This window comes from Methylophilus sp. OH31 (assembly GCF_000576615.1).
Taxonomy (GTDB): domain Bacteria; phylum Pseudomonadota; class Gammaproteobacteria; order Burkholderiales; family Methylophilaceae; genus Methylophilus.
Map to the genome: position 1 here is coordinate 57,672 of NZ_BAUS01000001.1, position 57,671 is coordinate 115,342.

General features: G+C 50.7%; 54 protein-coding genes (2 of these 54 cut by a window edge). 20 read left to right on the plus strand and 34 right to left on the minus strand.

Annotated features, from left to right (window positions below; genetic code table 11):
- The 6 genes from OH31_RS00230 to bamE form a co-directional block, all read right to left on the minus strand.
- Positions 1 to 161: the 5' end (the start) of a DUF4149 domain-containing protein gene (locus tag OH31_RS00230; RefSeq protein ID WP_024929137.1), read on the minus strand. 295 nt of this gene lie to the left of the window's left edge; only the first 161 of its 456 coding nucleotides appear in the window; it begins with the start codon at positions 159 to 161; the stop codon falls past the left edge of the window.
- Between the two features lie 12 nt (positions 162 to 173).
- The gene (gene greA / locus OH31_RS00235) at positions 174 to 656 is read right to left on the minus strand and encodes a transcription elongation factor GreA (protein WP_019882774.1); all 483 of its coding nucleotides are present in this window, start codon (positions 654 to 656) and stop codon (positions 174 to 176) included.
- A 107-nt stretch (positions 657 to 763) separates the two neighbouring features.
- Positions 764 to 3,979 (minus strand): carbamoyl-phosphate synthase large subunit, encoded by a 3,216-nt coding sequence (gene carB, locus OH31_RS00240; RefSeq protein WP_024929138.1) that lies wholly within the window; start codon positions 3,977 to 3,979, stop codon positions 764 to 766.
- A complete protein-coding gene (gene carA / locus OH31_RS00245) occupies positions 3,979 to 5,118 on the minus strand; it encodes a glutamine-hydrolyzing carbamoyl-phosphate synthase small subunit (protein WP_024929139.1) in 1,140 nt (379 codons plus the stop codon). The genes carB and carA overlap by 1 nt, the downstream gene beginning before the upstream one ends.
- Positions 5,119 to 5,350: 232 nt before the next feature.
- Positions 5,351 to 6,157 carry a 4-hydroxy-tetrahydrodipicolinate reductase gene (gene dapB, locus OH31_RS00250; RefSeq protein ID WP_024929140.1) on the minus strand — a complete coding sequence of 269 codons (807 nt, stop codon included), beginning with the start codon at positions 6,155 to 6,157 and terminating at the stop codon, positions 5,351 to 5,353.
- Between the two features lie 32 nt (positions 6,158 to 6,189).
- A complete protein-coding gene (gene bamE, locus OH31_RS00255; protein WP_242402142.1) occupies positions 6,190 to 8,430 on the minus strand; it encodes an outer membrane protein assembly factor BamE in 2,241 nt (746 codons plus the stop codon).
- Between the two features lie 130 nt (positions 8,431 to 8,560).
- On the opposite strand from bamE, the gene fur reads away from it, so the two are divergent.
- A complete protein-coding gene (gene fur, locus OH31_RS00260; protein ID WP_019882779.1) occupies positions 8,561 to 8,980 on the plus strand; it encodes a ferric iron uptake transcriptional regulator in 420 nt (139 codons plus the stop codon).
- Between the two features lie 56 nt (positions 8,981 to 9,036).
- Positions 9,037 to 9,564, plus strand: coding sequence for a DNA-deoxyinosine glycosylase (locus OH31_RS00265; RefSeq protein WP_024929142.1), 528 nt, complete (start codon positions 9,037 to 9,039; stop codon positions 9,562 to 9,564).
- 50 nt (positions 9,565 to 9,614) lie between these two features.
- Here OH31_RS00265 and OH31_RS00270 read toward each other — a convergent pair whose 3' ends face one another.
- The 3 genes from OH31_RS00270 to OH31_RS00280 form a co-directional block, all read right to left on the minus strand.
- Complete coding sequence (locus OH31_RS00270; protein WP_019882781.1) at positions 9,615 to 9,794, minus strand: hypothetical protein; 180 nt, start codon at positions 9,792 to 9,794, stop codon at positions 9,615 to 9,617.
- 236 nt (positions 9,795 to 10,030) lie between these two features.
- Entirely contained in the window at positions 10,031 to 11,692 is a 1,662-nt protein-coding gene (gene recN, locus OH31_RS00275) for a DNA repair protein RecN (protein WP_024929143.1), read from the minus strand.
- A 21-nt stretch (positions 11,693 to 11,713) separates the two neighbouring features.
- Complete coding sequence (locus tag OH31_RS00280; protein ID WP_024929144.1) at positions 11,714 to 12,583, minus strand: NAD(+) kinase; 870 nt, start codon at positions 12,581 to 12,583, stop codon at positions 11,714 to 11,716.
- 103 nt (positions 12,584 to 12,686) lie between these two features.
- On the opposite strand from OH31_RS00280, the gene hrcA reads away from it, so the two are divergent.
- The 3 genes from hrcA to hemH all read left to right on the plus strand — a co-directional run bounded on the left by hrcA (position 12,687) and on the right by hemH (position 15,268).
- Positions 12,687 to 13,703: a heat-inducible transcriptional repressor HrcA gene (hrcA, locus tag OH31_RS00285; RefSeq protein WP_024929145.1), complete on the plus strand. Its 1,017-nt coding sequence runs from the start codon at positions 12,687 to 12,689 to the stop codon at positions 13,701 to 13,703.
- A 118-nt stretch (positions 13,704 to 13,821) separates the two neighbouring features.
- Positions 13,822 to 14,055: a glycine zipper 2TM domain-containing protein gene (locus OH31_RS00290; protein WP_019882785.1), complete on the plus strand. Its 234-nt coding sequence runs from the start codon at positions 13,822 to 13,824 to the stop codon at positions 14,053 to 14,055.
- Between the two features lie 106 nt (positions 14,056 to 14,161).
- On the plus strand, positions 14,162 to 15,268 hold the full coding sequence (hemH, locus tag OH31_RS00295) for a ferrochelatase (protein ID WP_024929147.1): 1,107 nt from the start codon (positions 14,162 to 14,164) through the stop codon (positions 15,266 to 15,268).
- 76 nt (positions 15,269 to 15,344) lie between these two features.
- Here hemH and OH31_RS00300 read toward each other — a convergent pair whose 3' ends face one another.
- Positions 15,345 to 15,902: a PEP-CTERM sorting domain-containing protein gene (locus tag OH31_RS00300; protein WP_024929148.1), complete on the minus strand. Its 558-nt coding sequence runs from the start codon at positions 15,900 to 15,902 to the stop codon at positions 15,345 to 15,347.
- Positions 15,903 to 16,186: 284 nt separating this feature from the next.
- Here OH31_RS00300 and rfaD point away from each other — a divergent pair, with 284 nt between their 5' ends.
- From rfaD to OH31_RS00325, 5 genes are read left to right on the plus strand one after another with little or no spacing between them, the layout of a single operon-like run.
- Positions 16,187 to 17,176 carry an ADP-glyceromanno-heptose 6-epimerase gene (gene rfaD, locus OH31_RS00305; RefSeq protein WP_024929149.1) on the plus strand — a complete coding sequence of 330 codons (990 nt, stop codon included), beginning with the start codon at positions 16,187 to 16,189 and terminating at the stop codon, positions 17,174 to 17,176.
- Positions 17,177 to 17,200: 24 nt separating this feature from the next.
- Positions 17,201 to 17,761, plus strand: coding sequence for an SIS domain-containing protein (locus OH31_RS00310; RefSeq protein WP_019882790.1), 561 nt, complete (start codon positions 17,201 to 17,203; stop codon positions 17,759 to 17,761).
- Complete coding sequence (gene rfaE1 / locus OH31_RS00315) at positions 17,761 to 19,233, plus strand: D-glycero-beta-D-manno-heptose-7-phosphate kinase (protein WP_024929150.1); 1,473 nt, start codon at positions 17,761 to 17,763, stop codon at positions 19,231 to 19,233. Before OH31_RS00310 ends, rfaE1 begins: the two co-directional genes overlap by 1 nt.
- On the plus strand, positions 19,230 to 20,240 hold the full coding sequence (gene waaF, locus OH31_RS00320; protein WP_024929151.1) for a lipopolysaccharide heptosyltransferase II: 1,011 nt from the start codon (positions 19,230 to 19,232) through the stop codon (positions 20,238 to 20,240). Before rfaE1 ends, waaF begins: the two co-directional genes overlap by 4 nt.
- Positions 20,227 to 21,777, plus strand: a complete 1,551-nt coding sequence (locus OH31_RS00325) for a hypothetical protein (protein WP_024929152.1) — start codon at positions 20,227 to 20,229, stop codon at positions 21,775 to 21,777. The genes waaF and OH31_RS00325 overlap by 14 nt, the downstream gene beginning before the upstream one ends.
- On the opposite strand, the gene OH31_RS00330 is transcribed toward OH31_RS00325, so the two are convergent.
- The 11 genes from OH31_RS00330 to OH31_RS00380 all read right to left on the minus strand — a co-directional run bounded on the left by OH31_RS00330 (position 21,774) and on the right by OH31_RS00380 (position 33,502).
- Positions 21,774 to 22,688 (minus strand): glycosyltransferase family 2 protein, encoded by a 915-nt coding sequence (locus tag OH31_RS00330; protein ID WP_024929153.1) that lies wholly within the window; start codon positions 22,686 to 22,688, stop codon positions 21,774 to 21,776. The two genes, OH31_RS00325 and OH31_RS00330, sit on opposite strands and share 4 nt — an antisense overlap.
- A complete protein-coding gene (rfaP, locus tag OH31_RS00335; RefSeq protein WP_242402143.1) occupies positions 22,688 to 23,515 on the minus strand; it encodes a lipopolysaccharide core heptose(I) kinase RfaP in 828 nt (275 codons plus the stop codon). The genes OH31_RS00330 and rfaP overlap by 1 nt, the downstream gene beginning before the upstream one ends.
- A 6-nt stretch (positions 23,516 to 23,521) precedes the next feature.
- Positions 23,522 to 24,208, minus strand: a complete 687-nt coding sequence (locus OH31_RS00340; RefSeq protein ID WP_024929155.1) for a hypothetical protein — start codon at positions 24,206 to 24,208, stop codon at positions 23,522 to 23,524.
- Positions 24,209 to 24,227: 19 nt separating this feature from the next.
- Positions 24,228 to 24,890 (minus strand): HAD family hydrolase, encoded by a 663-nt coding sequence (locus OH31_RS00345; RefSeq protein ID WP_024929156.1) that lies wholly within the window; start codon positions 24,888 to 24,890, stop codon positions 24,228 to 24,230.
- 70 nt (positions 24,891 to 24,960) lie between these two features.
- Complete coding sequence (gene eda / locus OH31_RS00350; protein WP_019882798.1) at positions 24,961 to 25,590, minus strand: bifunctional 4-hydroxy-2-oxoglutarate aldolase/2-dehydro-3-deoxy-phosphogluconate aldolase; 630 nt, start codon at positions 25,588 to 25,590, stop codon at positions 24,961 to 24,963.
- Between the two features lie 138 nt (positions 25,591 to 25,728).
- Complete coding sequence (edd, locus tag OH31_RS00355; RefSeq protein WP_019882800.1) at positions 25,729 to 27,543, minus strand: phosphogluconate dehydratase; 1,815 nt, start codon at positions 27,541 to 27,543, stop codon at positions 25,729 to 25,731.
- A gap of 258 nt (positions 27,544 to 27,801) precedes the next feature.
- Positions 27,802 to 29,523 carry a carbamoyltransferase gene (locus OH31_RS00360; protein ID WP_024929157.1) on the minus strand — a complete coding sequence of 574 codons (1,722 nt, stop codon included), beginning with the start codon at positions 29,521 to 29,523 and terminating at the stop codon, positions 27,802 to 27,804.
- Positions 29,524 to 29,556: 33 nt separating this feature from the next.
- Positions 29,557 to 31,041, minus strand: a complete 1,485-nt coding sequence (locus tag OH31_RS00365; RefSeq protein ID WP_242402144.1) for a lipopolysaccharide kinase InaA family protein — start codon at positions 31,039 to 31,041, stop codon at positions 29,557 to 29,559.
- Complete coding sequence (locus tag OH31_RS00370; protein WP_024929159.1) at positions 31,023 to 31,898, minus strand: 2OG-Fe(II) oxygenase; 876 nt, start codon at positions 31,896 to 31,898, stop codon at positions 31,023 to 31,025. Before OH31_RS00370 ends, OH31_RS00365 begins: the two co-directional genes overlap by 19 nt.
- Positions 31,895 to 32,704, minus strand: coding sequence for a glycosyltransferase (locus OH31_RS00375; RefSeq protein WP_242402145.1), 810 nt, complete (start codon positions 32,702 to 32,704; stop codon positions 31,895 to 31,897). Before OH31_RS00375 ends, OH31_RS00370 begins: the two co-directional genes overlap by 4 nt.
- 15 nt (positions 32,705 to 32,719) lie before the next feature.
- Entirely contained in the window at positions 32,720 to 33,502 is a 783-nt protein-coding gene (locus tag OH31_RS00380) for a lipopolysaccharide kinase InaA family protein (protein WP_024929161.1), read from the minus strand.
- Positions 33,503 to 33,610: 108 nt separating this feature from the next.
- Between OH31_RS00380 and OH31_RS00390 the strand changes: the two genes are divergently transcribed.
- The gene (locus tag OH31_RS00390) at positions 33,611 to 34,483 is read left to right on the plus strand and encodes a lysophospholipid acyltransferase family protein (protein ID WP_024929162.1); all 873 of its coding nucleotides are present in this window, start codon (positions 33,611 to 33,613) and stop codon (positions 34,481 to 34,483) included.
- Positions 34,484 to 34,524: 41 nt separating this feature from the next.
- Here OH31_RS00390 and OH31_RS00395 read toward each other — a convergent pair whose 3' ends face one another.
- Positions 34,525 to 35,229, minus strand: coding sequence for a type 1 glutamine amidotransferase (locus OH31_RS00395; RefSeq protein WP_024929163.1), 705 nt, complete (start codon positions 35,227 to 35,229; stop codon positions 34,525 to 34,527).
- 3 nt (positions 35,230 to 35,232) lie between these two features.
- Positions 35,233 to 35,775, minus strand: coding sequence for an rRNA large subunit pseudouridine synthase E (locus OH31_RS00400; RefSeq protein WP_024929164.1), 543 nt, complete (start codon positions 35,773 to 35,775; stop codon positions 35,233 to 35,235).
- 10 nt (positions 35,776 to 35,785) lie between these two features.
- Between OH31_RS00400 and icd the strand changes: the two genes are divergently transcribed.
- Entirely contained in the window at positions 35,786 to 37,024 is a 1,239-nt protein-coding gene (gene icd, locus OH31_RS00405) for an NADP-dependent isocitrate dehydrogenase (RefSeq protein ID WP_024929165.1), read from the plus strand.
- A gap of 85 nt (positions 37,025 to 37,109) precedes the next feature.
- Here icd and OH31_RS00410 read toward each other — a convergent pair whose 3' ends face one another.
- Positions 37,110 to 37,313, minus strand: a complete 204-nt coding sequence (locus OH31_RS00410; RefSeq protein WP_013441419.1) for a cold-shock protein — start codon at positions 37,311 to 37,313, stop codon at positions 37,110 to 37,112.
- Between the two features lie 348 nt (positions 37,314 to 37,661).
- Here OH31_RS00410 and pilB point away from each other — a divergent pair, with 348 nt between their 5' ends.
- Entirely contained in the window at positions 37,662 to 39,383 is a 1,722-nt protein-coding gene (gene pilB, locus OH31_RS00415; RefSeq protein ID WP_024929166.1) for a type IV-A pilus assembly ATPase PilB, read from the plus strand.
- Between the two features lie 37 nt (positions 39,384 to 39,420).
- Positions 39,421 to 40,644 (plus strand): type II secretion system F family protein, encoded by a 1,224-nt coding sequence (locus tag OH31_RS00420; RefSeq protein WP_024929167.1) that lies wholly within the window; start codon positions 39,421 to 39,423, stop codon positions 40,642 to 40,644.
- Between the two features lie 59 nt (positions 40,645 to 40,703).
- Here the strand turns inward: OH31_RS00420 and OH31_RS00425 are convergent, their stop codons facing one another.
- The 6 genes from OH31_RS00425 to OH31_RS00450 all read right to left on the minus strand — a co-directional run bounded on the left by OH31_RS00425 (position 40,704) and on the right by OH31_RS00450 (position 46,283).
- Positions 40,704 to 41,411, minus strand: a complete 708-nt coding sequence (locus tag OH31_RS00425) for a DsbC family protein (protein ID WP_370576182.1) — start codon at positions 41,409 to 41,411, stop codon at positions 40,704 to 40,706.
- 69 nt (positions 41,412 to 41,480) lie between these two features.
- A complete protein-coding gene (locus tag OH31_RS00430; RefSeq protein WP_024929169.1) occupies positions 41,481 to 42,689 on the minus strand; it encodes an FAD-dependent monooxygenase in 1,209 nt (402 codons plus the stop codon).
- The gene (locus OH31_RS00435) at positions 42,679 to 43,848 is read right to left on the minus strand and encodes an FAD-dependent monooxygenase (protein ID WP_024929170.1); all 1,170 of its coding nucleotides are present in this window, start codon (positions 43,846 to 43,848) and stop codon (positions 42,679 to 42,681) included. Before OH31_RS00435 ends, OH31_RS00430 begins: the two co-directional genes overlap by 11 nt.
- A 45-nt stretch (positions 43,849 to 43,893) precedes the next feature.
- Complete coding sequence (locus OH31_RS00440) at positions 43,894 to 45,195, minus strand: aminopeptidase P N-terminal domain-containing protein (protein WP_024929171.1); 1,302 nt, start codon at positions 45,193 to 45,195, stop codon at positions 43,894 to 43,896.
- Positions 45,196 to 45,280: 85 nt separating this feature from the next.
- The gene (locus tag OH31_RS00445; protein WP_242402146.1) at positions 45,281 to 46,042 is read right to left on the minus strand and encodes a DUF2927 domain-containing protein; all 762 of its coding nucleotides are present in this window, start codon (positions 46,040 to 46,042) and stop codon (positions 45,281 to 45,283) included.
- A gap of 10 nt (positions 46,043 to 46,052) precedes the next feature.
- Positions 46,053 to 46,283, minus strand: coding sequence for a DUF3820 family protein (locus tag OH31_RS00450; protein WP_024929173.1), 231 nt, complete (start codon positions 46,281 to 46,283; stop codon positions 46,053 to 46,055).
- 172 nt (positions 46,284 to 46,455) lie between these two features.
- Here OH31_RS00450 and OH31_RS00455 point away from each other — a divergent pair, with 172 nt between their 5' ends.
- Positions 46,456 to 47,487: a GGDEF domain-containing protein gene (locus tag OH31_RS00455; RefSeq protein WP_024929174.1), complete on the plus strand. Its 1,032-nt coding sequence runs from the start codon at positions 46,456 to 46,458 to the stop codon at positions 47,485 to 47,487.
- 5 nt (positions 47,488 to 47,492) lie between these two features.
- Here OH31_RS00455 and OH31_RS00460 read toward each other — a convergent pair whose 3' ends face one another.
- Genes OH31_RS00460 through OH31_RS00470 form a run of 3 tightly spaced genes read right to left on the minus strand, consistent with a single transcriptional unit; the run spans position 47,493 to position 49,576 of the window.
- Positions 47,493 to 47,921: a phosphate-starvation-inducible protein PsiE gene (locus OH31_RS00460; RefSeq protein WP_019882820.1), complete on the minus strand. Its 429-nt coding sequence runs from the start codon at positions 47,919 to 47,921 to the stop codon at positions 47,493 to 47,495.
- Entirely contained in the window at positions 47,921 to 48,601 is a 681-nt protein-coding gene (gene murU / locus OH31_RS00465) for an N-acetylmuramate alpha-1-phosphate uridylyltransferase MurU (RefSeq protein WP_024929175.1), read from the minus strand. Before murU ends, OH31_RS00460 begins: the two co-directional genes overlap by 1 nt.
- Before the next feature lie 3 nt (positions 48,602 to 48,604).
- Positions 48,605 to 49,576, minus strand: a complete 972-nt coding sequence (locus OH31_RS00470; protein ID WP_024929176.1) for an aminoglycoside phosphotransferase family protein — start codon at positions 49,574 to 49,576, stop codon at positions 48,605 to 48,607.
- A gap of 199 nt (positions 49,577 to 49,775) precedes the next feature.
- On the opposite strand from OH31_RS00470, the gene OH31_RS00475 reads away from it, so the two are divergent.
- The 5 genes from OH31_RS00475 to adk all read left to right on the plus strand — a co-directional run bounded on the left by OH31_RS00475 (position 49,776) and on the right by adk (position 56,014).
- Positions 49,776 to 52,160, plus strand: a complete 2,385-nt coding sequence (locus OH31_RS00475; RefSeq protein ID WP_024929177.1) for an LPS-assembly protein LptD — start codon at positions 49,776 to 49,778, stop codon at positions 52,158 to 52,160.
- Positions 52,157 to 53,476 carry a peptidylprolyl isomerase gene (locus tag OH31_RS00480; protein ID WP_369751507.1) on the plus strand — a complete coding sequence of 440 codons (1,320 nt, stop codon included), beginning with the start codon at positions 52,157 to 52,159 and terminating at the stop codon, positions 53,474 to 53,476. The genes OH31_RS00475 and OH31_RS00480 overlap by 4 nt, the downstream gene beginning before the upstream one ends.
- Before the next feature lie 4 nt (positions 53,477 to 53,480).
- Positions 53,481 to 54,479 carry a 4-hydroxythreonine-4-phosphate dehydrogenase PdxA gene (gene pdxA / locus OH31_RS00485; protein ID WP_024929179.1) on the plus strand — a complete coding sequence of 333 codons (999 nt, stop codon included), beginning with the start codon at positions 53,481 to 53,483 and terminating at the stop codon, positions 54,477 to 54,479.
- On the plus strand, positions 54,476 to 55,264 hold the full coding sequence (gene rsmA / locus OH31_RS00490; protein ID WP_024929180.1) for a 16S rRNA (adenine(1518)-N(6)/adenine(1519)-N(6))-dimethyltransferase RsmA: 789 nt from the start codon (positions 54,476 to 54,478) through the stop codon (positions 55,262 to 55,264). The genes pdxA and rsmA overlap by 4 nt, the downstream gene beginning before the upstream one ends.
- A gap of 96 nt (positions 55,265 to 55,360) precedes the next feature.
- A complete protein-coding gene (gene adk, locus OH31_RS00495; protein ID WP_024929181.1) occupies positions 55,361 to 56,014 on the plus strand; it encodes an adenylate kinase in 654 nt (217 codons plus the stop codon).
- 57 nt (positions 56,015 to 56,071) lie between these two features.
- Here adk and OH31_RS00500 read toward each other — a convergent pair whose 3' ends face one another.
- On the minus strand, positions 56,072 to 57,671 hold the 3' portion of the coding sequence (locus OH31_RS00500; protein WP_024929182.1) for a TonB-dependent receptor domain-containing protein. It continues 599 nt past the right edge of the window; 1,600 of the gene's 2,199 nt are visible here — the last part of the coding sequence; its start codon lies off the right edge, out of view; the stop codon is at positions 56,072 to 56,074.

A 57,671-nucleotide genomic window follows, 5' to 3' on the forward strand; every position in this document is an offset into this window, starting at 1 on the left:
ACAATGCTAAACAGTTTTCCAGCCACCAGACCTGCCAATTGGCGATCTGGAATGGTTTGGAACAAAACACTGGCGGTGATGGCCGTCATCCATAATGCGCCCACCCACGCTGTCAATAACAGCGGATTCATCCAACCTGTGAGTCCTGCTTGTTTGGCCATGGCCGTGCACTCCTAAATATAGAGCACTTCAATAATTTCGTACTCTTTGACGCCGCCTGGTGATTGTACTTCAACCACTTCGCCTTCAGACTTGCCAATCAGGCCACGCGCAATCGGTGAGCTGACAGAAATCTTGCCGTTTTTAATATCCGCTTCATCTTCACCAACGATCTGGTAGGTTTTGGCATCACCAGAATCCAGGTCTTCAAAACGCACAGTGGCACCAAACACTACGCGGCCTTCCGCGTTCAACATGGTTGGATCAATCACTTGCAAGTTAGATAACTTGGCTTCCAGTTCGGAGATACGGCCTTCGATAAAGCTTTGACGCTCTTTGGCAGATTCGTATTCAGCATTCTCAGACAAGTCACCCTGTGCACGCGCTTCAGCAATCGCCTGAATGATATTAGGGCGATCTACCGCACGCAAACGTTGTAATTCTTCTTTGAGCAATTCTGCACCAAGCACGGTCACAGGAATTTGATGTACTGCCATGTTGAAATACCTTCAAAAAATAAGTATAAAAAAAATAAACCACACCCGAAAGAGCGTGGCTTATTTCAAATATCAATTACGTCTATGCAATTGAACTTAAGTGTAAGTTAAGCCAGGCGTTTGTGCAAGTCCTGCACTGAGTAGACATTCATGTCCTTGCTTTGCGCCATGCCGATACAAGCGGCGCGTGCACCAGCCAGGGTCGTGTAATACGTGACCTTGTTTTGCAGCGCGCTGCGACGAATCTCGTAAGAATCCGTAATGGCTTTCTTGTCCTCAGTCACATTGACAATCAAACTGATCTCATCGTTCTTGATCATGTCGACAATATGCGGGCGACCTTCGGCCACTTTGTTCACAGGAGACACGTCCAGACCTTGCTGTGACAAGGCACGTGCGGTGCCTTTAGTCGCCACCAGGGTAAAGCCAAGTTTGACCAGATCTTTGGCAATGTCGATCACTTTTGCGTGGTCTTCGTTGCGCACACTGATAAACGCCTTGCCGCCAGTAGGCATTTTCACAGAAGCACCCAGTTGCGACTTCACAAATGCTTCAGCAAACGTCGTGCCTACGCCCATGACTTCGCCAGTCGACTTCATTTCCGGCCCCAGAATAGTATCTACACCCGGGAACTTGATGAAGGGGAACACGGCTTCTTTCACTGAGTAATAAGGTGGCACGACTTCTTTGGTGACACCTTGTGATTTCAGTGATTGACCCGCCATGCAACGCGCGGCAATTTTCGCCAGTTGCAAACCACAGGCTTTGGATACGAACGGCACTGTGCGCGATGCACGCGGGTTAACTTCCAGCACGTAGACCACTTCACCCTGTTCGGTATTTTGCACCGCAAACTGCACGTTCATCAGGCCTTTAACGCCCAAGGCTTTGGCCATTTGTACGGTTTGTTTGCGCAGCTCATCCTGCAGGCTGTCACTCAGGCTATAAGGGGGCAATGAACAGGCGGAGTCACCAGAGTGCACGCCGGCTTGTTCCACGTGCTGCATGATACCGCCGATGAGTACATCTTCACCGTCACTCAATGCATCAACGTCAACTTCAATCGCGTCATTGAGGAAACGATCCAGCAATACCGGAGATTCGTTAGAGACTTTTACCGCCTCACGCATATAGCGCTCAAGCTGGCTTTGCTCATGCACGATTTCCATGGCGCGACCACCCAATACGTAAGAAGGACGCACCACCAATGGGTAACCAATCTCCATCGCCAGGCGAATCGCCTCTTCTGGCGCACGCGCAGTACGGTTAGGTGGTTGCTTCAGATTGAGGGTATGCAACATTTGCTGGAAACGCTCACGGTCTTCCGCACGGTCAATCGCGTCTGGCGTGGTACCGATGATAGGCACACCAGCCTTTTCCAGGTCACGTGCCAATTTCAATGGCGTTTGGCCACCATATTGCACAATCACACCGACCGGTTTTTCGATATTAACGATTTCCAGTACGTCTTCCAGCGTCACTGGCTCGAAATACAAACGGTCAGACGTATCGTAATCGGTAGAAACTGTCTCCGGGTTGCAGTTCACCATAATGGTTTCATAACCATCTTCGCGCATGGCGAAGGCCGCATGTACGCAGCAATAGTCAAACTCAATACCCTGGCCAATACGGTTAGGACCACCGCCCAATACCATGATCTTTTTGTTATTGGTTGGCTGTGATTCGCACTCTTCTTCATAAGTGGAATACATATACGCTGTATTGGTCGCAAATTCAGCGGCACAGGTGTCCACGCGTTTGTAGACTGGGCGCACATTCAGTGCCTGACGGAACGCACGCACCGCGTGCTGATCCGTGTTCAGCAATTTAGCCAAGCGGCGGTCAGAGAAGCCTTTACGCTTCAGGCTGAACAGCGTTTCCTTGTTCAAATCTGCCAATGACTTCACCGACAGCGACAGTTCCAGCTTGATGATTTCTTCAATCTGTACCAGGAACCAGCGATCGATTTTTGTGATGTCGAAAATCTCGGCAACACTCATGCCCAGGCGGAAAGCATCCGCCACATACCAGATACGCTCAGGGCCAGGCTCACCCATTTCCTTGACAATGCGGTCTTTATCATCGGTCACAGAATCCAGGCCATCAACGCCCACTTCCAGGCCACGCAAGGCTTTCTGGAAAGATTCCTGGAAGCTACGTCCCATGGCCATCACTTCACCCACAGACTTCATCTGCGTAGTTAAACGGCTGTCAGCTTGCGGGAATTTCTCGAAAGCGAAACGCGGCACTTTGGTCACCACGTAGTCAATCGAAGGCTCAAACGAAGCTGGCGTCTGACCACCCGTAATTTCATTACGCAATTCATCCAGTGTAAAACCCACGGCCAATTTGGCGGCCACTTTGGCAATCGGGAAACCGGTGGCTTTGGAAGCTAGCGCAGATGAGCGCGACACACGCGGGTTCATCTCAATCACGATCATGCGGCCATCGTCCGGGTTGATGGCGAATTGCACGTTGGAACCGCCAGTATCGACACCGATTTCACGCAGCACTGCCAAAGAGGCATTACGCATGATCTGGTATTCTTTGTCGCTCAAGGTTTGCGCTGGCGCCACGGTGATACTGTCACCCGTGTGCACACCCATCGGGTCCAGGTTTTCAATCGAGCAGATGATGATACAGTTGTCCGCTTTGTCGCGAACCACTTCCATCTCATACTCTTTCCAACCCAACAGTGACTCTTCAATCAGCAATTCGTTGGTAGGTGAGGCATCCAGGCCACGCTCGCAAATGGCGATAAACTCTTCGCGGTTATAAGCAATCCCGCCGCCGCTGCCACCCATGGTGAATGAAGGGCGGATAATTGCCGGGTAACCAATCGTTGCCTGCACTTGCAAGGCTTCTTCCAGGCTATGCGCAATGGCAGAACGTGCAGAACCCAGACCGATTTTGGTCATGGCTTCTTTAAATTTCTGGCGGTCTTCCGCTTTATCAATGGCTTCTTTAGAAGCACCAATCAGCTCAACATTGAATTTTTGCAAGACGCCATGCTTGTCCAAGTCCAACGCACAGTTGAGTGCAGTTTGGCCGCCCATGGTTGGCAGCAAAGCATCAGGACGCTCTTTCTCGATGATCTTTTCCACCATCTGCCAGGTGATTGGCTCGATGTAAGTTGCGTCGGCCATTTCCGGGTCGGTCATGATGGTCGCCGGATTGGAGTTCACCAGAATGACGCGGTAACCTTCTTCACGCAAAGCCTTACAGGCTTGCGCACCTGAATAGTCGAACTCACAGGCCTGCCCAATGACAATGGGACCGGCACCGATAATCAGAATACTTTTAATGTCAGTTCTTTTTGCCATTAGATGGACTTTCTTTCTTGCATTAACTGGATAAAGCGGTCGAACAACACGCTCATTTCTTGCGGACCCGGGCTGGCTTCAGGGTGACCCTGGAAGCTGAATGCTGGTTTGTCCGTACGCGCAATGCCTTGCAGACTGCCATCAAACAAAGACACATGTGTCACTTTGACATTGGCTGGCAAGGTCGCAGGATCGGCGGCAAAACCATGGTTCTGGCTGGTGATATAGACACGCTTGCTGTCCACATCCTGCACTGGATGGTTAGCGCCGTGGTGACCAAATTTCATCTTCAATGTTTTGGCACCGCTGGCAAGGGCCAGCAATTGGTGGCCCAAGCAAATACCAAACGTTGGGATACCAGTATCAACCAGTGTTTTAATCGCGCTAATCGCGTAATCACATGGCTCTGGGTCGCCGGGGCCGTTAGACAGGAAAATACCATCAGGCTGATAAGCCAAGGCTTGCTCTGCTGTCGCCTGTGCTGGCAACACCGTGACCTTACAGCCTCGCGAGACCAGCATGCGCAGAATGTTGCGTTTCACACCGTAGTCAAACGCGACCACGTGGAACTGTGACTCAGCCTTTTTACTGAAGCCTGCGCCTAATTGCCACTCGGCCTCAGTAAACTCGTAAGGCTGGGTACAGCTCACCACTTTGGCCAGGTCCATGCCAGCCAGACCGGGGAAGCCATTCGCCAAGGCCAGTGCCTGCGCTTCATCGACAGACTCACCAGCCATAATACAGCCAGCCTGAGCGCCTTTTTCACGCAGAATACGGGTCAGTTTGCGGGTATCGATATCAGCAAGTGCCACCACATTGTTGGCCTTGAGATAATCAGAGAGATTTTGTTCACTGCGGAAATTGCTTTCCAATAAGGGCAAGTCACGAATAATCAGACCCGCAGCATAGACTTTGCCTGACTCGACATCTTCACTATTGGTACCGTAGTTACCAATGTGCGGATAAGTCAGTGTCACAATTTGTTCGGTATAGGAAGGATCGGTAAGAATTTCCTGATAACCGGTGATGGAAGTGTTAAACACCACCTCACCGACCGTATGACCGGAAGCGCCAATGCTAATGCCCTTAAAAACAGTTCCATCTGCTAACACTAAAATCGCTGGAATTGTTTTTGACACCTTTAGCTCCTTAAGTTTGATACGAAACACATCGTTTAGAGGGTTCATCGCATCGCCAGAAACCGGGTTCAAGCTGCGGTGAATAGATGTGCAAAACGGGAAAAGCTTGTTGGACTCTTCCCGTTCAGAATTAAAGCATTATAGCGCAAATCGACTGCCCACTCAAGGGCAACTCGCAGGCAATACTGCTTTGGTGACTCAAACCAGGCAGGCCTTAGGTGCCTGCTAAAAATCAGCTTTTATCAAACCCCAGCACATCGCGCATATCAAACAAACCCTGTGGTTTATCGGCCAGAAACTTGGCCGCACGTAATGCACCCTGGGCAAAGGTAGCACGGCTAGATGCTTTGTGTGTTAACTCGACACGCTCACCCACGCCTGCCAACACCACGGTGTGATCACCGACCACATCGCCACCGCGCAAGGTCGCAAAGCCAATCGTGCCTGCCTCGCGCTCACCCGTCACGCCTTCACGTGCATATACTGCGCAATCCTTTAAGGCTTTATCAATGCCTTTGGCTGCAGCTTCACCCAAACGCAGCGCAGTACCAGAAGGCGCATCCACCTTGTGGCGATGATGCATTTCCACCACTTCAATATCGTAGCCTTCATTGAGCACGCGTGCCGCTTGCTCAACCAGGTTAATCAACAAGGTCACACCGACGCTCATATTAGGCGCAAACACTACGCCAACGTTTTTGGCAGCTGCCTCAATACTGGCTTTTTCAGCTTCATTAAAGCCGGTGGTGCCAATGACTAATTTCACATTTGCCTGCTGGCAAGCTTGCAGGTACTGCATGCTGGCTTCCGGACGCGTGAAATCTACCAACACATCCGCACCCTGCAATGCAGCAGCGATATCAGCACTGATTTTGACGCCTGTTTGCTTACCAAACTGTTCACCGGCATCGCGCCCAATCATCGGGCTCTCGGCACGATCCAACGCAGCATGCAGCTGCAAACCACTATCCGAAAAAACACCTTCCAGTAAGGCATGCCCCATACGGCCGGACACACCAGCAATCACAACTTTCAACATCACTCGCTCAATCATTCTTTAATAATTTAGGATTAAAACCCGATTTGTTCCAGCACGCCATCCAAGTGCTCTGAACTACCTTCAGGCGCAGTTACCTGTTGTTTGGCGACAGGCACATCTGCACCGCTGGCAGCGCTTTCACGCACAATCAACCAGCGGTTGTTAGTGGCATCCAGCTTCAGCTCCAGACGCTTGACCATCTCGTCGCTAAACGACTTCGAAGCATATTTCTGCGTAAAGGTCGCAATAGCAGTATCCCCATCACGACTCACATTCACATCTGCGAGTTCCAGGCTGATTTTGCCTTGCTGTGGCGACAAGCGTTTTTTACGTTGCGCTTCCCAGGCAGCACGGCTAGGCAAACCCTCTGGCACAAAAGCCGGTGAATAGGCTGCAAAGTAGGCGCTGGCATTCTTGCTACGCCAAGCCTGCGCCCACGATTGAATAGCAGCATCCACACTGGTTTCAACCGTAGCCGCATCATTGGATACCGCACCCGCATCAGTAGCAACGGATGCACTGGTTTTTGCTGACTCCGTCGCCGCAATCACAGCACCGGCAGCCGCCTCTGTGCGCTCACGCGTAATTAACCAGCGCTTTTGTGCAGGCGCATAGCGCAACTCCAGCGTTTTGTTTAATTCATCCTTATAAGCTCTGGCAGCATATTTTTGCTCAAACTGTACGGTGGCTGTCGAACCATCACGCTGCACCTGCGTATTATTCAGCACCAGTGTAATGTTACCTGCCGCAGACAAACGCTGCTTGCGCTGTGCTTCCCAGGCCTTTTTGGATGGCAAACCTTCCGGGACGAAATCAGGCGCATAGGCGGCCAGATAGTTTTTAATATCCTTGGTCCGCCAGGCTTGCGCCCAAGCAGCCACGGCCTGATTAATATCAGCATCCCCTGCCGGTGCCTCTTGCGTTACGGCTGGCGCTGGTTCAACCACTTTAGCGGCGGCAGACTTAGCCTGCGCCGGTTTCTCTTCCGCAGCAGCCAATGTGGCCGCCGTGGCCGCAGCTTGCGCGACCGGTTTTACAATCGGCTTGCTCACAGGCGGCGGTGGCAATTCCGGCTCTGGTTCAGGCTCTGGCAACTGCTCAGCCACAAACGTGGGTGACGCCTCGGCAGCATGATCTGCTTTAGGTGCAACCCCTTTTTCGGTCACTTGATGCGCTTCAGCATCTGTTGTCGGCGCATTGGCTTCAGCCATATTGCCTTTAACCATTTCCTGCTCGGTCGGCACCACTGGCGCCACATACTCACCCTCAGGAATATAGGGAATCACTTCATCATCTTCAACTGCTGCCACGGCAGCAGTTTTGGCAGCTGGCACAGCCTGCTGCACTGGTTTGGCAGCCGTTGCGGCAGCTTTCTTAGTCTCCGCAGGCTTCACAGCCGCGGCAGCAACGGTCGCCGCAGCCACCACAGGCGCAGTAATACTCTTGCTGGCTACTGGCGCGGCTTTCACTGCTGGTGGCAAGACAGCCTCAGGCTCTGCGGCCACAGCTGGTGCAGCCACTGCTTCTTGCTTAAACACTGGCGGCGGCTCTACAGTATCTGCAATCTGCGCAGCCATTTCTTTTTCATTCACAGGATGCACCTTGGCCTCAGTCACTTGATTGGCTGCCGCATCCGTATTGCCCTTGGCCATGTCTTGCGGCGTTGGCGCAGCAGCATACTCACCTTCAGGGATATAGGGAACAACTTCCTCTTCGGCAGTAACTACTTTGCTGCTTGCCGTGTCAGCTTGCGCTTTGCTGGGCTTAGCCTCTGTCGCAGCAACTGCAACTGCAGCGGTAGCGGTAGCAGCTTCTGTGGTTTTATCAGCAGCGCCCTCTTCTGCTTTCCAGAATTTCAGCTTATCCGTCCAGGCCTGCTCTTTCTCGGCCTCGACTTTTTTCTGTGGTGCTTCTGCAATAGTTTTAATATCAGGATTTTCTGCAGAAGGAATCACGTCGCCACGCACAGAAACCAGGCTATCCTTGTCAAAGTCGAGAATCACTCTGCGTTTCTCAACGACGGCGCCCTGTTTACGCAGCTCATAAAAATAATCCCAGCGGTTATCACGGAAACTATCTACAATCAGCGGAGTCCCCATAATGTAGCGCACTTGCGAACGTGTCATGCCTGGACGCAGTTGCAATAGCATTTTGGAAGTGACAACATTACCTTGCTGCACTTCCATCTTGAATGGCTTGACTGAAGGAAGTTTGGCACCGCACCCACTCTCCAGAGATGCGACAGCCAACACAAATAAGATAGAATTACGCATTGGATTCACTTTATAATCGGTATTATTGAGAATAATCATTAATATACCACGTAGTTTCGCCAATCAAGTATGGCAGGCGACTTAAGGCGTGACAAAACTTAACGACAGACAACACCAATGGACAAAACCTATGCATGATCCCAAAGAACTTAAAAATGCAGGCCTCAAAGCGACGCTACCGCGTCTGAAAATTCTGGAGCTGTTTGAAAATAGCGAGCAGCGCCACCTGTCTGCCGAGGACATTTACAAAATCATGATTACCAATGGTGAAGACGTGGGCCTGGCAACGGTTTACCGTGTGTTGACCCAGTTTGAGCAAGCGGGGCTGCTGGTACGCCACCACTTTGAAAGTGGCAAAGCCGTGTTTGAAATGAATGAAGGCAGCCATCACGACCATATTGTTTGCGTGAAATGTGGCCGCGTTGAAGAGTTTTACGACGAAGAAATCGAAAAAAGACAAAAAGCAGCAGCAGAGCAGTATGGCTTCAGCATGCAAGACCACTCACTGACCATTTATGGCCTGTGCAAAAAACAACCTTGCACTGAATAATCACCACTATCATGGGTTGATGCTCCTCGGCGAGCATTGGCCCATCGCACCTCTGCTTGTCTGAACTCACCCCTACACCAGCACATTACGCTACCGGATTTGCGCCTGTCGCTAGCCCCGGTGCGCGTATTCTGATTCTGGGCACCCTGCCTGGCATCGCGTCACTCAAACAGCAACAATATTACGCACATCCACAGAATGTTTTCTGGCGCATATTGGAGCGACTATTCGATATCCCGGCAGATGCGCCTTACCACATGCGCTGCCAATCTGCACAAGATCATGGACTAGCGATTTGGGACGTTTGCCATGCAGCACAACGCACAGGCAGCCTGGACAGTAGCATTCAGGCGCACAGCATTATTGCCAACGACATCAACGGACTATTAAAGACCTGTCCACACATCGCGCTGATTGCCTGTAATGGCCAAGCTGCCGCACAGTTGTTCAAAAAACACATTCGTCTTGCACGCGCAATCAATACTGTACTGCTGCCCTCAACCAGCCCTGCCAATGCGAGATTACGGTTTGAGGAAAAACTGGCGCAATGGCAGGTGCTAAAACAACACCAAGAAGCGCAATAGATCAAAAAAAACGGCCTGACATGTCAGGCCGCGCTGTTAACAATCGCTATTTATCTGGCAAACACTTTATTGGTGACTATGGCGACTGCCCCAAGCACAATCGAAATCACGCCCATGAACAGATTGCCCTTGTCACCACAGACGATGCAGTGCACCCCGCCCGGTGTAATCATCAACCCACCAATAACAATCACCCAGGCCCAAGCTACTAATCCTACCCATCTATACATATGAATCTCCTCAGCATTTAATGTGAACAAAGCAGCGAATCGCAGTGACGCTATTGAAAACAATAATTAATATAATTTAACAATAGGTGAAGAGATTAAAGCACGATTCCAGACAGCAATCAACGCCAAGCCATAGGAGAGAGAGAAAATAAACATCAGGAGAAATAAACGGCGACTTGCAAATACATCTGCAAGCGCTATAGCCACACACCATGTGCGACCATGCATTGAAGCAATCAGGCCAGATTAGCCTGTAACATTTCCCGCGCATGATCGCGCGTGGTTTCGGTGATCTGCAAGCCGCCCAACATGCGGGCAACTTCTTCTACACGCTCATGTGCATCCAGCGTGCGAATCCTGCTCAAGGTCGTGCCCTGCTGTTCGGCCTTGCTGACTTGCCAATGTTGTTGCGCCTGCGCAGCCACTTGCGCTAAATGGGTAATCACCAGTACCTGCCTGTGCTGACCCAACTGACTTAGTAGTTTGCCAACCACCTCCGCCACGCCGCCGCCGATACCGACATCGACCTCATCAAAAATCATGCATGGCACAGTGCCTAATGAGGCCGTGGTCACCTGCAAGGCCAGGCTGATACGCGATAACTCACCACCGGAAGCGACTTTATTGAGTGGACGCGGCTCCACCCCGGCATGACCGGCGACCAGAAATTCAACCTGCTCCAGGCCATGTGCCGCAGGTTCTCCTGGGGTTAAAGCAACAGCAAACTGGCCACCTTTTAATGATAAAGCCTGCATTTGTTCGCTAATGGTTTTTGCCAGCTTGTTCGCCGCTTGCTGCCTGATAGATGACAGCTGCGCAGCCTGCGCTTGATAGCTTTGCCAGGCGGCTTGCACCTGCTTTGCCAAGGCACCATCATCCGCAAAGCTTTCCAGCTCAGCCATGCGGCCCAATTGCGCGGCCAATAAATCTGGCAACTCATCTGGTTTAACGCGGAATTTACGCGCAGCACCATGAATCGCCTGTATGCGCGACTCCACTTCGGCCAGGCGCGCCGGATCCAGTTCACTTTTCTGCAAGTAACGATTCAAGGCACGGCTGGCTTCTTCCAACTGCACCACGGCAGAATCGAGCGTTTCTAGCATAGGCTGCAAACCGATATCAATCGCCTGCAGCTCCGCCAGTCTGGCTTGCGCTTGCGACAGTAAATCCAGCGCATTCACTTCATCGCCTTCGCTCATCATCTGCAGACTGGCTTCCATGCCACTGAGCAGGCTGGCACCATTGCTCAGCCGGGCATGCTCTTGCTGCAACGTTGCCCATTCTTCAATGGCAAACCCCAATTGTTTGAGCTCACGCGTGCTATCGCGCAATACGGCCAACTCATCGGCAAACTGGCTGGCATTTTTTTCATACGCCAATTGTTGCTGATGCAGCTGCGACCACTCTTTATACAGTGCGCCAACTTGCTTGGCTAATGGCGTTGCTTGCGCATAAGCATCCAGAATCTCGCGCTGGGTAGCAACTTTCAGTAAGGAGTGGTGCGCATTCTGGCTATAGATATCAATCAGGTTTTCGCCAATGTCGCGCAATTGGCCAACGGTGGCCGACGCACCATTGATAAACGCACGGCTACGGCCATCGGCATAAATGACACGGCGTAAAATCAGGGCATCGTCGACATCGATTTCTTGCGCTTGCAGCCACTCGCGCGCTGGCAGATTATTGCGGATATCGAAGGTGGTGGAAATTTCGGCCTTTTCGCAGCCTTTGCGCGTCACATCGCCTTCATTACGTGCGCCCAAGCTCAAAGACAAAGCATCAATCAGAATTGACTTACCTGCCCCGGTCTCGCCGGTGAGCGCGGTATATCCCGCTGAGAACTCTAGTTCCAGCGTATCAACAATCACAAAATCTCGGATAGAAAGGGCTTGTAGCATGGGCTTTTTGTACGGGCCTGGTTAGCCCCAGTTTAATTTGTTACGCAACATATCAAAATAACAATAATCTTTGGGATGTACCAGTTGAATTTCTTGTGGCGCACGTTCAATGCGCACATGATCTCCCACCATCAGCGGATATTGTCCCTGTCCATCGTAACTGATTTGGGCATCGGCGGCATTCACCACTATCACCTCAATCACGCTACATGCTGGCACTGTAATCGGCCGGTAACTAAGCGTATGCGGGCTGATAGGCACAATCGAAATCGCTTCCAGATCCGGATGCATAATCGGGCCACCCGCAGACAAACCATATGCCGTGGTGCCCGTTGGGGTGGTGAGAATCAGGCCATCAGACCGCTGACGCGAGACAAATTGTCCATCCACATGTACTTCCAGCTCAATCAGACGGAAAGCGCTTTTAATCACCACATCATTCAAAGCAACGGTGTGTTCTATGGCCTGCCCGGCACGTGTCACCACTGATTGCAGCAACATGCGAGACTCCAGCTGACACTCTCCTTGCAGGATTTTATCAATTTCGACCAGCATGTGATCGGTTTGCAAGTCGGTCAAAAAACCGAGGCGGCCACGATTAATGCCGATGAGTGGCACGCCGGTATCGCGCAAGGCGCGGCCCACACTCAGCATGGTGCCATCGCCGCCCATCACGACCACCAGGTCAGCCTTGCTGCCTATATCATCCAGGCTAGCCAGTTCAAAACCTTCATCATCCACAAATTGTGCCGTGCGCTCTTCAATACAAACATGCAAGCCCTGAGACAGCAGGTGATGCGCCAAGCGGGTCAAATCACTTTGCATGTGCTGCAAGGCGATGGCATCCATGTATTTTCCAACAATGGCAACGGAACGGAATGTAGATTGCATGGCCGCATTAAAGCATAGAAGCCCACAACTGAAAAGCGCAAGGGGCTGTTATCCTGAGCGTAAATGGTGCAAAATTTGAAACACAGCAACAAGGTGGTTAAAAGTGGATAAACGCGCGCAAATTTTGCTAAAAACGCTGGTGGAACATTACATCAGTGAGGGGCAGCCTATCGGCTCCCGTACCCTGCTTCAACATTCAGGCCTCGACGTCAGTCCGGCGACCATCCGCAACGTGATGAGTGACCTCGAACAATTAGGGTTTATTACCAGTCCGCATACTTCGGCTGGCAGGGTGCCCACTAAAAAAGGCTACCGCCTGTTTGTCGATTCGCTGATGACGGTGCAACCACTGGACCAGCGCGCCATGACGCAACTGAAAAGCGGCTTATCCTCGCCTAACCAGCAAGCGCTGATCAACAGTGCCGCCGATATGCTGTCACAACTGACCCAGTTTGCCGGCTTGGTGATGATCCCGAAACGCACACGTAACGTGTTGAAGCACCTGGAATTTCTGCACTTAAACGACAAGAAAATCTTGGTGATTCTGGTGACTGAAGATGGCCAGGTACAAAACCGTATTTTGCTCACCGACAAAGCGTTTAGTGCCAGCGAGCTCACCGCCGCCAGCAATTACTTTAACAGCTATTGCCGCGGGCTTTCGCTCGAAGAAGTACAAACCAAGCTCAAACAAGAACTGCAGCAAATGCAGGTGGATATCAACCGCCTGATGTCCGCCGCACTCGAGGCCGCCAGCCAGCCTGAATCCTCAGAGCAAGAAACCGTGGTCATTGCCGGGGAACGCAATTTACTACAAGTGGATGAGTTATCCACCAACGTTGGCAGCCTGCGCAAACTATTTGAGATTTTTGAGCGCCGCACCGCACTCATGCAATTGCTCGATCATAGCCAGCGCGCAGATGGCGTGCAGATTTTTATTGGTGGTGAAAGTGGCTATCTGCCGCTGGATGAATGCAGTCTGGTGACCTCGCCGTATGAAGTAGATGGCCAAGTTGTGGGCACCTTGGGCGTCATTGGACCGACGCGCATGGCCTATGAGCGCATTATCCCGATTGTTGATGTGACCGCCAAATTGCTATCGAACGCATTATCAAACCAGTAGCCAGCTTCTTTACATTTGTCAGAAGACTCTGACATCACTATCAGCTTTAACCTGCTACAACCTAAACGGCCACTTTTATATACTGACCACACTATTTACTTATTGTGGAGAGATCAAAATGAACAGCGTAAATCAAAAATCTTTGCATAAATCACTTATCTGGTCTGTACTGTTAGCATTGTGCCTGAGCACTACGGCCTGTGGCTCCATGAGCACACGCGGTAAAAGTACAGCCTTAGGCGCAGGGATTGGTGCAGTCGGCGGTGCTGTGTTAACCGGTGGTAGCGCCATTGGTACGGTTGGCGGTGCCGCCATCGGTGGCGTGATCGGTAACCAGATCAACAAAAAATAATACGGCCTGAAAATTCTCCAAGCAACCGCTGACAGAGTATTAGCGGTTGCCGCACTTTTTTCACTGGCAAGCGTCATATAGGCTTTTATTCGCTTAAAATGCCCGTATGACCTATTACCAGCCAGAGCCTGCCTACACCCACGGCAGCCAACCAAAAGTGGGGATATTGTTAGCCAACCTCGGTACACCAGAAGCGCCGACAGCCAAGGCATTACGTCCCTACCTGCAACAGTTTCTGATGGACAGACGCGTGGTCGAAATCCCGCGCCTGATCTGGTGGTGCATCCTACACGGCATTATTTTAATCGTCAGGCCCAAAAAATCTGCCGAAAAATACGCCAGCATCTGGCGCAAAGACGGCTCACCATTGATGGTCTATGCCGTGCAACAAAAAAAACTGCTGCAAGGATACCTGTCACAAAAAATCAACTCGCCATTTGCCGTCGAATTAGGCATGACCTACGGCAATCCCAGCATGCAAAGCGCGATTGAGTCACTCAAAGCACAAGGTTGTGACCGCATCCTCGTATTCCCGCTCTACCCGCAATACGCCGCCAGCAGCACGGCGGCCGCGCTGGATGCGGTGTGGCGCGTGCTGCTTAAAATACGCAACGTGCCCGCCATTCGCACCATCAAACACTACCACGACCACCCGCGCTACATTCAAGCCCTGGCCAGCCATATCCAAACCTACTGGAAACAACACGGCAAACCCGAAAAACTGGTCATGAGCTTTCACGGCGTGCCTAAATTTCACCTGCTTAAAGGCGACCCCTACCACTGTGAATGCCATAAAACCGCTCGCTTGCTGGCCGAGGCTTTAGGCTTAAGCAAAGTACAATATGAAGTCGGCTTCCAATCCCGCTTTGGCCGCCAGGAATGGCTGCAACCCTACCTCGCCAACACACTGGACGCCTTAGGCAAACAGCAACTCAAACGCATAGACGTCGTCTGCCCCGGGTTTAGCAGTGACTGCCTGGAAACCCTGGAAGAAATTGCCATGGAAGGCAAACATTTATTTCAGTCTGTGGGCGGTGGTGATTATCACTATATCCCGGCGCTGAATAATGAACCTGTGTGGATTGAAGCCATGCGCGATATTGCACTGGAGCATTTGCAGGGTTGGGTGAGTGATGACTTCAATCAGGTGCAAGCAGAAGCTGAGGCGCAAGCAAGTAAGCAACGTGCTTTGGCGATGGGTGCTGAAAAATAGCTCTCGGACATAAAGTAGACATAAAAAAAGCGTAATTAAATTACGCTTTTTTTACTACTGACGGATAGTTTAATGATCAGGCTTGTTTGCGGCGAGTGGCAAAACCTAACAATCCCAGTCCGGCCAACAGCATGCCATAGGTTTCTGGCTCTGGCACGTTTGCAACCGTAAACTGAAATTTATCGTAGCTGAAGCCAGCACCTGTCGAGGAGTCATCAAAATACAGTTTTGTGATGTTTGAATAGGCGCTTAAATCAACCAAACCGTTTGACTCACGTGCAATGGTGCCGAGTAAAGAAGCGCCACTGAAAATGTTAATATCCAGATGGTCACCACTATCGTAACCGGCAAGCACAAACGAGAGATTATTCACTGCTGCTGTAAAGTCAACTTGCAAGTCTGCCTGGCAGTTAAAACCTGCCGTCAGAGCGCAGATTTCGCTGTCTATGCCTGACGCACCAACGTAAATATCTGACCCGAAAGATGTGATGGTAGCCTGCGGGAATACCAGAACAGTGGAGCCTTGAGCGCCGTGTACTAACGTTGTGAAGTCTAATGTATCAGCAAACGTATTGGTTGAAAATAAAGCAACAAAGATTGATAGAGCGATACTGCGTTGTTTCAAGAATTTCATAACACCCTCCCCATAAATTATATTTAATAATAAGAATTGCCCGGCGATTGTAAGCTTATGATAGGAACATGTCTATAGCCCCTTGGGGCAAGGCAATTAAGGCTGAATTGACCTGGGTTTATACAGTGTCATTGCCCGCGCAAAAGTCTCCAGCATAAGCTACATAGTGATAACGATTGATTGACATGCATGAAGTATTGATACATTCAAAGCCTACCGATTCCTATGCCAGCCCTCGCCGATTACGCGTTATAATCGCGTTTTAACGTTTTTATCGTTCCCCTATGATCATTATCACCGGTGGTGCAGGCATGATTGGCTCTATCATGGCCTGGCATTTGAACAACAAACTGGGCCGGCAAGATCTGGTAATTGTTGACCGCATCACACATGAAAACCAGTGGCAAAACCTGGTGCACAGGCACTATGCCGAATACCTGGACAAAGACCAGTTGTTCGACTTTCTGGAAGATAACGACGACATCACAGCCGTGATTCATATGGGTGCCATCAGCGCGACCACCGAGCGCGACTTTAACAAGCTGGTGGCGGATAATATGCATTATTCGCAGGACTTGTGGTCTTGGTGTGCGGAATATGAAGTCCCCTTCTTTTACGCCAGCTCTGCCGCGACCTATGGCGGCGGTGAGCAAGGCTACGATGATGCCAGCATTGAAAACCTGCGCCCCTTGAATGGCTATGGCTATTCGAAACACTTTTTTGACCAGTGGGTGTTGCAGCAAGTCGCGCAAAAACAGATCACACCTCCCGCATGGGCAGGATTCAAGTTTTTCAATGTCTATGGGCCAAACGAATACCATAAAGAACGCATGGCCAGCGTGGCTTACCACACCTTTAACCAGTTTAAAGAAACCGGCACCATGCGTTTGTTTAAAGGTACCAAGGCGGACGTGGAAGACGGCATGCAACTGCGTGACTTTGTCTATGTGAAAGACGTCGCAGATGTGATGGGATTTTTCCTTGAGGCTGCGTTGAAAAACAAACCAGCGGCGAATGCGATTTACAATATCGGCACCGGGCAAGCACGCAGCTTTAAAGACCTAGCGACCAATGTGATGACCAGCATGGATCGCGAACCCAATATTACTTATATTGATATGCCGCAAGATCTCCAGGGCAAATATCAGTACTTTACGCAGGCAGAGATGAAAAAGCTGCGCGATGCGGGTTATAAAAAGCCATTTACCACACTGGAAGAAGGCGTGAAGGACTACGTGCAGAATTATTTGCGGCAGGACGACCCTTACGCATAACCTCCTTCAGAAATTGTGAGCGATATGAATCATATTGAATATCTTAAAGGTGAGCACGCGGCACATGTAGCGATGTTTCAGGCATTGGAACCGCTATTCCCGCTGATTAGCGATGTTGGCAATTTGCTGCGCGACTGTATTCAGCGTGGCGGCAAGGTGTTGCTGTGCGGTAACGGCGGCAGCGCCGCAGATAGCCAGCATATTGCAGCCGAGATCGTTGGCCGCTTTAAAAAAGAGCGTAAAGGCCTGCCTTCTATCGCGCTGACGACAGATACTTCGATTCTCACCTCCGTTGGCAATGATTATGGTTATGACTACATTTTTGCTCGCCAGGTCGAAGCACTTTGCCGCCCCGAAGATATCCTGATTGGCCTGACCACCAGTGGTAACAGTGCCAATGTGGTACGTGCGATTGAAGCTGCTAATGACATTGGCGCAACAACCATAGGCTTGACTGGCGGTAGCGGCGGCAAATTGAATGTGCTTTGTACACACAATATCGTCGTTCCCTCCAGCGTCACCGCCCGCATTCAGGAAGCGCATATTTTCATTGGTCACTGCCTGTGTGAAATTCTGGAATCCTGATGACTGCAACGGCATTGAATAACAACACGGCAACGCTGGTTGCCCATTTTGGCGAACAAAAACAGCATGCGCTGGTCATTGGCGATGTGATGCTGGACCGTTACCTGATGGGTGAGGTCAACCGCATTTCACCTGAAGCACCGGTGCCGGTAGTCCTGATCAAATCAGAGCAACAACGCGCAGGCGGCGCGGCCAATGTCGCGGCCAACCTGGCGCTGCTGGGTATCAAAACCCGTATGGTAGGCCTGGTGGGAGCCGATAATGAAGGCCAGCTATTACTGGCAGCCATGCAAGGCTGTGGCATAGATACGTCGGCCATGATCAACACAGCCACGCGCCCCACTATTGCCAAAACACGTATTCTGGGCGGGCATCAGCAAATGATGCGTCTGGATCAGGAAATCACCACTGAACTCTCAGCGGCAGAAGCAAAAACCGCAACTGAAACTATTAACACAGCCCTGGCGCAACAACCGGCGCTGGTGATTCTGTCAGACTACGCCAAGGGCTTGCTGACCGAGCCACTATGCCAGCATGTGATTCATCATTGTCGCCAACATAACATCCCGGTATTGGTCGACCCTAAAGGGCGCAACTATGACAAATATCGTGGTGCGACGGCGCTCACGCCCAACAAAAAAGAAACGGCCGAGGCCTGCGATACGCAAGTCCATGACGCAGCACTCATAGATAAGGCCACTGCACTCAAGTCCCGTTTGGCGCTGGATTTCCTGGCCGTCACACGTGGTGAAGAAGGCATTACCCTGATTGCTGACCGCACCGATCATTTAAGCGCCACGGCCAAACAAGTGTTTGATGTATCTGGCGCGGGCGATACCGTGATTGCCACACTGGCAGCCGGGCTCATGCATGGCTTGAGTGCGCTAGATAGTTTGTCACTCGCCAATATTGCTGCCGGTGTCGTTGTCGGCAAAGTAGGCACCGTGCCGATTACCAAGGCTGACCTGGTAGACGCCATTGCCACCGCACAAGGCAGCGAACAAGCACATAAAGTATGCGAATTGCCAGGCCTGCTGCAAAAAGTCGCAGCATGGAAACAACAAGGACAAAAAATCGTCTTTACCAACGGCTGCTTTGACTTATTGCACGCCGGGCATGTCACCTACCTTGAAGGCGCTAAAAAACGCGGAGACAAACTGATCCTGGGCTTGAATACCGATCGCTCAGTCTCTGCGTTAAAAGGCCCGACGCGGCCAGTGGTTAATGAACAGGATCGCGCCCGTGTCCTGGCGGCACTAGAGTCTATTGATGCTGTCATCCTGTTTGACGAAGATACCCCGCTCGCGCTGATCAATGCCATCCAACCAGCCGTGATTGCCAAAGGCAGTGACTATACTGCTGAGCAAGTGGTAGGCGGCAAAGAGGTGCTGTCGTGGGGAGGTGAAATTGCCCTGATCGACCTCGTAGAAGGTCGCAGCACCACCAACCTGATTAAAAAACTGCACGCATGAATAAGATACTGGTGATGGGCCCGTCATGGGTAGGCGACATGGTGTTGGCGCAAAGCCTGTTCAAACAGCTCAAAATCGAGCAACCAAATTGCCAAATATCCGTTGCCGCACCAGCCTGGACCATGCCATTGCTGGACAGGATGCCGGAAGTGTCACAAGCCATTGCCCTACCGTTTAAACATGGCGACCTGGCGTTGCGTGAACGCTTCCAATTCGGCCGTTCATTGGCAGGACAAGGGTTTACGCAAGCGATCTTGCTCACTAACAGCCTTAAATCAGCGATTCTGCCGTGGGCGGCCAAGATTCCCGTCCGCACCGGCTTTAAAGGCGAAATGCGCTATGGCCTGGTGAATGATATGCGTCCACTGGATAAAACAGTGCTTAAAAAAACCGTGGAGCGCTTTGTCGCACTTAGCTTGCAAAAAAATGCTGCCCTGCCCGCACAATTACCGCAACCAGCATTACGATCTGACCCGGCACATGCCAGCACGTTATTAAAAACATTCAATATTGTAAACACTGGCAAACCCGTGTTTGGCTTATGCCCAGGGGCAGAATATGGCGAAGCCAAACGCTGGCCTGCGGAATACTACGCGCAAGTGGCAAACCATGCCCTGAACCAAGGCTGGCAAGTATGGCTGTTTGGCTCAGAAAAAGACAAACCGGTCACGGCCAACATCCAGCAACTCACCCAACAACGCTGCGTGGATCTGGCTGGCGGCACCAAACTGGGCGAAGCCATTGATTTAATGTCACTGTGCCATACCGTGATCAGTAATGATTCAGGCCTTATGCATGTCGCAGCAGCGCTAGATAAAAAACTGATTGCGATTTATGGCTCGTCTGACCCCAAGCATACGCCCCCCATGCACCCGGATGCAGTGGTGGAATACCTTGGGCTTTCATGCAGCCCATGTTTTGAACGCGTGTGCCCGCTGGGGCATTTAAACTGTTTAAAACAAATCTCTCCGTCTACGATTATTGCTGATATCCATGTCACTCATTAAATCACTAATCGTCCAAGCCAGCCGTTATGCTGCGGCGCTTCGTCCCAATCAATATATCGCGATTCTGATTGCGCTGTCTGCTCTGGTTGCTTTACGCATCACTTATGTACAGCACGGCTGGGTAAATGATGACTCACTGCTTTATTTTGAAGTCGCCCGCCTGCTTGCTGACGGGCAATGGCAAGCTGCATACGATTTATTCCCCTGGTTACTGTACCCTGCTTTGCTGACGCTTGGGCATATAGCCACCGGATTGGATATCCATACGACCGCGCAACTGATTAATATTGCGCTATTCACCTTGTTTAGCTGGGGATTTTCATTACTGATCCTGCAAGCTGGCGGTACCATCAAGACCATGTGCTGGGGCAGCCTACTACTGCTATCCACTCAATATATCGTTGGCGATATTCTAGGCATGTTGTTACGCGATGAAGGGTTCTGGGCAAGCCTGACCTGGGCATTATTATTCCTGCTGCGTTACATGCAACGCAGCAAAGTGGCAGATGCTTATTACTTTCAAGCTGCGATCATTGTGGCGATGCTGTTCCGCCTGGAGGCGATTGTTTACTTTGCCTTACCACTACTGACGCTATTGACATGCCATACACTGCCCTTGCGTAAGCGTTTGTACAAAATGGTACATAGCGTGAGCATTCCATTATGCTGCGGATTACTTCTCACGGCGGCAGTCATCATTGGCATCGTGGAAATTGCACACCTTGGGCGACTGCAGGAAATTATCTACCTGTTACAACAAGGCCTGATTGAGCGTCTGCAGTTTATTCAGGACAAAGGTGACCTGATGGGCAAACAGATTCTGGGGCATCATTTGGATAACTACAGTCAATTTGCCATATGGAGTGTTCTGATTCTGATTACAGTGAACAAGACACTCAAAGTTGCCGGTTGGCCAGTACTCTTGATCATGATTGCCGGGCGAAAAGCATGGAAAAATATCCACTATCACGCACGACATTTATTCAGCCTGCACCTGATGCTTGGGTTCATCACCAGCGTGTTGATTATTATGAATGCCTTTGTACTGTCGAGCCGTTATGTTATCGCCTCGGGCATTGTCATGTTGGTGATTGGTGCATTCTGTGTTGAATATCTATATGTCAAAGCCTCAGCATGGGGAAAGCGTGGCCTGCTGCTGTTATTCGCTGGCATGCTGGTGGTCAATCTGCATGACTCAGGCCGGGTAGACCTGGACAGAGCGGCTGTAGAGTACTTGCAATCTATCACTCCGCATCAACAATCTGTATTGTATGACACCGAAAATGCCCGTTTTTACGCGCAACAGCCGTTTATGGAGCGTATTCCATCGCATAAGCTTGTGGAGTCATTACTAGCTACCGGCAGCATCAAAAACTACAACTACCTGATGATCAGCATTGCCGATGATAAAGCTGACTATGAGCAATCTGTTCAACGCAGGCTAAACGCGGATTTTGAACATATTCATACGCTCTATGGCTGGAAGAAAAAGTCCAAAGTGCTGATTTACCGGAAACGCCAGACCACAGCTGACTAGCTTTTCACTATCGGAGCGAGCACCTCGGCAGTCACTGCCAGTGTTGCCGTTGCCCGCGCATCATCATCGAGACGCCGGGCAGATAGACCCAGACATAAATTCAATAATGCATTTCTGGCAAGTTTGAAGCTTGCTCGCGCACGCTGCTTCAACGCAATGCGTTGTACATCTACTGCATGATAGCGTTTTCTGAAAAACAAATATTGCCCCTTCCGCTTACGCATCCACTTGGCAAAACTAATGGCCTGCTTTTCACTGGCGCCGCCAATATGATGCACAGCCAAAGTCTCATCAAATCCAATCGGACCCAGCATCGCGCGGATACGCCAGCATATGTCAGTGTCTTCGCCATACATAAAATAATCACTGTCAAAACCATCAATACGCAGATAATCTTCACGCCGCATCATCATGCATGCCCCCAACACCCAGGCCACATCACCTGCCAGCGCTGAAAAATCCGTTTTCCGGCATAATTGCTGCGAAGGATAACGTGTGCGCGGATACACCAGCTTTTGCTTTTCTGACTCCACAATCAATGGCGCCAGCATTGCATCGTGGCCAGTTTTGAACCGGTCTATATAACGACGCAACAATGTCACGTCCTGCAAAGTAGTATCCGGATTGAGGATCAGCAGCAACGCAGCCGTGGCATGATTGGCGGCCAGGTTGTTGGCGCGGCCAAACCCCAGATTTTGTTCACTGAAAATACAGCGGACCTGGACATTACCGAGTGCCTCTAACTGTTGTTGCTCGTTTTGGTCACCCGAATTATCAACAATGATGACCTCATAAGTCACGCCCTGCTGCGCCGCCAATGATTGCAGGCAGCGTGTCAACTCACTCACCGTATGGTAGTTAACGATCAGTATGGAAATTTCTGGCTGCAAATTCACGCCCCCACTCTTCATTACATCGCCACGCCAGCTTGCCGCTTGCGTTGAAACTTTGCATCCAGTTGACTGGCACGATGTGCGACTGAGTGCAAAAATTGGTGTTGCATCAATACCTGGCGTAATGGTTGCTGATAATAGTGCTTGAGAAACCGCAGTACATCCCGTTGCGTCAGACCGATATGCATGGCGGAAAAATAAAGTCCGGCCAGGTCTTTGAGACGTTTATCCTCAGGCAGGTGCGCATGTATCTCTACGCGATGCAAATCCATTAAATGCAATTGCAGATCTTGTGTTTTCAGTGCGCTGCGCGGTAAAGCAAAATGGCATAGATAAAAATCACGATGCCACATGCCATTGGCATGAAAGCAGCGGGCCAGTTCTGCCACTTTTGCAATGAGTTGCCGCTTAAAATATGGCGACGGCGGCTGTTGCAGCCATGGTTCACACAAAGTTTCCAGGGTCACGATATCCCCCAGGTCACGGGTCACCACAAAAGACTGTTTATGTGCAGGATGCGTACCGCGCTCGCCATAGGCTAGCAAAGGGGTTGTGGCAATGCCAATCTCATCTAATTTGTGTATGGCTTGCCATTCATTACGAGCGCCCAATACCGGCCACTTCAGGCTCAACAGGTTCTTGAGAATCTCACCCCAGCCTACCCCGTAATGTTTTTTAATGAAGATAGACTCCCCATCCAGCATCACTTTGTGCGTCTGCCGATCTTTCACTGAACGGAATACTTCGCCCTGCAAAGCCATCCAGTCATCAAACCCGCTGATACTAGGGCTATATCCTGGCTCCAGGTGTACCTGTTGTGATGGTGAGGAGTTAGAATCAGTCATGTGTGCTTATCGACTTTGCAAATAATCAATACTGGCTAAAATGCTCGGTACACAACGGGCTGCCTTTGCCGAGGCCTGCTGATACCCCTGCATGGCAGCTTGCCAGAATGCTTTATCCAGCACGACCATCTCTTCATGATATTTACCTAAACGCACAAAACTGCGAATCCGCGTCGCACACATCAGCGACCAGGGATAAATCGTCATATCAGACACATCAATTAAACCAAATTCACTATTCGGCATCAATAACACGTTACCGCTATGCAAGGAGTGAAAATGCACACCTTTATCGTGCATGGTTGCCAGGAATGTTCCCAGCTTGGCTGCGAGTGGGTAAAGCCTGGCCAGGTCAGAAGCCATTAACTGACGCAAAGTCTGCCCTGCCAGCGGCTGGTAAACCACCGCCGTATGGCCGGAATGCGATAAATGGTAGAGTGATTTCACCGTCACCGTTGGGATATCTAATGCTTGCAAGCGCAATGCATTACGGTAAAAACGCCGGGCATGTGAATACAGGCGAGCACCACTGAATACCCTGCGTGCACGGAAAATCTTGAGAAAATCACCATCTGGCAATTGAATCACTTTCGGACCACGCGGATCCTGCTCGATGATGTTGCCCTCACGGCACATCTGCTGCAAGCGCTCATCGGTCAACAGTTGGCTCGGCGTGTGCAATAGATTCAGCATAAGTGATAATCGCCAATGATCACAGCGCATGCATATGCGGCACCACAGTCACCTGATGTGTGGTGCAATACGCCTGCCAGTCCGGCATATCAGTCCAGTCACTTAAAAACACAAAGTCCAGCCCTGCACCTGTAGATGCCTGGTGGTCAAAGCGACTATCGCCGATAAACAAAGCGGGGAATTGTATGGTGCCATCCGCAATCATGGTCGCCAGATGCTCGTTCTTTTTAGTTGGCCCACCATAAATACCCAGCTCGAATAAACCATCGAGGCCACGGCGCGGAAAAATCTGCCGCAGCTCTTGCTGGTCCCCGCCCGACATCAGCATCCACTTGGCCTGTGACGTCTTTTGCTTTAAATCCATTAACGCTGGCGCGACTTCGCACTGCATTAAGGTCTCATCAAGAATCTCGGTAAAGGTATCCATAAACGCCTGGAATAATTCAGGCGTTAGCGCTTGCTTAATGATCTCGGTAATGTAATAACGGATCTTGTCATTACGTGGAATGCTGCCCAGTTTGATATGGTAATCGACAAAGGCTTGCGCTTGCTCATCGCTACCGCCCATGCGTTTGGCCGTATTGTAATAAGCATCCACTTTGGTCTGGTTGCTATTGAGAACAACGCCATCGCAGTCAAGCACGATGGTTTTATAGATGGAGAGGTCTGGGCGTTGGGACATAGGCTGGATAATAAAAAAGGCTTGTATTGCTACAAGCCTTCATTATAGACGATTTGCGTCGGTGACTTGCTTATTTAGCCGCCACAATCGCTGAAGCTTCTTTCGCCAGTTTGGTGATGTGCGCCCAGTCTTTGTTCGCCACCGCATCAGCTGGTGTCAACCAGGTACCGCCACACACAACCACGTTAGGCAACGCCAGGAAGTTAGGTGCGCTTTCTACGCTCACGCCACCGGTTGGGCAGAATTTCACGTCAGCAAATGGGCCAGCAAACCCTTTGAGCAGGTTGATACCGCCCACAGCCACGGCTGGGAACAACTTCAGAAAGTAGTAATCATCGGCATTCGCCATCATGATTTCAGAGCCTGTAGACACGCCTGGCAGTAATGGCAAGCCAATTTTACGGGCAAACTGACCTAACTCAGTGGTATAGCCTGGGCTCACTGCAAATTGGCAACCTACATCTTTAGAAGCTTGTGCATCTTTCAGGTTACGCACGGTACCGGAACCCAAAATCGCGTCAGGTACGTGCTTGGCGATTTGTTCCATGGCTTGTAGGGCGACAGGTGAACGCAAAGTCACTTCCAGTACTTTAACGCCGCCCTCCAACAAGGCTTCTGCCATTGGTACGGCATCTTCCACTTTGTTGATGACAATGACCGGAATCACCGGGCCATGATTAGCTAACTCTAATGTGCTCATGTTCTCAATCTTTATCTAAATAAATAAACTTTTTTCAATTGCCTGCTTAACAGTGAATTAAAAGTGCTAAGTAAGACTAGGCGCAGAAGCGCAGACAGTACGAATAGTACGGCAAGCGAACTGCAACGCAATTTTAATTTACAACCAGGTGACCGCGCCCTCTTCGGCTGACAGCACATTTCTACGCATACCACCAAACAACTCACGACCCAAACCGTGCGCATTGTGATGACGCTTGGCATCGCTCAACTCTTCAGCTTCGCGCTCGGCCCAGGTGTCTTCATCCACCAGCACGTTCAACTGGCCAACCGTTCCGTTGAGGCGAATAATGTCGCCATTGCGAATTTTGGAAATCGCACCACCGGCACTCGCCTCTGGGCTCAGGTGAATCGCCGCTGGAATCTTGCCAGACGCGCCACTCATACGGCCGTCAGTCACAATCGCGACACGGAAGCCTTTGTTTTGCAGCACAGCCAGTGGCGGTGTCAGTTTATGCAGTTCTGGCATCCCATTCGCTTTAGGGCCCTGGAAGCGAACCACCGCAATAAAGTCTCTTTCCAGCTCACCACGGTCAAACGCTGACAGCAACTCTTCCTGTGCATCAAATACAATGGCTGGCGCTTCAATAATATGACGGTCTTCAGGCACTGCAGAAATTTTAATCACGCTGCGGCCCAGGTTACCCTTGAGCAAGCGCAAGCCGCCAGACTCATTAAATGGGTGTGCAGCGGTACGCACAATGGTTTCATCGCCGCTTTCAGCCGGGTAGTCGGTCCACACCAGTTTATCCGCTGTTTTCTCCGGTTTTTTACCGTAGTCACGCATGCCACCACCGCTGACGGTGTACACATCAGGATACATGTAACCACCTTCGATCAGCTCGCGAATCACGAAACCAGGGCCACCAGCGGTCTGGAATTCGTTGACATCGGCTTTGCCGTTCGGATAAACACTTGCCAGCAAAGGCGTGGCCTTGGCCAGATAGTGGAAGTCGGTCCAGTCAATGATAATACCTGCTGCACGTGCAACGGCTACCCAGTGGATCAAATGGTTAGTTGAACCACCAGTTGCCAGCAAGGCCACCATGGCATTCACAATCACATGTTCGTCAACCAGGCGACCAATCGGCACGAATTTTTCTTTTTTGGTATTTTGTATTACCAGGCGCACCGCTTCGCGCGTCAAATCTTCGCGCATACCATCGTGTGGATGGATAAAAGCTGCACCAGGCACATGCAAGCCCATCGCCTCCAGCAACATCTGGTTACTGTTGGCGGTGCCGTAGAACGTACAGGTACCTGCACCGTGATACGCCGCAGACTCACTCGCCAGCAACTCTTCACGGTCACACAAGCCTTGTGCGTATTTCTCGCGGACTTTGGATTTTGAGGTGTTATCGATACCGGTGCTCATCGGGCCAGCGGGCACGAACACACATGGCAAATGGCCAAAATGCAGCGCGCCGATCAACAGGCCAGGCACAATCTTGTCACAGACACCGAGCAACAAAGAAGCATCAAATACATCATGAGACAAAGCAACCGCAGTACTCATGGCAATAGTGTCGCGGCTGAACAGGCTCAGCTCCATGCCTGGTTCGCCCTGGGTAATGCCATCACACATGGCTGGCACACCACCTGCCACCTGCACGGTTGCACCCAATTTACGGGCTTCATCACGGATAATATCCGGATAGTCCACGTAAGGCTGATGCGCAGACAGCATTTCGTTGTAAGCCGTGACGATACCAATATGCGTTGGTTTCTCGGCATAAATCTTGAACTTGTCGTTTTGTGGCATCGCCGCAAACGCGTGCGCCACGTTGGCACAGCCCAGACGATCCGGGCCTTTTTCACGGTTCAGGTAATCATCAATACGCTGCAAATACGCCTTGCGGGTCGGACGGCTGCGCTCGATGATGCGTTCTGTTACTTCAATGTGAGATTGTTTCATTGACTATCGCTCAACTGTGTTTTAACTACCTGATGAACTATCCTGATGAACTGCTTTGAACTTGCTATTTAGTCACAGTTTAGGGTCGTAATATATATGAATCCAAACAGGTTCCCTACCTGCGATTATCGCCAAACTGGTGCAAGACGTCAAACTGAATTACCAAATTTGATTGTTTTTTTAGACGATTCAATGACTTAAAACAATATAAACCGTTTGAGGGAACCAGTTTGAAGCGCACGCGCTTCAAACCAGCCTTCAGATAGATTTGGTGACCAGAATATCTTCCAGCATCAAATACTCAAGATCGCAGCCATAGAACATATTCAAGGCATCGGTCGGACTGCAAATCATGGGTTCGCCACGGCGATTAAGCGAGGTATTAAGCACCACGCCATTCCCACGCAATTGCTCCAGGTGCTCAATCAACGCGTAATAGCGCGGGTTGGTTTCCTTGGTCACAATCTGCGCACGCGCCGTACCATCCTCATGCACCACTTCCGGAATGCGCGCTTTCCAGGCTGGATTCACATCAAAAGTGAACGTCATATATGGCGCCGGATGCTCTGTTTGCAGAATATCGACTGCAATACGGTCCAGCATACTGGGGCAGAATGGCCGCCAGCGCTCACGGTATTTAATTTGCGCATTGATACGGTCAGCTACGCCCGGAAAACTCGGGTCGCCCAGGATACTGCGACAGCCTAATGAGCGCGGGCCAAACTCCATACGGCCCTGGAACCACGCCAGTGGATTCCCTGCCGCCAGCAATTCAGCCGCCTTACGCGGACCATCTTCGACACGGGTAAAGATAGGCTTGGCTGGATGCGCCTCACAGGCGGCGATACACTCTTCGTTAGTGAACGCCGGGCCCAGATAGGCATGTTCCATTTTATGGATGGTTTCACCCGCCAAATGTGCAGCATAAGTTGCTGCACCGAGGCTAGTGCCATTATCGCCAGAAGCTGGTTGCACAAACAACTCTTTCACATGCGGCAAGGCAATAATACGTTGATTCAATTTTACGTTCAGCGCCACACCACCTGCCATCACAATCTTGCCGGTCTCACGGATGATATCGCCCAGATAATACTCAATCATCTGTAATGCCAGGTCTTCCAGCAGCTTCTGCACGCTGGCCGCGTAATGGATATAAGGATCATCAATCTCATCACCCTCACGCTTAGGTCCCAGCCATTCGATGAGTTTAGGCGTGAAGTAATAGCCCTTACCGTTTTCTTTATAGCGGCGTAAGCCAACCACGTTGACATATTCGGTATTGATGATGAGCTCACCGTTTTCAAACTTGGCCAGGCGGCTTAAATCGTATTTAATTGGGTCGCCATACGGCGCCATGCCCATAACTTTAAATTCGCCATCCAGCATTTCAAAGCCCAAAAATTCAGTGATGGCGCCATACAGGCCACCCAGCGAATCCGGGTCATAGAATTCTTTTATTTTATGAATCTTGCCGTTTTCGCCATAGCCGAAAAAGGTCGTGGCGTACTCGCCTTTGCCATCAATGCCGACAATCGCCGTTTTTTCTTTAAAACCACTCAGGTGATAAGCACTCGAAGCATGTGCCAGATGGTGTTCCACCGGCACATATTGGGCTTTAGTCAGGCCCAGTTCGGCCATCAGCTTAAGCGATTTGTCACGGTTGCGGCGGAAACGGCGGTTACCGTTAAAAATCGCATCCAGCGCACGATCAGGCGCATACCAGTAGCGCTTGGCATAATGCCAGCGCGCAGCCGAGGTCAATGGAATTTCACCGTAAGGAAAAGCAACAATATCCACCTGATCCGGCGTAATACCTGCCTGTTTCAGGCAAAATTGCGTCGCCTCGTAAGGCCAGTGATTTTTAGCGTGCTTGTCGCGGATAAAACGTTCTTCTTCCGCCGCAGCGACAATCTTGCCGTCCACCAGAATGGCAGCAGAAGCGTCATGCCCCAAGGCACCGGATAAACCTAAAACAATCATGCAGAAACTCGCGTAATGATTTAATGGAAATAACTAAAGGGAAATGCCCGCCAGCCTGAGTGGCGTATGGTCCTGATAAATCAGGCTAAACGACTTAAGCAGTGCATTATACAGGGAAGTATCCTGTTTCCAATTTTGCAGCAGGCGCCGGACATCTTTAGCATGTGCGCGCAAAGCCATTTGCGTACGGCGATGTTGCTGCATGCTATCAAGGTCAATGACCACAATCTCGCCCTGATCGGTGACTTGCAGGTTACTGGCTTTCAGATCGCCATGAGAGACTTTAAGCAAATACCACTGGTAGCACAACGTCACCAGCTGGTGAATAACCCGCTCACGCATATCGCTATCGGTACACTTTTGGAAAAAGGTCAGTGCATCCGGCCATGGGCTGTAAGCAGACACAAAGTAAGCGCGGCCACGCATGCCGCAGTAGCGCTGCTCATACATCAACAATGGCTGTGGCGTCAGCATGCCATAATATTGCAGACGATGCGCGTTACGCCACGACGCTGCCGCACGACTGGGTCGCCAGGCGCGGCTCAGGCCATGTAGCCAGTTCTTGATGTTATACCGTTTGATCACCACCGCCTCGTCTTGCAGATGCGTATGCACCACAGTGCAGGTGTTGCCCGGCTTCAGCACCTTGCCGACATGCATGGCCACCTCAAGTGCAGGCAAGTCTGTTGCATGCAAGCCGCCTGCCGCACTCACCGCCTGCGCACTCTGGCTGGTTTGCTGCCAGGCAACATCGCTGCAAGTACGGAAAATTTTACGCGTGACATAACGCTCAACCTCTTGCGCCTTCATTTTTTTGGCCAAGGTCAGCAATGTGGAAGCTAACAAAGTCGCTTGCCACCCACGCGCCTGATCATACGCTGCCAGTAAAGGCGCCACCCAGGCATGCTGATCCAGCACCTGCACTTTTGAGATCAACTCAGCCAACTGCCGATAAGCCTGACGCTGGTTCAAGGTATGTTTCTGAATACCATCACCGTCCAGCGACCATACTTTATTATCCGACAGTAGAAAATTTTTAAGATGCAAATCCGTCTGCACCAAGCCAGCCACATGCTGTGCAGCCAGGGTTTGCACCAATTGTTTGAGTAACAGCAAGCCTTGTTCAGGGGGCAACGTCTGGTATAACACATCGGCATTATCTGCGGGCGCGATAGCGGTGTAGATCAAGATGCTGGCACGCTGGTCTGCGGAATGTCCTTGCCACAACAAGGCAGGCGTTGCCAACCCTGCTTGCGTGAGCCAACGCACGCCTTGCGCATCGCGTGAGGCATATTTTTCTGCCTGCGCACCGAGAAATACTTTAGCGAACACCGCCTTGCCAGACCATTGCGCGCGAAATACCCAGCGCCGCTGCGGCAAAACACGCACAGCGACCAGCCCGGTCAATGCAGACTGGTCAGACAGCAGGATAGCGCCCGTGGCGCTATCAACAACATCACACATGGCAGGCGCGATGATCGCGTCATGCATTGCCACCATTAGCGGGATTTCCACCATTGCGCAATTTGCTGCAGCCAGCTAGCTTGCCCGGCGAATAACTTTTTCGCCCGTTTATCGCGTTTTTTCATCATTTTTTTCACTTGCGATTTTGTCTCTGCATCATCATGCGGCCTGGCCACATACAAGGTATGGCGAGAATCTCCCTGTTCATTCGGGATAGGCAAGGCCTGGTAGTAATACAGCGCGATCGACCGACGCGTAATACCTTCCGGTGTGGTCAATGGATCAGGATGCCCATGAAAGCTGTCAGCATCGGTATTAAAAATCACGCAACGGTTAAACAAAGGCGCCACCGTTTGCTGCCTAGCCTGCATTTGCCGGTCCCATAACTCCAGATTACCGCCATACTCCGGCAGCCAGTCCTGGTTTAAATACACCAGCATATTGACGCGGCGATACAGTTGCAGGCCTTCATTGACCTGAAAGTCAGCATGGATGCCGAGCAAGCCGCCAGCAGACGTTTCGTGCAAGCCACCGCCTGCGAAATAGGGGTCTGGCAACAGACCTTTAAAACCGGTCAGGGTTTCAATAAACTGCAACATGGCGGCAGAGTTAAATAAGGCAAACGCCGCGCGCAAGGTTTCATCGCAGTCATAGGGTGAAATTTGACGTTTATGTGTACCGCCATAGCCTTTTTCATACACCTTGTCATGCGCCTTGGGGTCTTGCGGAAAGTGATCCAGCAATAACTGTGTAAATGCGGCAGGAAAAATATTGTCGATCACCGCATGCGGAAACGGCTGCGCTTGCGCATACTCCTCAGCCAGCAAACTGCCGATATCTTTGGCCTGCTGCATATCCAGGGAAAATCCATTTCCCATTTCAATTGGTAATAGCCCATCAGTCATGGTCATTTTGTTGTTTCCTGCTGTGACTGTAATTGTTTAAGCATGGCTTGTTTACGCTGTAAACGGCGGTTTTGCGCAGTATACCCGCTCACAAGCCCAACCGTTCCCGCCTCGACATGGTCAAGGTAACGAAACAAACGCGCCGCTGACATGCGCTCAATGACATAGCCTTGCGCAACCAGCTTATCCTGCAATACATAGCCAGGAATCTGTTGCTGCATATAAAAACGGTATCCCAGCTTTTTCATCAAACCCACATTCCACAAGGCAAAAAAGCTCTTGATATACGGCTCGATGTAAGGCCGGGCCTGGCGCGCAGGCAGGCCTAGCTGCTGCTTGATACGACGGCTGTGGTACTTGAAAAAGCCAGTGAATGCGCGCCAGAACAAACGCACATGGCCACGGTTTAACTGATGCAAACAGCCAATCGCGGCAATATTAGGCTGGCGCTGCATACGCTGCAAACAATCAAGGAAAATTTGCGGCTCGTAAATAAAGGTATCGGTATGCATCAAAAACAGGTAATCCGTATTGATCGCAGCTAGAATCAAATCCAGGCCTTCACCGTGCGCAGCAAACCCTTGCTCTTTGCCTGGTGATGGGCGCTCAATTAAATGGATCCACTCCAGGCTGCGCAAGTATGCTGTACTTTCATCCGCAGAATCATTATCCACCACCCAGACGTCGACGGCATTAGCATCCAGCGCACCGCTATCGAAATGGCTTTTGATAAAATTCAAACAGGTACGGGTCAAATCCAGCGTTTTGTAATTCACCAGCCCGATGCTGAATCTTGGTAATGTGTGTGCCATAGACATACTTATCCGTTAACGCTTGCTACGCTTGGTTATCCATTTGAGTAACTGGCGATCACACCAGCCTAACGGCCGCGTATATGTCTCACCATACAAATAATGCTTTAAAAAATAGAGGCGATCGCGGTCACTCAGGTCTGCAGTATGCCGATGTAATGCCGCCAGGTCGAAACGCGCACGACGCCAGGCGCCTAGGCTTTGCCTGGCTTTTTCCAGGTCAATCAGTGCCACATCAGGCGCGACATCATCCTGCCGCACAAAAATATGCTTGGGATACAAAGCGCGATGCACCCAGCCCAGGTCGTGAAAGCGGCGAATCTGCCTGGCAACTGCGCGTAACAGCTGCCTACGCGCATGCTGGGGTTGATTCAGCATGCTTGGTAATAATTGCTCCAGATCGACAAAACCATGCAGGTTCTCTGTGACCAGAATGGCGCGCTGATTGCCAGCCTGCGGCGATTCGGCATACATCAGCACTTTGGGCGCAGGAATGCCCGCCTTTGCCAGCGACTGCAAGCGATGGTATTCACGGCGGAAAGTCGGCTCACCAGCAAACGGATGGCATAAGGTGCGGCGACCATGATTCTGCTGCTTTTTCACAAACAAGGTCAGTGCAGGCAGATTTTCCTGCGGCAATACCAGCTTGCCGACACCACTCCAGCCACCACGCCGCTGATTAGGCGCCTCAAACCAGGCGATATCACGTGTCCACCAGGCTTCAAACGTATCCAGCCCATGACGCTGCAGGGCCGCTTCGTAGACAGGATCTTGATAATGATTCAGGGAATGTTCCAAAATTAATTGTGCTGAAATAATTGACGCCAATGCGGGTTTTTAAACCACATTTTGTTAACATAAGAGCTAATCTCAAATTTTAACAGAATGCGTTTATAAATTAGCCTCATGTTGCTGTTTTTCTGCAAAACCATCGCCCGCCTGCCACTGTCCTGGGTACATAGACTGGGGGCATTCTTCGGCTGGATATCTTATCTTTCTGACCACAAAAGCAATCGTATTGCGCTGGAAAATATTAAACAAAGCGGTTTGGCTGCTAGCGAAGCGCATGCAAAACAATTAGTCAAAACCAGTCGCATCGAAGCAGGCAAGGCGATTCTGGAAACATTCTTTATCTGGGGCAACCCCACGGCAAAGCTGTTGCCATTGATACAGCAAGTGCATGGCTGGCAACATATCACTGAGGCGCAAGCACAAGGCAAAGGCCTGATTTTCCTCACCCCGCACCTGGGCTGTTTTGAAATCACGTCCATTTATTATGGCGAGCGAGCGCCCATCACCGTGCTTTACCGGCCACCAAAATTGCAATGGTTAAGTGAGTTGGTTGTAAAAGGCAGGCAAAAAGGCAAGGTGGATATGGCCCCGGCCAATGCCAGCGGCGTGAAAAAGCTGCTACAGGCATTGAAATCCGGCCAGGCCATCGGCATTTTGCCGGATCAGATCCCCAGGCAGGGCGAAGGCGAATGGGCGGACTTTTTTGGCAAACCGGCCTATACCATGGGACTAGCCAGCAAACTGGCCAGCAAGGCAGACGCTATCATTATCATGGCGTTTGGTGAGCGACTGCCCAACGGAAAAGGATTTAATATTCACCTGACACAGGTAGAGGATATTGGCACGCCTGCCCTGCTCAACCAGGCAATTGAGCGCCAGGTGGCACAATGCCCCGAACAGTACTTATGGCAATACAACCGCTTTAAGCAGCGGCGTTACGCTCTGCACAAGTTAGAAAAAGCCCAGCAGGAGCAGGCTGAGCGTTGATCGACCATCGACAAACACGCAGCGCTCACATAGCCAGTTTGCTAAGCCAGGCCTTGAATCCAGCGGCTGTACACTTTATCGGCCACACGGTGTAACACTTCGCAATCGGCTTCCACACCGGACAGCATGGTATCGGCAGACTGTACCGCGGGGCTAGCTGCTGAGCTGGCAATGTCACTTTTCCATTGCTCGGTCCATATTTTAACCATGCTCGGCGTCATTTCGATATGGCATTGCAAACCGATATGCTTACCCATCACATAAGCCTGGTTAGCGCAATAAGCGCTGGATAATACATGCGTAGCACCCTCAGGCACCGTAAAGGTTTCACCATGCCAGTGGAAGCTGTTAAAGGCTTGCAAGTCACCAAACCAATCGCGCGCCACAGCATGATCTGCCACTTGCACATCGCCCCAGCCGATCTCCTTGACCGGGTTTTTGCTGACCACACCACCCAGCGCCTTGCTGATGAGCTGGCCGCCCAGGCAATGGCCAAGCAAGGGCACATCGGCTTGCACGGCCTGTTGAATGAGTTGCAACAATGGTGGAATCCACGGCAAATCATCGTTCACGCTCATGGGGCCACCCATGAGTACAATGCCACTGTAATCATCGACAGAGGCAGGCACCGCCTCACCTTTATCAATCCGTACTTCGCACCACGGAATAGCATGTTGCGCCAAAAAAGTGCCCAAATAACCAGCACCCTCGCAGCAAGCGTGCCTGAATATCACCACCGGTTTCATGATTTACCTTACTAAACTAACTTCCTGATATTGCCCAAGCAAGATTCCGTCCAAGGTGTACGGTCCTATCGCATAACGAATCAAGCGCAAGGTCGGAAACCCTACGTGCGCGGTCATTCGTCGCACCTGGCGGTTCTTGCCTTCACTGATTTTAAGCTCCAGCCAGGTGGTGGGAATGTGTTTCCGCTCGCGAATCGGCGGCTCGCGCTGCCATAAATGGTCAGGTTCGGCGATGATTTTCACCTGCGCAGGCTGCGTGACAAAATCACCCAGATCAACACCCTGTTGCAATGGCATCAAATCTGCTTGTGTAGGAGCACCTTCTACTTGTGCCCAATAGGTTTTGATCTGTTTGTGTTTTGGATGACTTAAACGATGTTGCAATCCACCATCATCGGTTAAAATAAGCAATCCTTCGGAGTCAGTATCTAACCGCCCGGCTGCATATACGTTGGGAATCGGAATATAGTCTTTGAGCGTCGCGTGTTTTTCATGCGCAGTGAACTGACACACGACGTTAAAAGGTTTGTTAAACAGTAATAACATGGAAAGCGCTATGTCTAAATTCAAGGTGCCAGCCACTGGCAGCAAAATCATTGTCAATGCCGATAATACCCTAAATGTTCCCGACCAACCTATTATCCCGTTTATCGAAGGCGATGGCATTGGTATCGACATCACACCACCCATGATCAAAGTGGTAGATAGCGCGGTTGAAAAAGCCTACGGCGGTAAGCGCAAGATCTCCTGGATGGAAGTCTATGCCGGTGAAAAATCCACGACCATATACGACAAAGACACCTGGTTATCTGACGAAACCATGGCGGCATTAAAAGAGTATGTCATCTCGATCAAGGGCCCATTGACTACTCCAGTAGGCGGCGGCATTCGCTCATTGAACGTGACGCTGCGTCAGGAACTGGACTTATACGTCTGCTTGCGCCCTATCCAGTACTTCACAGGCGTACCTAGCCCGGTCAAACACCCGGAAAAAACCGATATGGTGATTTTCCGTGAAAACACCGAAGACATTTATGCCGGCATCGAGTGGGCCGCCGGCACTGAGGAAGTGAAAAAAGTCATTAACTTCTTGAGTGATATGGGTGTGCGCAAAAAGATCCGCTTCCCTGAGGCCTCTTCCATCGGCATCAAACCAGTGTCTATCGACGGCAGCAAACGCCTGATCCGCAAGGCGATTCAATACGCGATTGATAACAACCGTAAATCAGTCACGATTACCCACAAAGGCAACATCATGAAGTTCACCGAGGGTGGCTTCCGCGACTGGGGTTATCAACTGGCCAAAGAAGAGTTTGGTGCAGAACTGATTGACGGTGGTCCATGGTGCAAACTGCCGAATGGCATCATCATCAAAGACTGTATCGCCGATGCATTCCTGCAGGAAATCCTGTTGCATCCGGAAGATTACGATGTCGTGGCAGCCTTAAACCTCAATGGCGACTACATGAGTGATGCGCTGGCAGCACAAGTCGGCGGTATCGGCATCGCGCCTGGCGCCAACCTGAGCGACACCATCGCCATGTTTGAAGCCACGCATGGTACGGCGCCTAAAATCGCCGGTAAAAACCTGGCTAACCCAAGCTCACTGATTTTGTCAGCCGAAATGATGTTACGCCATATGGGCTGGGTAGAAGCGGCAGACCTGGTATTGAATGGCGTGGCCAAAGCGATTGCCAGCAAACGCGTCACTGGCGACTTCAGTAGCCAGATGGAAGGTGCAACCCAGGTCGGCACGGCTGAATTTGGTGACGAAATCATCAAGCAGATGGCATAAGTCCTGGCCACTGGCCTCGATTTGAATATAAAAAAAACGGCTCGCAATTGCGAGCCGTTTTGTATTTTTTACCCCTAAAACAAAATTATGCTTTTTGTATGTTTGAGGCCTGTTTCCCTTTGGGACCTTCAGTCACATCAAAGGATACACGTTGACCTTCTTTCAAGCTTTTATAACCAGATTCAACGATTGCGGAGAAGTGCGCGAACAAATCGTCACCGCCGTCATCGGGAGTAATGAATCCAAAGCCCTTAGAGTCGTTAAACCACTTTACGGTACCTGTTGCCATTTTACTTCCTTACTTTTTTACTTAACAGGGAGGCGCCCCAAAAGTTTGTCTCAAGTACTCCAGTCGCAATTAACAAGCTTTGCTTTACTTAAAGACGGCTACAAAAAACCTGAACCCAAACGCCTTAAGGATTTATAAGTTAGCATAATTTAAATGTCAAGACTAATTTTGTATCTTTTAACGAAAGCTAAAAAATACAATTAAAATTTGTATAAATGCTGCATGAGAGCCCGTCTTTTCTACGATTTGAATCTGTGATCCTCCACGTATACTAAAGTAAAAAGTATAGTGGTATCAGTACATTAACAGCCCTATTTCACTGTTTAGAAGACACGTTTAAAGACATCTATGGCAACACTGGAAAGTTCAAGAAAACTGGGAGGCATGGCGCGCATGCTGGTGCAATCTTCGCTGATGAACGAAGATGATGCCGCCGCATTGCAAGAAAAGTCCTCTGCACAAAAAGTCAGTTTTCTGGCGGCAACGTTGGCGCAAAAAAAGATTTCGGCTAAAGATATTGCGCAAACAGCCTCGAATGCTTTTGGCTTTCCCTTTCTAGACCTGGATGCACTGGATCAGGATTCACTGCCAGACAAAACCATAGACATCAAACTCATGCAGTCGCATCGGGTATTGCTGCTGCAACAAAAAAGCAATGTTGCCTATATTGCGATCTCCGACCCGACCAATCTGCACTCGCTGGATACTATCCAGTTTCAGATGGGCGCTACGCTATTCCCGATCGTGGTGGAAGATGACAAGCTGGGCAAATGGATCGATAAAATTGTCGACTCCAAAGATACCAGCATGTCTAACCTCAATGCCGGCAGTGACGATTTTGATCTGGGGATGGAGGACGCTGGCGAAGAACAGGAAGCAGAAGTCATACAAGAAGTCGACGATGCGCCTGTGGTCAAGTTCTTGCAAAAGATATTGCTGGATGCCATTAACATGGGGGCGTCCGACTTGCACTTTGAGCCTTATGAAAAGTTTTACCGTATCCGCTTCAGGGTGGACGGTGTGTTAAGGGATATGTCGCAGCCGCCATTGGCAATCAAGGAAAAACTGGCCTCGCGCATCAAGGTCATCTCCAATCTGGATATTTCCGAAAAGAGAATTCCGCAAGATGGGCGCATGAAGTTAATTATCACCAAAACCCGTGCCATTGATTTCCGCGTCAGCACCTTGCCATTGATTCACGGTGAAAAGATTGTGATGCGGATCCTGGACCCAACCAGTGCGACACTAGGCATTGAAGCCCTGGGCTATGAAGCAGAACAGCAAGCTTCGCTACTCAAGGCGATTCACCGCCCATATGGACTGGTATTGGTCACTGGGCCGACGGGCTCGGGTAAAACCGTCTCACTGTATACTTGCTTAAACCTGCTCAATGATCCTGGCGTCAACATTTCTACCGCTGAAGATCCGGCAGAAATTCCTTTAGCGGGCATTAACCAGGTCAACGTGAATGATAAACAAGGCCTGACCTTTGCTGCGGCACTGAAATCCTTTTTACGCCAGGACCCGGACATCATCATGATTGGTGAAATTCGTGACCTGGAAACTGCAGACATGGCAATCAAGGCAGCTTCTACCGGCCATATGGTATTGTCTACCCTGCATACCAATGATGCGCCAACTACTTTATCTCGATTATTGAATATGGGCGTCGCCCCCTTCAATATTGCTTCTGCCGTGACGTTAATTACAGCACAACGCCTGGCCAGGCGTTTATGCAAGCACTGCAAAGTGCCCTTAAACGTGCCACAAGAGGCACTGCTCAAAGTCGGCTTTACCGAAGCCATGCTGGAAGGTGACTGGCAATTATATGGCGCGAAAGAAGGCGGCTGTGAACACTGCAATAATGGCTACAAAGGCCGTGTCGGCATTTACCAGGTAATGCCTATCACTGAAGCCATGGCGCAGATCATTATGTCCAACGGCAATGCGCTGGATATTGCCGCGCAAGCGAAAAAGGACGGTGTGAAAGATTTACGCGAATCAGGCTTACTTAAAGTAAAACAGGGCTTAACCTCGATTGAAGAAGTGGAAGCGGTCACCAATGAATAACTCAGGTGAGTCAATCAACCAATTTTAAGAAAACACTATGGCGACTGGTAATATCAAACAATCCGTATACCAATGGGAAGGTAAAGACCGCAAAGGCAAGCTGGTCAAAGGCGAGATGCGCGCCAATGGCGAAGCCGTGGTCAATGCCACGTTGCGTCGCCAGGGCATTACAATCATCAAGGTCAAAAAGCAAAGCTCACTAGCCATCAAAGGCAAAGTCACCGAAAAAGACATTACTTTGTTTACACGCCAGCTTGCCACCATGATGAAAGCCGGCGTCCCCCTCTTGCAAGCCTTTGATATTGTTGGCAAAGGCCACCATAATCCGGCGGTATCCAAACTACTGTCTGATATTAAAGCTGACGTTGAAACTGGCAGCAGCCTGAGTGCGGCATTCCGCAAATTTCCGCTGTATTTTGATCAATTATTTTGCAACCTGGTCGGCGCGGGTGAGCAAGCCGGTATTCTGGATAGTCTGTTAGACCGATTGGCGACCTATAAAGAAAAAATTCTCGCCATTAAAAGCAAAATCAAATCCGCATTGGTGTATCCAGCGTCGATTATCGTCGTCGCGTTTGTGATCACCGCCGTGATTATGATTTTCGTAGTGCCTGCATTTAAAGACCTGTTCAGCAGTTTTGGGGCAGATTTACCGGGCCCAACGGTCGTAGTGATCAACTTATCCGACTTCTTTGTTAAATGGTGGTGGGCAATTTTTGGCTCGATTGGCGGCGGCTTATGGTTCTTTTTCTACACATGGAAACGCTCAGAGAAACTACAAGCCACCATGGACCGCTTAATGCTCAGGCTACCCATTTTTGGCGAGTTGATCCGTAAAGCCACCATTGCCCGCTTTGCCCGTACACTTTCGACCATGTTTGCGGCGGGTGTGCCATTGGTAGAAGCGCTGGACTCCGTTGCCGGGGCTTCTGGCAACAAAGTATATTTTGATGCCACAAAAAAAATCCAAAGCGAAGTCAGTACCGGCACCAGCCTCACGGTATCAATGCAGAACGCCAATGTATTCCCTAATATGGTGATACAGATGACAGCGATTGGTGAGGAGTCAGGCTCTTTAGACGGCATGCTGACCAAAGTCGCTGACTTTTACGAAGGTGAAGTGGATGACGCAGTGGCAGCCATTTCCAGCCTGATGGAGCCTGTGATCATGGTGGTATTGGGGGTATTGATCGGTGGCCTGGTCGTCGCCATGTATATGCCTATCTTTAAAATGGGCAAGGTGGTCAGTGGCGGCGGTTAAAACCGTCGCATACAAAAAAGGGGCTATGCAATAGCCCCTTTTTTATTCACGCATCCACACTACTTTTTTGCTGCCTGTAACGACTTCTCAATTTCATCAGCAGGCTGCGCACCTAACATGCGCTTGCCATTTTCAAAGAACAGGGTCGGCGTGCTGTTAACCCCCACTTTATGCGCCAATTCGCCGACTTTTTCCAGCGGCACGTCACATTTAGCTGTAGAAGCTGGCAATTTGTTATTGAAAATCCAGTCCTGCCAGGCTTTCACCCGATTGCTGGCACACCAGATACTGCGTGATTTATTGGCCGCATCCGGGTGCAATTGCTCAATCGGATACAAGAAAGTGTAAATGGTCACGTCGTTAATATTGCTAAGCTCTTTCTGCTCCAGACGTTTACAGAATGGGCAATCAACATCTGAAAACACCACCAGTTTGCGGCTACCATTGCCTTTAACCACTTTAATCGCCTGATCCAGCGGCAAGCTGTTGAAGTCGATTTTAGTCAATTCATCCATGCGTTCACCGGTAATGTCTTTTTTGGTTTTTGGATCAACCAGGCGGCCTTCGGCAATCAGGAAACTGAATTTGTCATCGGTATAAATAATTTGCCCACCCATAAATACTTCATACAGACCTGGGTATGGCGTTTTGGTCACACTGTCGACCTTGAATTTTGGATAAGCGCCTTCTACCAGTTTTTTCAGGCTGGCTTCGTCTGCAACGCCGTTAAAAGACCATAGCGTGGCCAAGGCAATCAAGCCGCCCATCACACACTGGCCGATAGATTTTTTCATGACATACTCTTTCTCAAACATGCGCAATGGCTCACTGCCATATCAGCCCTGAGTCGCTGCGCGAATTAAAAAACGTTTAAGCATAGCACTGTTTTCCACCCCACGTAAGCCTAGCAGGGCGGCGTGTGTCCACACGGCTTGCGGACGCGCAAACAAGCCATCCAGACCGCGTGTCAGTGCATGCATCTTCAAAATATCCGGCTGCCGTGTACGCATGACATGCCGTAAAAAACGCGCATCGCCTAATGGCCGGATCGCTGGCAATTGGGCAACCTGCGCACAAAGTGCTTGTACATCCTGAAAGCCCAGGTTGACGCCCTGCCCAGCCATAGGATGCACCTGATGCGCGGCATCCCCTAACAGCATGACTTGCGGCAACGCCATGGTATCAGCGGTGTTCTGCATCAGCGGGAAAGCGAGCACAGGGCCACTAGACGTTAACTGCCCAAGCACTTTGCCACTGCGCTCTGCCACTTCCACGGCTAATGCTTCTGCGGACAACACCTGTTTTTGCGTGGCAAGCGCAAGAGGCAAAGCCCACACCAGTGATACCTGTTGTTGCGGCATGGGCAACAAAGCCAAGGTCTCATGTTCGCCAAACCACTGTCTGGCAATATTGTCATGTGGCCGCTTGGCTTTAAAGTTGGTCACCAACGCCGTTTGTGCAAAATCCACTTGCTGCACACCCACGTCACATTGCGACCGCACCCATGAACGTGCACCATCAGCGCCTAATAACAATGACGCCTCAATCTCATGCTGCGGTAAGGATAAGCGCACGATATGACCGCAATGTTGCAATGACTGCGCCGGGGCGTCGGTGATCACAGTCACCTCAGACTCCGCTAATGCCTGCCAGCAAGCATGCATCAAGGCCTGGCTCTCAACGATGTACCCCATCTCAGACAAGTGCGCTTCGTCGGCATTCAGGCGCAAGCTAGGCGTCGCATGGCTATGGGTGGGCGACCATAAGTGCATGGCTGCAATCGGGTTAATTCGACTGGCTGGCAAACGCGACCACACGCCCAGCTCGCGCAACCAGTCTACGGTTTGATTGGTGAGTGCATAGATACGGGCATCCCAATGTACTACATCAGTGATCCAGTCTGCAGGCAGTAACTGTGCCGGCTTGGCATCAGTCAATACCACCTGTTTACCCAGACGCGACAGGGCAATCGCGGCGGTCAGGCCAACCAGGCCTGCACCCACAATCACAACATCGGTTTTAATCAAAGGATGTTCAGCTGCCATAACTCATCTTGTTGACCAGGAAACGCCGCGCCATCGGCAACAGGCTGAGTGCGCCCAGTCCAGCCCCCCTTAACAGGCCGACCCCGACCAGGTCATTGGAAAATACATTGACCAGAAAATCAGTGAACTGCAAGCCACGGCCGGTATCACGCTGCCGAGACTGGTGATATTCAGCCAGGCGGTGTGCGGCGCCCCATTCATTGGCTTGCGTCGCTGCCACATTTTTAGCCAGTGCCACGGCATCGCGGATGCCGACATTAAACCCCTGCCCCGCCACCGGGTGCATGGTTTGCGCCGCGTTACCGATGACCACGCAATGCGCGGCGAACGTCTGGCCCAGTTTACTCAATTTGAGTGGGAACCTGAATCGTTTACCCGCATGCAAAAACTTTCCAACGCGGTCACCAAATGCCTCATGCAAGGCTTGTAGAAAAGCAGCGTCATCCAGCGCGGCGACCTCATCCAGATAGGCCTGCTCGCCCGTCCACACCAGCGAAAATTGTTGCCCGTTCGGTAATAATGCCATTGGCCCGCGTGGCGTAAACCGCTCGTAGGCAATATTGTGGTGCGGCTGCTCGGTTTGCACCAGACCAACCAACGCATCATGTCCATAATGCTTGGTTTCGCGCACCAGGCCTGGAATCGCCTCCAGGCTGCGGCCACCATCGGCAATCACTGCCAAGGGCGTCGCTAATACCTGTATGCCACCATCAACAGGCTGATACTCAATTTCCGTCGCGTTGGCATGTACATTGAGGCCGATTACCGGCACCTGGTATTGCATGGTGATGCCCGCAGGTGATTGCTCAAGTCGCGCATCCAGCGCCTGCATCAAGGCCCCATAAGAAACCACATAACCCAAAGCAGGCAAATCATGCTCTTGCGCCTTAAGCACGGTGCGGCCAAAACCTTTCTGTTGCGAAACATGAATGGTTTCAATCGCGGTGACAGCGGTTTCCAGTAGAGACCACACGCCTAGTTGCGCCAATACCAGGCGCGTGCCGTAAGACAATGCCAACGCGCGGCCATCGCCATACATGGCACCTGGCGACTGCGCCTCCAGCACCGTCACCGGCACACCGGATTGTTGCAACGATAGCGCCAGCACCAGCCCGACCGGGCCGCCGCCTATCACTACCGGATGGTCTATAGTTTGCATCACGCTGACTGCCTTTGACTCAATCTCAATGTACTTTCTAATCGCTTATGCGCGCTGACGCATCAGCGCCTCAATATCAGCAACCGTCTTTACTGCTGCCGACGTCATCACTTCACGGCCATTGGCTGTCACCAGCACATCATCTTCAATGCGTATACCGATATTCCAGAAATGTTCAGGCACATTGTCTGCCGGACGCACATAGCAGCCAGGCTCTACCGTCAGCACATTGCCTGCTTGCAGCATGACCCAGTCACCATTGGCTGTTTTATATTCACCGGCATCATGTACATCCAGCCCCAGCCAGTGGCCAGTACGGTGCATGTAAAACTGGCGGTAACTGCCAGTTTCCAGCACGGCATCACGGCTGCCCTGGCACAAACCATAATGGATAAAGCCATCCACCAGCACATTCAGTGCCGCCTCATGCGGCGCATTCCAGTGATGCTGCGGGCTCACGCTGGCAATAGCCGCCGCTTGTGACGCCAGTACCAGTTCATACAAATCTTTTTGCGGACCACTGAAGCGACCACTCACAGGAAAAGTACGCGTAATGTCAGAAGCATAGCCATCCAGCTCACAACCGGCATCAATCAGCAGCAAATCGCCCACGTTTAGCTGGGCGTTATTAGCGTTGTAATGCAAGGTGCAGGCATTGGCCCCACCTGCCACAATGCTGGTATAGGCTGGCGCCTGTGCGCCCTGACTATAAAACGCATGTAAAAATTCCGCTTCAATTTCATACTCCCACTTACCTGGGATCACTGCCTGCATGGCGCGATTGTGTGCGCTGGCGGCAATATTAGCCGAGCGGCGCATCAGGTCGATTTCGTAAGGCGATTTAAGCAGACGCATGGCATCCAGCGTTTGACGCACGTCAACCAGCTTGGCTGGCGCTTGTACGCCCGTGCGGGCTTGCGCCTTGACGGCATTTAGCCAGCTACTGACTTTAGCATCCCAGCCCGCATCACTGCCCAGGCTAAAAAATAACTCTGGCTGATTTGCCATCAATTTAGGCAACTGTTCATCTAATTGCGTGATGGAATACGCCTCATCAAAACCAAACTCGGTTTTAGCTGCGTCTGGGCCATAACGAAAACCGTCCCAGATTTCGCGATCAATGTCTTTATCACGGCAAAACAGAATCGTTTTTGGCGATGGCCCGGCAATCAGCACCAATACGGCCTCAGGCTCTTTAAACCCTGTCAGGTAATAAAAATAACTGTCAAAACGGTAAGGGTAGTGACTGTCGCGATTGCGCGTCACTTCGGGTGCGGTTGGAATCACCGCGATACCCGCTTGCATGCTGGTGATCAGTTGCTGGCGACGACGGGAAAATTCTTGCATGGGAACACTCAAGGCACATTCTGAATAGTGAGGAATTGTAGCGTATTTGGGTGGCAATTGCTGGAATGGTTCCGGCCAAATACGGTCAGAAGCCCATCATTTCATATAACTCAGATTGCCTGACATTTTTTTCGGCATCTTGTATGGTGCCATCATCCTGCCATTGCTGCAGTTGGTGCGCCAGGATAGGCTGCACCTGCCCGGCACGCATGCCGGGTTTGATCGCAGGCAAATACAGCATCTTCAGCAATAAACCATCGAGGCCAGTGAGCAATGACTCAGGCGTTTTATCGTTAAATACCGAGGGATACACTTTGTCGGAATCATTCGGCAAGCCCATGGCCTGCGTGATCTCTTCCACAATACAAGATACCAGCGAACCACGCTCATTCGCATGGTCGACAGGAATCACCACCCAGGCGCGCTTGATGGCATTTTGTGCATCGAGGGTGAGGCCGAACATACATATGGCATCGGCGGGTGGTGGCCTGCTTTTATTGCCACTTACTTGTGCAACTTCTTGATGCCATAGGGCAGACTGGCTAAACACGACTGTCATATTAGCTTCTGCTGCGCTAGCTGCAAAACTGATCGGGTGACCGGTAATTTGCGATAAATGGCGTAAATGATAGCGCGTAAGTTTCGTATGTTTGTCAGCCTGGTCTGCATGATGCACCAACCATACCTTGACCGGCTGCTGCCATTTGCGCACGACTTGCTCGCCCGCAACATATTCACTATGCAGCGCCACCTCATTGAATGCCTGCTGCAAATACGCTGGGGATTGCCAGGCTTCTGCTGCGAATGCCGATGCTGCCAGCATGAGGCACGGCAACAGAAAAACCATCAGCCAATGCTTAATCATGAGGTTTCGTCGCCTCAGCGCGTAGCGGCGTTAACAGCGATGACAAGCCATTGTGGTCAATTTCACGCATCAATTGCAACAGGCGACCAAGCTCGCCTGGCGGAAAACCCTCACGTGCAAACCAGTGCAGATAATTGCCCGGCAAGTCGGCGATCAGCCTGCCCTGATATTTGCCATAAGGCATTTTGAGGGTAACCAACTGTATCAAATCTTCTTTTTTCATGGCAATCGTAGTGATGAGAGAGGCATTATTCTAAGCAAAATCAAGCCTGTTTCGGATTTATTTCGCGTTTACCCTTAAAGAAATCCGCACGCTGCCGTTATTCCCCTTGAGTATGCTTGAATACTTAACAATAAGAAGATTCTTTGCGTTGAATTTAACATCGCGAGAGGCCATGATGCAATACGAAATTACTAAAGAAAAAAGTGCAGAATATCTGCGACAAGCCATCCATCATATGTCGATGCAGGATGCGGCTTTTCATCCGGTCAGCTACGCGGTCTGGTATGAATATTCCTCGGGCGAACATGTGCGCCTGATTGAAGAAGTGAATGACTTGATTGAGAAAGAGAAAAGACTTAACGAAAAGAGCACTACCCACCTGTTTAACAAACATATTGCCGGTGCCGATGCCGATAGTGCCAAGGTACTGGTGGAGCGCTTCAACCAGGTGGTGACCAGTATCACCTCTTCCACAGAAAAAGCCGGGCAAGAGACCTCACAGTTTAGAAAATCACTCGACGCCTGGTCTGATGAGATTCAACAACTGGATCCGCAGCTAGGGGCGCAATTAGGCTCTTTGCTGTCTGACACCCAACACATGCAAACCTCCATGCATGGTTTACAGCATCAACTATCCTCTAGCCTGGAAGAAATCGCTGACCTGAAAAACGAGATTATGAAAGCCAAGCAAGAGGCGATCTCGGATGGTCTGACCGGACTGATGAACCGTAAAGGATTTGATAGCGCATTGCATCAATGCCTGGACACCGGGCCCGCTGAAGAAACATGCCTGATGATTGCCGATATTGATTTTTTTAAAAAAGTGAATGACAGCTACGGGCATTTATTCGGCGACAAAGTCATTCAAGCCGTGGCCAGGATATTAAAAACCGTGTCGGGCAATTTATATACCGCTGCCCGCTACGGTGGTGAAGAATTTGTGCTGTTGCTGCCGCACACCAGTATGGATATTGCACACGAAATTGCAGAGAATATTCGTCGCCAGGTCGCCGCCATCACCATTAAAAACAATGTCACCCAGCGGCTGATTTCCAACATTACCATTTCCATGGGTGTCACCGCTTACCATCCGGGGGAATCTGCTGACAGCTTTATTACACGGGCTGACCAGGCTTTATATACCTCAAAAGCACAAGGCCGTAACCAGGTCACCCTGTTAAACGGGGAACTTGCCGCCGCCTGATGGTTTTAAAGCAAATCGCGTTTCTGTTCAGGGATATCCTCATAGGGATAACGCGAATGCCCAAAGCGCATCACCAATACGGAAATCGCCAATATCAGAATGGCAGCAGACACTGCTAACATATGTGTCTCTGTCATTTCCTTCATATCCAGCAATAAATAGCGAGCCAAAGCCACCATGGCGATATAAATCGGATAACGCATGGGCAGTTTACCGGTGCCAAAATAGCTGTTAATCATGGAGAACACTTCCAGATATAAAAACAGCTGCAGCAAATCACCGAGACCGACCATACCTGCGTCCCACATGCGCGCCAATTCGTGCGCCAGCGAGAAAAAAGTAGCGATAGTCACTAATCCTAGTCCCAACCGCTCTATCCACATCAACGCCTGATGGGCGATTTTATCGGTACGATGTTCATAAGGTGGCTTCATTATTCCCCCTGATTTGTTTTTTTATATAGCCAATGATCGAGCTGCTCTAAACGCTCCGGTGTGCCGATATCATGCCACAAACCCAGGTGATGTTGTCCAGTCACGCGTTGCTGTTGCATCGCAGCTTTTAACAACGGGGCCAATTTGGCTGCCTGCCCAGGGGGCACACTCTCGAATAGCGCAGGATGATAGACACCTACGCCCGAAAAAGTGAGACGATGCCCGGCAGACTCAATCACCAGTCCGTTTTCCAGGCCAAAGTCACCACTCGCATGCTGCGGTGGATTATCCACCATGACCAGGTGCGCCAATTTACCGGCTGGCAAATGCAGGCTGGCATAATCAATATCGGTAAACACGTCTCCATTCACCACCAGGAACGGCTCGTCACCCAACAAAGGCAAGGCATTCGCAATGCCGCCTGCCGTCTCCAGAGCCTGCGGCTCAGCGCTATAACGGATATGTACCAGCCATTGCGCACCATCGCGCAATGCGGCTTCAATCTGCTGCCCCAAATGTGCATGATTAATCACCAGCTCGGTAAAACCGGCCCGCGCCAAGCGCTCGATATGCCACACAATCAGTGGTTTGCCACCGACCATCAGCAACGGTTTGGGCGTATGGTCGGTCAGTGGTCGCATCCGTTCGCCACGCCCTGCCGCCAGGATCATTGCCCGCATGATTTATGCTGCCTTTTCCAAGGCCAACAGCAACCTTAAAAATGGCCGCAGTTCGACATAACGTTCGCAGGCTGCCTGCAAATACTGCATCACTAGCGGCATATCCTTGAGATAGCCATCTTTACCATCACGATGATACAAACGGGCAAAAATACCCAGCACCTTGATATGGCGCTGTACGCCCATCCACTCAAAATCTTTATAAAACTCGCCAAAATCGGCAGTAACTGGTAAGCCAGCTTTTTTAGCAGACTGCCAGTAACGTACTACCCAGTCCATCAGATCTTCTTCGTCCCAGCGGATATAGGCATCTTTGAACAAAGACGCCAGGTCGTAGGTAATGGCCCCGATGACGGCATCCTGAAAGTCCAGCACTCCCGGGTTATTATCCGTGGTCACCATCAGGTTGCGCGAGTGATAATCCCTGTGCACCGTCACTTGCGGTTGCTGCAAAATATTGTCGATCAGCAAGCCAAACGTCTTATCCATCACGGCCTGCTGCTCTGCCGTCAGCGTTTTACCCAAATGCTTGCTCACATACCACTCCGGGAACAATTGCAATTCGCGCATCAGCAAGGCTGCATCATATGCTGGCAACGCTTCTGGCTGTGTTGCCAGTTGCATCTTGATCAGGGCCTGGCAAGCATCGCCATATAAATCCTTGGCGTTGTCACGATTCAGTTGCGACAGATAGGTATCGTTGCCTAAATCGCTTAACAACAAAAAACCTTGTGTAACGTCTTGCGCCACGATCTTGGGCACATTGAGCCCGGCTGCCAGCAATTGCTCAGCCACGCGCACAAACGGGCGACAGTCTTCCTGCGGCGATGGCGCATCCATGGCAATCAGGGTTTGCGTCGGCAAATGCACGCGGAAATAACGCCTGAAACTGGCGTCTGCCGAAGCGGTAGTGAGTGTAAAAGGCTGATCGAGCACCTGCTGTAGCCATTGTTGAAGTTGCTGTGTTCTATCCACAAATGTTCCCAAATAATGAATCGGCCCATACTACCGGGCATTACTGTTAAAATGCGGCTGTCATTTTAAGTGAAAAATGACTTTTTAAGCATTTTCATGAATAATATAGCCCAATTGAAACGGGACATCTGGCCGTATGGTCCGGGATGCGTGCATACAAACGTCGGCCATTAGCAGGCCTTACCGAAACGATCACTCTTTGAATAATTTGCAAGCTCACTCATCCACCTTTCAGGAACGCGGCATCCGTCTGATTTTGGCGCTCACTGCTATCGGCACGCTGGCGCCTGTGCATGCGTGCGCGGATGATCAGGCTGAAGCATCTACCATAATAGTGGCAGAAAACACCACCTTGCCCGGTGCGATTGAAATTGAAGGCGACACCTTGCAACTGCGCATGGACCGCCAAATGCGCGCCATAGGCAACGCAGTGATCCGCAAAGAAGGCCAGCAAGTCACCGGGGATGATATCCGTTACGACATCCAGAATGACGAACTGCAAGTGGATGGTAACGCGGTGATTACGGCCGGGCAAACAACCATCAAAGGCCCGATGCTGCGGATGCGCATGAGCGAGAACATTGGTGAAATGCGCGACGTCACCATTGAGTTCAAAAGTAGCCCGCCGCCACCCAGCAATCAGGACAGCAGCGCATTACTCAATGATGAAGCCATTTTGCTGAGTGACCCGAAAAGGTATCTCGAAGATAACGAGTCTTATAGCACGCAAAAAGACAATACCTCTTTTGAGAACATCCGCGCCTCGGCCAAACAGGTGTTATTTGAAGGCCAGAATATCAAGCGCCTGAAGAGTGCCAGCTATACCTCCTGTGCTGCCGATGTGGATGACTGGTATATCAAAACCAACAACCTGGAACTCAACGACTATACACGTACTGGCGAAGCCACTAACGCATTCGTTGAGTTTAAGGGCGTACCCATCCTCTACACGCCCTGGATGAGTTTTTCTTATAACAACCAGCGTAAAAGTGGCTTATTGGCCCCACTTTGGGGAACCACGTCCAGAAGCGGCTTTGAGTTACTCACGCCATACTATATTAATATCCGGCCGGACATGGACGCCACCATTGCTACCCGTTTCTTAAGTAAGCGCGGGGTGCAATTGCAGGGCGAATTCCGCTACCTCGGTGAGGACTATTCAGGCATTAATAACCTGGAGTATCTGGATAAAGACAGCTTGACCGATCAAACCCGGTTTTATGCCAAATTATCACATGCACAACGCTTCAGTGAACACTGGTCCGGCGGTTACAACTTGGAAAAAGTATCAGACGACAAGTACTTTTCCGAAATGGCGACCAGGATCCAGGTCACGTCACGCGTCAACTTGCAACAAACCGCTTTTGTTGATTACCAAGACGACAACTGGACATTTAATGGCTCGGTACAGCGCTATCAAAACCTGGATAACAAATCATTTGTCTATCAGCGCCTGCCTCAACTGACGTTGAATTACGACAACAGCTGGCATGGCATCACAACGCAAACGGCGGCGCAATATGTCTTTTTTGACAGCATGCAGGAGATGGGCAAGGTAGCAACCGGCTCTAGATTAAATTTCTATCCATCGCTCTCCTATCCGATCAAAAGTTCATATGGCTTTATCACGCCCAAGTTCGGGGTCAATACCACGCAATATAGCCTGAGTAACAATATCCCTTCTGGTTATTCGCAAGACTACAACCAGTTGAGTCGAACGCTGCCTATTTTCAGCCTGGACTCAGGACTGTATTTTGATCGTGAATCAAGTATTTTCGGTACAAACTATACTCACACTCTGGAACCAAGAGCGTACTATGTTTATATTCCGTATCGAGATCAAAGCAAAATCCCGATTTTTGACACGGCGCTCGCGACCCTGAATCAGGACTCTATTTTTACCGAAAACCAGTTTATTGGCGGTGACCGGGTCAACAATGCCAATCAAACCACGCTGGCGATCACCAGTCGCCTGATTGACGCTGAAACGGGTATTGAGCGACTCAGTGCTACATTGGGGCAACGCTTTTATTTCGAAGATCAAAAAGTCTCGCTCCCGAATACCTCCGTTAGTACACGTAAATCCTCAGACATTTTGGCTGGCTTTACGGCACGCCTTTCCAGCCGCCTGAACCTGGACACCTTCTGGCAATATGATCCTGACCGCGGCAATATGGAACGTAATAACTATTTATTGCGGTATAACCCAGAACCAGGCAAATCATTCAGTTTTGGCTATCGTTACACGGCTAACACGCTCGAACAAATCGACACTTCAGCCCAATGGCCATTGGGTGCAGGCTGGTATGGTATCAGCAGGCTGAATTACTCCATCCGTGATGGCAACATCGTGCAATTCCTGGGCGGGCTGGAATATGATGCCGGTTGCTGGCAAGCCCGCGCGGTCATGCAACGCGTACAAACAGCGACTGCCGATGCGAACTATGCCATGTTTTTCCAACTCGAACTCGGTGGGTTGACCTCAATTGGTGCCAACCCGTTAAATGTGATCAAGCGCAATATTCCGACCTATATGCGCACTTATGATATCCCGGCAATTTACAGAGACCAGAACGCGCAATGATGAAACGTTTATCTAATTTCCTTATCTCCACGATGGTGTTTGCGCTGTACGCATCGCAATCAACAACACTATTTGCCGCAGAAAAACGTCCGATTGAAAAAATGGATCGCATCATTGCGGTAGTCGACCAATCCGTCATTACGGAACGGGAAATGCTGAACCGCATGGAATCAGTCAAGACACAAATGATTAAAAAAGGCGTTGAAGTGCCGCCTGATGAGGTACTGCAAAAGCAGATTCTGGAACGCCTGATCGTCGATAGCCTGCAACTGCAACTGGCCGCCCAAACCGGTATTAAAGTCGAAGATGCACAACTGGACAAAACAATTGAGCGGATTGCCGAACAAAACAACCTGACCTTGCCTGCCTTTAAAAAAGCACTGGAGGAAGACGGGACCCAGTTCTACAAGTTTCGTGAAGATATCCGCAATGACATTATTCTTGCCCGCCTGCGCGAGCGCGATGTAGACAACAAGGTGAATATTTCCGAAGCCGAAATTGACAACTATTTAACGACACAAGAGAAAGAAGGCGATCTGGATGAGTTCAACATCTCGCAAATCCTGGTTCGCCTGCCGGAAGACAGTTCGCCAGAAGACATTCAAAAAGCCAGAGCACGCACGGAACAAATTACCAAAGCGCTGGCTGAAGGCATGAGCTTTGAAAAAGCTTCTGCCAATTTTTCAGATGCGCCTAACGCGCTGGATGGTGGTAGTTTAGGCTGGCGCAGCGGTCAGCAAATGCCAGCCCAGTTTCTGGAACTGGTTAAAACATTGCAAGCGGGTGGCGTCTCACGTCCAATCCGCAGTGGTACCGGCGTACATATTCTTAAACTGAATGACAGACGCGCAGGTGCCAGCACCCTGATTGTTGAGCAAACCCATGTGCGCCACATTCTGCTAAAGCCCAATGAAGTTTTGTCTGACAAAGAAGCCAAGCAAAAAATTGACGGCATCAAGGAGCGTATAGACCATGGTACACCGTTCCAGGACATGGCACGCCAATACTCAGACGATGGCAGTGCTTCCAGTGGCGGCGACCTGGGCTGGATCAGTCCGGGTGACACCGTGCCTGTGTTTGAAAAAACCATGGCCGAGCTGGCAGTGAACGAAGTCAGTGCACCAATCCGCAGCCAGTTTGGCTGGCACATCATCCAGGTACTGGAACGCCGCAAACAGGATATGTCCAAAGAATCCAAACGTTTAAAAGCACGCCAGGAAATCCGCGCGCGTAAAGCGGAAGAATCTTATAACGACTGGATCCACGAACTACGTGACAAAGCCTTTGTTGAAATGCGCCTAGAAGATAAATTCTAAACGCATGAACAACTTGCCACGTATTGCGATCACCGCTGGCGAACCTGCTGGTATCGGGCTCGATATCTGCGTCAAACTCGCCCACACAGCCATGCCTGCCGCACTGGTGGTGTTGGCAGACCCCGTCGCACTACAGGCGAGAGCAGCGCAATTAGCGACGCCCTTAACATTGCATACATATACCGAAACGTTGCCGCCACATGCGGGCGATGGCAGCCTGTATGTACTGCCGGTGCAAACGGCTGCACCCGTCGTTGCTGGCGAACTCGACCCGGCCAACAGTGCGGCAGTATTAAGCATGCTGGACCGCGCGCTGGCAGGCTGCCAAACAGGCGAATTTGATGCCATGGTCACTGCGCCCGTACATAAAGGCGTGATTAATGATGCAGGTATTGCATTTACTGGCCATACCGAATACCTGGCAGAAAAAACCAATACCGAACAGGTCGTCATGATGCTGGTCGGTGGTGGCATGCGCGTCGCACTGGCAACCACGCATTTACCACTTACCCAGGTCAGCGCTGCCATTACCGCCGAAGCACTCACCACCACCATCCGCATTCTGCATCACGACCTGGTGCATAAGTTCGGCATTGCGCAACCGCGCATCTTTGTTGCCGGGCTAAACCCGCATGCCGGCGAAGATGGTTATCTGGGCATGGAAGAAATCGACACCATCAACCCGGTGCTGGAAAATTTGCGTGCCGAAGGTATGCAACTCATCGGCGCCTTACCGGCCGACACTATGTTTTCACAAAAAAATCTGTCGCAAGCCGATGCGTTCTTGGCCATGTACCATGACCAGGGCCTCGCTGTACTCAAACACGCCAGCTTTGGCGAAGGGGTCAATGTGACCCTGGGGCTACCCATTATCCGCACCTCTGTCGATCACGGTACCGCGCTGGATATTGCAGGCAGCGGCAAAGCCGATCTCGGCAGTATGCTAAGTGCCATACAGTTAGCCATCACGCTGTCACACACACGTCACACCTCAAATACATGAAACATATTGCCAAGAAGAAATTTGGTCAGAATTTTTTAATTGACCAAGCCATTATCCAAAGCCTGATTAACGCCATTCATCCGCAAGCGGATGACCTGATGGTCGAAATTGGCCCCGGCCTGGGCGCGATGACGCAGCCCCTGATCAAGCACCTGAATCACTTGCACGTGGTTGAAATCGACCGCGACATTATTCAGTGGATGCAAGGCTTCTACCCGCCGAAGAAAATCACCATCCATAATTCAGATGTATTGAAGTTTGACTTCGCAAACATAGGCGAGCGCATCCGGGTGGTTGGCAATTTGCCATATAACATCTCCAGCCCTATCCTGTTCAAGCTGCTGGAAAACACTGCTCAAATCATCGATATGCACTTTATGTTGCAAAAAGAAGTGGTTGAGCGCATGGTGGCCGAGCCTTCCAACTCAGAATACGGCCGCTTGTCTGTCATGCTGCAATACCGCTTACAGATGGAATACATGGTCACCGTGCCGCCCGAGGCCTTTGACCCGGCGCCTAAAGTCGAATCTGCTTTTGTGCGCTGCATTCCTTATGACACCTTGCCCTATCCTGCCAGTGACGAAGCCTTATTCGCTAAAGTGGTCACGGCGGCGTTTGGTCAACGCCGCAAAACCTTGCGCAATACACTCAAAGGCTTGCTGGATGATGATGGATTTACCGCATTGAATATCGATTCGCAGCTACGTGCCGAGAACCTGAGCGTGGCCGAGTTTGTCGCCATCAGCAATTACCTGGCGGACCAGCATCTGCTAGACCAGGCTTAAGCACAACTTGTGCAAAGCAGCACTGGCTTAACCTGATTTAAAGTTTAGCCTGATATAATTCTGTTTTTACTAAAACCCAAACTTTTGGAGCATGTTATGCGTTTGATTCTGCTGGGCGCCCCCGGTGCCGGTAAAGGGACACAAGCCACCTTTATTAAAGAAAAATTCAATATTCCGCAAATTTCCACTGGCGATATGTTGCGCGCAGCAGTCAAAGCAGGCACTCAATTAGGTCTGGAAGCCAAAAAATTCATGGACGCAGGTGGCCTGGTGCCAGATGAAGTGATTATCGGCCTGGTCAAAGAACGTATTAAAGATGCAGATTGTGCCAATGGTTTCCTGTTTGACGGATTCCCTCGCACCATTCCACAAGCCGAGGCGATGAAAAACGCAGGCGTCGCCATTGATTACGTGGTGGAAATCGACGTGCCGGATGAAGCCATTGTTGAGCGCATGAGCGGCCGCCGCAGCCACCCGGCTTCTGGCCGCACTTACCATATAAAATTCAACGCGCCCAAAGTGGCTGGCAAAGACGACGTTACCGGTGAAGAACTGGTGCAGCGTGATGATGACAAAGAAGAAGTCGTTCTGAAGCGTTTGCAGGTCTATCACGACCAGACTGAGCAACTGATTGGTTACTATTCTGACTGGGCAAAATCCGGTGTCAGCGGTGCGCCACAATACGTCAAGGTCAACGGCCTGGGCGAATTGAATGCGATTAAAGAAGACATTCTTAGCGCATTGAAATAACTGCGCCAAAGCAAAAAGCCCGCATGATGCGGGCTTTTTTATTGACGGTACAACAGACTAAAAATCGTAACGGATGCCACCAAAAACCTGGCGTTGACGCCCCGCCACCATGCCATCCACACGGCTGGTCAGGTACTCTTTATCTGCCAGGTTATAGGCACTGACAAAGTACGAGACACGACTACCTACAGGCCGGTAATTCGCCGTTGCATTCAGCAACGCATAGGCCGGAATGCGCCCGGTACGGCCTGATAACACATCGGCCTCAGAACGGCCTGCACGATAAGAAACATCCTCTTGCTGCTCACTTACATAATCAACACCAATGCGCGCATCGAAGCCGACCGGATGCTCATAGCCCAGGCTCAGTGATGCCAAGTGTTTTGGCGCATACGGTAAACGATCACCACTAAACACATCTGCTGCCGCATTGGTTTTCTTGAACTTGGCCGTGATCAGATTGGTATAAGACCCGGCCAGGTAGATATTATGTGCCGAGTCATATATGTGACCAAAGTTAATACGCCCAGCCAGCTCCACCCCGGTTTGTTGCGATTGTCCGCCATTGATAAATGAACCAGAGGTTGGGCCCGCCACCACAATATCGTCAAAAATCGTATGGAACAATGTGGTTTCAAAGGTGACGCCTTTGATATAGTTAGAGCGCGCGCCCAACTCCCAATTGGTGCTTTCTTCCGGCTTGGTATTGACCACCACGGCGGTATTGGCGCCTCCTGGCGCATGGATATCACGATCAGGGCGCGGCGGCGCAAACCCTTTGTGCACACCGGCAAACAAAGTGGTTTTTGCAATGCCATTCCAGGTTAAACCGAATCCTGGCAACACTTTGCTCTGGTGATTGGTATCTTTTGACTCAGCATTATTTTGCACTGCACCTTCGGCGCGCAGGATATCGGTCCTGATACGCAAATCTTCTATACGTAAACCTGGTGTAAACGTCCACTCGCCCACATAAAAAGTATTTTGTGCGTAATAGGATTTGGCCTCGACATTGGTATGAATCTGCTCGCGATGGTCGCCAAACGCCTCTGCGTATTCCTGGTTCTGGATACGGGGATCCCCACCACGGAACTGGTTGCGCTGGATATCTTCACGGTGGTAACGGAAACCAAGGACTGCATTACTTTCCACGCCGAACAGGCTATGCTGCACATCCAGCCGTGGCTCAATGCCCCAATATTCAAACTCGCGCGGACGCCAGCGTCCACCACAAAGTTCGGCATTGGCTTCGGTCGCAACACCCAGTCCTGTACAACGATCCATCACAGAGCGTCCGCCAAGGCCTCCTGGATCATTAATCTGTCGGAACGAAGCCCGCTCAGATTTTGCATAGTAGGCTTGTGTAGATAGCTTTAACTGATGGTTGATCTGGAACAGGTGCTGTAGTTGAAACGTGGTACGCTCGTGCTCAAATACATCATTTTTGCCAGTAGGCGCCTGATATTTATCTTCACGGTATTCCACCAGTCCCAACCCAGTTTCTGTCACATGCGAGCTCTCACGGAAATAACTGGCCTTGGCAATCAAGGTATGCCGGTCAGATAAATTCAACTGCCCTTTTGCCGTGTATTCCTGAATCTCGAAATCATGATTGTCACGAATACCATCGCCTTTTTTGTGCAAGGCATCAATCATC

What these genes read in the sequence shown, in the direction of transcription:
- greA (WP_019882774.1), bottom strand. Translation starts at nt 656, where the DNA reads ATGGCAGTACATCAAATTCCTGTGACCGTGCTTGGTGCAGAATTGCTC.
- carB (WP_024929138.1), bottom strand. Translation starts at nt 3,979, where the DNA reads ATGGCAAAAAGAACTGACATTAAAAGTATTCTGATTATCGGTGCCGGT.
- dapB (WP_024929140.1), bottom strand. Translation starts at nt 6,157, where the DNA reads ATGTTGAAAGTTGTGATTGCTGGTGTGTCCGGCCGTATGGGGCATGCC.
- bamE (WP_242402142.1), bottom strand. Translation starts at nt 8,430, where the DNA reads ATGCGTAATTCTATCTTATTTGTGTTGGCTGTCGCATCTCTGGAGAGT.
- fur (WP_019882779.1), top strand. Translation starts at nt 8,561, where the DNA reads ATGCATGATCCCAAAGAACTTAAAAATGCAGGCCTCAAAGCGACGCTA.
- OH31_RS00270 (WP_019882781.1), bottom strand. Translation starts at nt 9,794, where the DNA reads ATGTATAGATGGGTAGGATTAGTAGCTTGGGCCTGGGTGATTGTTATT.
- recN (WP_024929143.1), bottom strand. Translation starts at nt 11,692, where the DNA reads ATGCTACAAGCCCTTTCTATCCGAGATTTTGTGATTGTTGATACGCTG.
- OH31_RS00280 (WP_024929144.1), bottom strand. Translation starts at nt 12,583, where the DNA reads ATGCAATCTACATTCCGTTCCGTTGCCATTGTTGGAAAATACATGGAT.
- OH31_RS00290 (WP_019882785.1), top strand. Translation starts at nt 13,822, where the DNA reads ATGAACAGCGTAAATCAAAAATCTTTGCATAAATCACTTATCTGGTCT.
- hemH (WP_024929147.1), top strand. Translation starts at nt 14,162, where the DNA reads ATGACCTATTACCAGCCAGAGCCTGCCTACACCCACGGCAGCCAACCA.
- OH31_RS00300 (WP_024929148.1), bottom strand. Translation starts at nt 15,902, where the DNA reads ATGAAATTCTTGAAACAACGCAGTATCGCTCTATCAATCTTTGTTGCT.
- rfaD (WP_024929149.1), top strand. Translation starts at nt 16,187, where the DNA reads ATGATCATTATCACCGGTGGTGCAGGCATGATTGGCTCTATCATGGCC.
- OH31_RS00310 (WP_019882790.1), top strand. Translation starts at nt 17,201, where the DNA reads ATGAATCATATTGAATATCTTAAAGGTGAGCACGCGGCACATGTAGCG.
- rfaE1 (WP_024929150.1), top strand. Translation starts at nt 17,761, where the DNA reads ATGACTGCAACGGCATTGAATAACAACACGGCAACGCTGGTTGCCCAT.
- waaF (WP_024929151.1), top strand. Translation starts at nt 19,230, where the DNA reads ATGAATAAGATACTGGTGATGGGCCCGTCATGGGTAGGCGACATGGTG.
- OH31_RS00325 (WP_024929152.1), top strand. Translation starts at nt 20,227, where the DNA reads ATGTCACTCATTAAATCACTAATCGTCCAAGCCAGCCGTTATGCTGCG.
- OH31_RS00330 (WP_024929153.1), bottom strand. Translation starts at nt 22,688, where the DNA reads ATGAAGAGTGGGGGCGTGAATTTGCAGCCAGAAATTTCCATACTGATC.
- rfaP (WP_242402143.1), bottom strand. Translation starts at nt 23,515, where the DNA reads ATGACTGATTCTAACTCCTCACCATCACAACAGGTACACCTGGAGCCA.
- OH31_RS00340 (WP_024929155.1), bottom strand. Translation starts at nt 24,208, where the DNA reads ATGCTGAATCTATTGCACACGCCGAGCCAACTGTTGACCGATGAGCGC.
- OH31_RS00345 (WP_024929156.1), bottom strand. Translation starts at nt 24,890, where the DNA reads ATGTCCCAACGCCCAGACCTCTCCATCTATAAAACCATCGTGCTTGAC.
- eda (WP_019882798.1), bottom strand. Translation starts at nt 25,590, where the DNA reads ATGAGCACATTAGAGTTAGCTAATCATGGCCCGGTGATTCCGGTCATT.
- edd (WP_019882800.1), bottom strand. Translation starts at nt 27,543, where the DNA reads ATGAAACAATCTCACATTGAAGTAACAGAACGCATCATCGAGCGCAGC.
- OH31_RS00360 (WP_024929157.1), bottom strand. Translation starts at nt 29,523, where the DNA reads ATGATTGTTTTAGGTTTATCCGGTGCCTTGGGGCATGACGCTTCTGCT.
- OH31_RS00365 (WP_242402144.1), bottom strand. Translation starts at nt 31,041, where the DNA reads ATGGTGGAAATCCCGCTAATGGTGGCAATGCATGACGCGATCATCGCG.
- OH31_RS00370 (WP_024929159.1), bottom strand. Translation starts at nt 31,898, where the DNA reads ATGACCATGACTGATGGGCTATTACCAATTGAAATGGGAAATGGATTT.
- OH31_RS00375 (WP_242402145.1), bottom strand. Translation starts at nt 32,704, where the DNA reads ATGGCACACACATTACCAAGATTCAGCATCGGGCTGGTGAATTACAAA.
- OH31_RS00390 (WP_024929162.1), top strand. Translation starts at nt 33,611, where the DNA reads ATGTTGCTGTTTTTCTGCAAAACCATCGCCCGCCTGCCACTGTCCTGG.
- OH31_RS00395 (WP_024929163.1), bottom strand. Translation starts at nt 35,229, where the DNA reads ATGAAACCGGTGGTGATATTCAGGCACGCTTGCTGCGAGGGTGCTGGT.
- OH31_RS00400 (WP_024929164.1), bottom strand. Translation starts at nt 35,775, where the DNA reads ATGTTATTACTGTTTAACAAACCTTTTAACGTCGTGTGTCAGTTCACT.
- icd (WP_024929165.1), top strand. Translation starts at nt 35,786, where the DNA reads ATGTCTAAATTCAAGGTGCCAGCCACTGGCAGCAAAATCATTGTCAAT.
- OH31_RS00410 (WP_013441419.1), bottom strand. Translation starts at nt 37,313, where the DNA reads ATGGCAACAGGTACCGTAAAGTGGTTTAACGACTCTAAGGGCTTTGGA.
- pilB (WP_024929166.1), top strand. Translation starts at nt 37,662, where the DNA reads ATGGCAACACTGGAAAGTTCAAGAAAACTGGGAGGCATGGCGCGCATG.
- OH31_RS00420 (WP_024929167.1), top strand. Translation starts at nt 39,421, where the DNA reads ATGGCGACTGGTAATATCAAACAATCCGTATACCAATGGGAAGGTAAA.
- OH31_RS00425 (WP_370576182.1), bottom strand. Translation starts at nt 41,411, where the DNA reads ATGGGCGGCTTGATTGCCTTGGCCACGCTATGGTCTTTTAACGGCGTT.
- OH31_RS00430 (WP_024929169.1), bottom strand. Translation starts at nt 42,689, where the DNA reads ATGGCAGCTGAACATCCTTTGATTAAAACCGATGTTGTGATTGTGGGT.
- OH31_RS00435 (WP_024929170.1), bottom strand. Translation starts at nt 43,848, where the DNA reads ATGCAAACTATAGACCATCCGGTAGTGATAGGCGGCGGCCCGGTCGGG.
- OH31_RS00440 (WP_024929171.1), bottom strand. Translation starts at nt 45,195, where the DNA reads ATGCAAGAATTTTCCCGTCGTCGCCAGCAACTGATCACCAGCATGCAA.
- OH31_RS00445 (WP_242402146.1), bottom strand. Translation starts at nt 46,042, where the DNA reads ATGGTTTTTCTGTTGCCGTGCCTCATGCTGGCAGCATCGGCATTCGCA.
- OH31_RS00450 (WP_024929173.1), bottom strand. Translation starts at nt 46,283, where the DNA reads ATGAAAAAAGAAGATTTGATACAGTTGGTTACCCTCAAAATGCCTTAT.
- OH31_RS00455 (WP_024929174.1), top strand. Translation starts at nt 46,456, where the DNA reads ATGATGCAATACGAAATTACTAAAGAAAAAAGTGCAGAATATCTGCGA.
- OH31_RS00460 (WP_019882820.1), bottom strand. Translation starts at nt 47,921, where the DNA reads ATGAAGCCACCTTATGAACATCGTACCGATAAAATCGCCCATCAGGCG.
- murU (WP_024929175.1), bottom strand. Translation starts at nt 48,601, where the DNA reads ATGCGGGCAATGATCCTGGCGGCAGGGCGTGGCGAACGGATGCGACCA.
- OH31_RS00480 (WP_369751507.1), top strand. Translation starts at nt 52,157, where the DNA reads ATGATGAAACGTTTATCTAATTTCCTTATCTCCACGATGGTGTTTGCG.
- pdxA (WP_024929179.1), top strand. Translation starts at nt 53,481, where the DNA reads ATGAACAACTTGCCACGTATTGCGATCACCGCTGGCGAACCTGCTGGT.
- rsmA (WP_024929180.1), top strand. Translation starts at nt 54,476, where the DNA reads ATGAAACATATTGCCAAGAAGAAATTTGGTCAGAATTTTTTAATTGAC.
- adk (WP_024929181.1), top strand. Translation starts at nt 55,361, where the DNA reads ATGCGTTTGATTCTGCTGGGCGCCCCCGGTGCCGGTAAAGGGACACAA.